Raw genomic sequence first — 57,145 nt, 5'->3', positions numbered from 1 at the left:
ATGTCCAGCCAGTGGTGCAGGTGCGCGTCGTCCGGGATCAGCTCTTTGACCATGGCGTCGGTTTTGTAGATGTCCTGCGGATCGCCAGACAGCGCAGCCCAGCGGAACGGGCCGACGCCACGACAGAACAGCGGGCGGATATACGCCGGTACGAAGCCCGGGAAGTCAAAGGCATTGTCGACGCCCATTTCTTTGGCCATCTGACGGATGTTGTTGCCGTAATCGAAGGTCGGAATGCCCATTTGCTGGAACGCCAGCATCGCCTGTACGTGCTCGGCCATCGATTGCTTGGCGGCCTGTACGACCCGCGCCGGTTCGCGCTGCGCGCGTTCACGGTATTCTTCCCAACTCCAGCCTTTTGGCAGATAGCCGTTCAGCGGATCGTGGGCGCTGGTTTGGTCGGTCACCATGTCCGGGCGTACGCCGCGTTTCACCAGCTCCGGCAGAATGTCTGCCGCGTTGCCGCACAGGGCAATGGACACCGCTTTACCGTCGGCGGTATAGCGTTTGATGCGCGCCAGCGCGTCGTCCAGATCGTTAGCCTGTTCGTCGACGTAGCGGGTCTTCAGGCGGAAATCGATGCGGCTTTGCTGGCATTCGATGTTCAGCGAACAGGCGCCGGCCAGCGTGGCGGCCAGCGGTTGCGCACCGCCCATGCCGCCCAGACCGGCGGTCAGAACCCAGCGGCCCTGCAGCTTGCCGTCGTAATGCTGACGGCCGGCTTCGACGAAGGTTTCATAGGTGCCCTGTACGATGCCCTGGCTGCCGATGTAAATCCAGCTGCCGGCGGTCATCTGGCCGTACATTGCCAGGCCTTTGGCATCCAGTTCGTTGAAGTGTTCCCAGGTGGCCCAGTGGGGCACCAGGTTGGAGTTGGCGATCAGCACGCGCGGCGCGTTGCTGTGGGTCTTGAACACGCCGACCGGTTTGCCGGATTGCACCAGCAGCGTTTCGTCGTCTTCCAGCGTTTTCAGGGTAGCGACAATTTTGTCGTAGCAGTCCCAGTCGCGGGCAGCTCGGCCGATACCGCCGTATACCACCAGTTCGTGCGGGTTTTCCGCGACCTCCGGATCGAGGTTGTTCATCAGCATGCGCAGCGGTGCTTCGGTCAGCCAGCTTTTTGCGTTTAGTGTTGTGCCGCGAGGCGCGCGTACATCGACGTTGCGAACTTTGTTATTTGCAGTCACAGCTTTTTCCTCAAACAGTATCGGTACAGATTGCATGACGCGGCTGGGTTAGTGCCTCGTCGTAATGGTGCGTAGGGTTTATTAACATATACTTGTATGTACAAGCATATGCAACATCAAGGGCGAAATACCGAAAAATAGCATAAGAAAAAATTATTAATGTTTAAAATCAGTGGTTTGTTTTTATTTTTTACACCGTTGGCTGCGGGGGAGCCGCCAGGAATAGTGAGCTATTCAACAAAATCGAATTAAAATCGCGTCATTTCTGAGCGTTAAGTCACAATAATTTTACATATCCATTACAGATTGTGGCGGGATATCAGTAAAGCGTATCGCTGGCGGTAACGGGCGCACCCTCTGCGCCCGTTCGCGGCTTAGCTGGCTGGTTGCAACAGCGGGCGACGCGTCATCTTGAACACGGTGGCGATGGCGGCGACCAGCGCCGGCACGCACAGGAACATCAGGATGCTTTGCACCTCCCATTGCAGTGCCAGCAGTTGCGCGCCGGTTAAGGTACCGGCTACGCCGCCAAAGCGCCCAATGCCCTGCATCCAGGCGATACCGGTAGCGCGGCTATGGGTAGGGTAATAGGTGGCCGCCAGCGTTTGCAGCCCGGACTGCGCGCCGTTCATCGCGATGCCCATCAGGAAGATCAACGCCCCGAGCAGTACGATATGACGGTCTTCCATCGCCATGGCCGCGATCAGCAGCGCGGTGACGACAAAGCCGCTCGACACCACCTTATGCGCATTCCAGCGATCCATCAGCCAGCCGGCGATCAAAATGCCTAGCGTACCGCCAAAGGTGAACAGCGAAGTCAGCAGCGCGGATTGTTCCAACTGGTAACCCAGACCCTGCATCAGGATCGGCATCCAGCTGAGCAGTACGTAGTAGATCACCAGCCCCATAAAGTAGGTGATCCATAGCATCAGGGTACCGACCAGGTACGGGCCGCTGAACAACAACCCAACGCTGGTTTTCGAGGTGGCCAGTTTTTCTTCGTACAGCAGGAAGTGGGTGACATGACTGATGTTCTGGCTGACAAAGCGCTGGGCGATGCGCTTGATTTTTTGCGCATCATGGCCGCGATTGACCATATATTTGACCGATTCCGGCAAAAACAGCACCAGCAACACCGTTAGCACCAGTGGAGCAATGGCGCCCAGCAGCAGCACGCTGTGCCAGCCGTACGCCGGAATCAACCAGGACGAGATGGCACCGCCCCCCGCCGCGCCCAGCGGAAAGCCGCAGTACATGGTGTTGATCGCCAGCGACCGACAGCGCTGCGGCGCGTATTCAGAAATCAGCGTGATGGCATTGGGCATCGCCGCACCCAGGCCCAGGCCGGTAAGGAAACGCCACAGCGTCAGGCTGTTCAGCGAACCGGCATAGGCGGTGGCCAGGCTGGACAGCCCGAAGAACAGACAGGAAAACACCAGCACCCGCTTGCGGCCGATGCGGTCAGACATTGGCCCGGCCACCAGGGCGCCGAGCGACAGACCTAACAGCGCGGCGCTCAGCACCGGCCCGAGATCCTGTTTGACGATACCCCAGTCTTTTGCCACCGACGGCGCAATGTAACCCATTGCTGCGGTGTCGAAGCCGTCAATTGCCAGGATCAGAAAGCCGAGGATAATCAGGGTCCAGTGGAATAACGAAAACTTGCTGTCGTCAATTGCCTGCTGGATATTCAACTCGCTGGAAAATGCCATAGTCCCTCCCGGCCCGCCATGCCGTCAGTTGCAGGGGAATTGCCTGCAAGCCGCTTGATGTGGGCCTGTTTCACGGTTGTTGTTGTTACCGGAACGCACGCCCGGCTTGTGTTTGCATGTCTATACATCTGGGCGTCGGCGAGCAAAAATGTCAAATACATTTATCTTATCTGTTGCTTGTTTGTTAGATTTTGCGAGGCGGTCGATCTTCTGCTGCGCGATTTGGTCGCCGCCGTGGAATCTGCGATAATCACGCTTTATCCTTCCGAATTGAGAAACCGATGCAGTACCCGATTAATGAAATGTTCCAGACCTTGCAGGGTGAAGGTTACTTCACCGGCGTTCCGGCTATTTTTATCCGCCTGCAGGGCTGCCCGGTGGGATGCAGCTGGTGCGACACCAAACACACCTGGGAAAAGGAAGCCAATCGGGAAGTGGACATGCAGCGGATCCTGGTCAAAACCGAAGAAAGCGACGCCTGGGGCAGCGCCACGGCAGAACAGCTGCTCGAGGTGGTGCAACGGCAGGGTTACACCGCGCGCCATATCGTCATCACTGGCGGCGAACCCTGCATTTATGATTTGATCCCGTTGACCAAACTGTTCGAACTTAACGGCTACGCCTGTCAGATCGAAACCAGCGGCACCCATGAGATTTTGTGCACGCCAAGCACCTGGGTGACGGTTTCACCCAAAGTGAACATGCGTGGTGGCATGAAGGTATTGGAGCAGGCGCTGATGCGCGCCGATGAAATCAAGCACCCGGTGGGGCGTCAGCGTGATATCGAAGCGCTGGATGCGCTGCTGGATACATTGCACGATGAGAAGCGGCGGATTATCGCCTTGCAACCGATCAGTCAGAAAGACGAGGCCACCCGACTGTGCATTGAAACCTGCATCGCCCGCAACTGGCGGTTATCGATGCAAACCCATAAGTATTTGAATATTGCTTAACAGTGCAGGGCGTCGAGCCCAAAAATAATGGCCGTGGCATCGGTGCGGGCGGCGCTCACCGATGCCACGTCAAGTAGCAAGGGATCAGCCTTTATACACGCAGCCAGCGGTACAGGTTTCCTTGACCATCACGGCACTCAGTTCCGGCAATTGCGGTTTCAACTGCTGCCAAATCCAGGCGGCGAGCACTTCGCTAGTGGGATTTTCCAACCCTGGAATATCGTTCAGATAATGGTGATCCAACCGTTCCCAGACGGGAGTAAACACCGCTTTAAGTTCGGCAAAATCCATTACCCAACCGGTATAGGCATCGACCTCACCGGTCACTTCCAGACGCACCATAAACGAATGCCCATGCAGACGGCCACATTTATGCCCTTCCGGCACGTGCGGCAAACGGTGTGCGGCTTCAAACTGAAAATCTTTAAACAGCGTGGTTGCCATTATTACGGCCTCATTGACTCAAAAACCGGCGAAGTCTACCGGAAATGTACGCCGGGGGCTATCAGCTTGCCGTTTTATTCAAAGGTTCCTCGTACCAGCGGCTCGCCGTGATGCAGCATCAAACGCCCCTTTGCCCACAGCGAACAGGGCTGCAAGGCGTCATCCAGCAGCAGCAGGTCGGCATCTTTACCGACGCCGATCTCGCCCTTGTCTTGCAGTTTCAAGCGCCGAGCGACGTTGGATGCCACCAACGTCCAACATTGTTCGAGCGGCAGATCGCCGCTGAGATCGCGAATTTCGTCCAGCAGGCTGCCGAAACCGGCGACCGCCATGCCACAAACATTGCCGGCGTGGTCAAAGGCCGGAATGCTGCCGTTGCCATCGGAGCTGAGCGTCAGTTGCCCCAGTGGGATCCCCTCGTCCAGCGCCTCCAGTACCGCCTCGCTGGGTTTTACTGCGCCACGGGCGCCCAGATGCGGGCTAATCCCCGAGGTTAGATCGAGATTGACACCGTCCTGCCTGGCCAGGCGCATGGCATGCCGCCACAGGTGCTGCTGCCGATTGACGTGGGTAGGCAAGAAATGCCCGAGCGGCACCTCGCAGCGGTCGCGAATTTCTTCCAACGGCGTCAGGGCGGCCTGCGCGTTGCCCATATGCATCACCACCAGCCCCGGTTTCTGCGTCAACAAGGCTGCCGCGCGAGCCTGGGTCGCGATATGGATCAGCGCCTCGCAACTGGGTTGTGAAGAACGATGATCGGAAATCGCCGTTTTCACCCCCAATATCGGCTCGATAAAGGTGATGTCATCGCGTATCGACCCGGTGACGGTAATGGTCGGCACCTGATAGGAACCGGTCAGCATCCAGGCGGAAATGCCTTCGTTACGCAGCCCCATCACTTTGGCGAACAGCGACTGTACGTGGCGCGTTACGCCGTCGGTGCCGAGCAGCCCCATCACGCTGGTAATACCACAACGCAACAGCTGTGACAGTTGCACTTCCGGCGTGCGGGTGTGGAACCCGGCTTCGCCGCCGCCGCCAATCAGATGGACATGCTGGTCGATCAACCCCGGCGCCAGCAGACGATCGCCGGCGTCAAAGCGTTGGCAAGGTTGCAGCGCCGGCGCTGACAAATCCGCACCGATGGCCAGAATCCGGCCCATGCCGATCAACAGCTGCTGGCGTTGAATACCGTGTTCGGTCAGCAGCCGGGCGTTTTCGATCAGGCTGTAGCTCATTACATCCACCCCCGTTCCAGCAGTTGGCAGGTTTCCTCAAGGCCGGTCTGCCAGATGCGCTGCATATCGTCGTCGCTGCGTTGATATTCGCCGCCATAGTTGCCATCGCCGATATACGCCTTCACCGCGCTGGCCGGCAGCTGCGCCAGTCTGGCAACCTCGATGGCCGGTTTTTCCTGCTGCGGCATGGCGACGCCGGCTAGACGCGTCCAGGGGAAATTCTCCATCCACGAGGCGTGGGAGGCATTGGCGGAAAAGCTTTTCACCAATCCCATCACTTTTGGCGCAGCCCACCAGTTGTGCAGCTGCACGCGCGCGTCGTCATGCTGGTTGAGCCAGTTATGGATCTGTACCTGTACCGGGCTGTTGCCGCCGTGGCCATTGAGCAGAAATATACGGCGAAAACCGCTCTGGTACAGGCTGGAGAGCAGATCCTCCAGCAGCGCGTTATAGGTTGCCGGTCGTAAATTGATGGTGCCGGGGAATTGGCTGAAATAGGGGGCCATACCGAACGGCAAGCCGGGATACACCGCAATGCCCAGTCGTTCGCCGGCCTGTTCAGCCAGCCGGGAAGCCAGCAGGTGGTCGGTGCACAGGCTGAGATAGGCGTGTTGTTCGGTGCTGCCGAGCGACAGAATAACGCGATCGTCACGAGCGAGGTATTCCTGTACTTGAAACCAGTTCATTTCACTGATTTTCATTATTATCTCCTTGAAGAGCCAGGTGCTGGCAATAGTGATGCCAGGCGGGACGCAAGATTTCCCGCAGATAGCGGGGTTCCGGGGTATGGCGATATTCAAATACGCTGCTGGACGCCGGCAGCAGCGGTTGCAAATGGCTGTGACAACCGGTGCTGTAAATGATGGTTTTGTGGCTTGCCAGCGCCGCCGTCAGACCTTCATCTTCCAGCGCGGCGATGGCTATCTGGCCAAGATGCGGCGCAAAGGTTTTTACCCCTTCCAGCATGGCAGGCAGGAAGGCCTGATAGCGTGAAACCAGCAGCACCGAGCTATCGGCGCTGAGCTGAGCCAGCCGGGTACGGGTATCTTCGGCAGGGATCAGGTACGGGGCAAATACCGGCGTCTGTGGATCAATGCGCTGGCGCAAGCGCGGGATACAGTGTGGAATGGTCAGCCAGAACTGATAGCTGGCCAGTTTGTCCGCTGCCAGTTCGGCGAATTCGCGGAAGGTATAGGTATCGACCTGCTGCTGGTTGCCCAGAACGTCGCAGATGCTGGCGATATAACTGCGATTGATACGGTTGGAATTCCCCACCATCGCCATGCGCAGCGCGACGGGGGGAGCGGTGGCCGCCTGCATCTGATTCAACGCACCGATAAAGAACGACTCCGACAAGCCTAGCCGCGCGGCATCCTGCAACAGTTGTTGAAAGCGCTGGTGTAGCTGGCTGACCTGATCTTCATGGACCATCTCCTGCCGGTTGCGCACGACATAGGTTCCTTTGCCGGCGATGGTTTCGATCAGCCCCATGCTCTTCAGGGTTTGATAGGCATGGCTGACCGTCAGTTGCGCTACCCCCAGTTGTTTACTGAGCGCGCGCACCGACGGCAGCGCGACATCATGGCGATAGGTACCGGCCATGATGCCGTATTCGATGGCCCCGACGATCTGCGTTTGCAGCGCAATGGGCAAGTTCTTGTCGATGTTGATAATGCAGGCCTCGGTTATTCGGTTGGGGTTACGGTTGCCGGTGCGCTCCGTCGGGCGCGTGCGGCACACAATGCTGTCAGATCGTCAAAGTGACGCCTGAGAGTAGCATCGCTGCTTGGGCGGGTGAACAGGCTGACCAGCACCATCACCAGCATGGTAAAACTCCAGCAGACAATCAGCGGATCAAAGCCGAACGCCAACTGCGGGAACCACAGTTTCATCGCCACGTAGGCCAGCTCGCCAAGGATCACCGAACTGATGGCTGCCGCGAGCGTGGCGCGCTTCCAGTACATGCCGAGGATCACCGGCGCCACCCAGATCCCAAGGCCGCCGAAGGCAAAACGGATCAGGGCGAAGATCCCTGCCGGTTTGATAATGCCGATGGCGATGGCGGCGATGCCCAGCAGCACCGTTATCCAGCGTGACAGACGCAGGATCTGATCCGCAGAGGCCCGCGGCCGGAAAACGTTCTGATAGATGTCGCGAGTAATACCGCCGGTGGCGACCACCAGCAGCGCTGAAATGGTCGACATCCCTGCAGAAACGATGCCGGTGATCAACAGTGCGGCGATCCATGGCGACAGATTCTGTTGCAGGATCACCGGCACGATAAAATCGGTTTCCTGCCCGCTCAGACCGCTGATAAAGGTGGCGGCATTGACGCCGGACCATTCAATCATGGTCGCCGAGAACAACATGCCCAGGGTGCCGAGGATCACCGCTTTAAACATGGTTCGGTAGCTGTTCATGGTGAAGAACTTGGTAAACAGCGTCGGCTGGCCGATGGTGAAGAAGCTCCACATTACGATCATCGACACATAGGTTTGCCAGGGGAAGTCGCCCTTGGCTCCGGGATGGGTCAGATGGCTGGGCATCTCGGCCGCCAGTTTGCCGGTGATCGCTTCCATGCCGCCGCCAGCATGGACCGACACCACAAAGGTGACCACGGCGGTGGCGATCATCAGCCCTCCCTGCAACACGTCGGTCATCATGGCGCCGGTCATACCGCCGGTCATACAGTACAGCACCACCACCACGCCCATCACCACCACGCCGATCCACTCCGGCAAGCCGGTAAAGGTATTGAGGATCACCCCGGCACCGACCGTTTGGGCACCCATCATGGCGATCAGAAAGATCACCATCATTACCGCGTGTACACCGCGAATGGCGGTGGAGTCGTAGCGGTCGGACAGGTAGTCGCTCATGGTCATCATGTTGTAGCGACGGCCCATCAGCATCAGTTTGCGGCCGACGAACAGCACTGGCACGATCATGGAAAATGCCAACCCCGGTACGGATACGCTCATGCCGGCAAAGCCGGTGCTGTAGGTCATCGCCGGCACCCCCATAAAGGTACTCATGCTGTACTGGCTGGCGAAGTAGGCAAAACCGCCGACCAGCGCGCCGGCTTTGCCGCCCATCACCAAAAAATCACTCAGCGATTTGGTGGCACGCGCGGCGTACCAACCGATGCCGCCAAGTAGCAGCAGAAACAGGATCAGCGTGGTGTAAAACGGTATCGGCTCCGGTTGCAACAGGGTCGCGAGATGACTGTTCATGGCTGCTCCTCGTCGATGTTGCCCTGATATTCCGGGCGTTTCAGGCACTGCCAGGCGAACAGAATAATCAGCGCCGATACTGTTATGCCATGTATTAGCCAACCGAAGATGAATGTTGGAATCCCTAGCCAGCCTGGTTGGTATTGCGTGTTAAAGAAAAATGGCAACGGCAGCATGATCAGCAGATACATAAACATGAAGATATAAAACCATTTTCTTTCAAAACAGTTGCTTATTATGTCCATTACTTTCCCTTATCGTTGTGTTTGCGTATAAGAAAATCAGGTCGTGGAATAATTTATTGTTGTATTGAGTGTTATATTTTTTTATAACGGCAGTGCAAAATAACAACACTTTTTTTGGCAAGTCAAGGAGCCGCGATGACTTTTCCACCCTTTGCGCGCCGGGTGCCGTTGTTAAACGCCACGCTGACTGAACAAGAGGACCTCTGTGCTCGCCGTTGGTTGGCACCGGCGGATGATAGGGCGATGGCACCCGCAGCGCAGGTGCAGGCGCTGCATCGGCAGATTGGCGAGATCTGGCAAACTGACGGCGTAGCCAGCTTTATGGCCGGGCGTGCGGCGTTGTATGCGGTGATCCGCACGCTTGGCTTGCAGCCGGGCGATCGCGTGCTGATCCCGGCGTTTACCTGTCAGTGTGTGACCAATGCCTTCAGTTATAACGGTATCGAAATAGCGTTTGTCGATATCGAGGCTGACACTTTTGGCATCAGTGCGGCGGCGATGGCACAGGCGATCACGCCCAATACCAAAGCGGTCATGATTCAGTACAGTTTTGGTCTGGTGTGCCGCGATCTTGATGCGTTGCTGGCGCTGGCGCGTGCGCATCGGCTATGGGTGATAGAAGATTGTGCGCATGCCACCGGCGCGCGCTACCGCGGGCAATTGCTCGGCAGCTTGGGTGATATCGCCTTTTTCAGCAGTGAACGTTCCAAGGTGGTCAATACCATCCACGGTGGCTGGGTAATTACGCATTCGCCGGCGTTGCAACAACGACTGCAACAGGTGTATGCCGCCAGCGCCGACGCCGAGCCTGTCTTTATACGGCGTCTGTTGCACACGTTGCGCCATGCGGTGGCGATAGCGCGGGACGGCCAGGCGGCGGCGGACGCCGGTTGGCCGCTGGAGCAACGTGTACCGCAAATGCAGATTGCCGAATTAAGCGGTCTGTTCAGCCCGCAATACCGCTGGCGGATGGCCGAACCGGTCGCCGAGCTGCTGCGTCTGCAATTGAACCGGTTGCCGACGTTACTTGAGCGACGCCGGCGCGGTGCGGCCTTTTGGCAACGCTGGGCTGCGGCCCATGGTTACCGGCTGCCGCTCCACATTGCGGGAGCAGAAAACAGCTGGCTGCGGTTCCCGTTACTGCTATCAGCGCAACAAAAACAGCGGCGTGACAGTCTGGAACGGCAGTTGAATGTGGAAGTTGGCGTGTGGTTTACCACGCCGATGCATCCGCAGCCGCTGGTGTTGGCTGACTGTCCAGTGGCGATGAGCGCGGCGGCAAGTTGCGTTAATTTTCCCACCTGGCTGCCGGAATAACCGGCGCCTGTTACCGGTCGTTTAACGCGCCGGCGGCCGGCCGTAGTGGTTAAATTCTTATCTTTCATATTGTTATATCCATCTTATGATTACCACTTTTAGCGATAAACAATACCCGCAAAAGCACTTAGCTCATTTGGTTATTAATTATTTCCATCACTTCTTTAATTGTTATGATTCCACTCGGTAACCTTATCTTCCTACCTTTTAAATGAACTATTTTTGCCCGGTTGCAGCGGGTATATATAACGGAATTCGTGACGCAATGACCACTCAGGCTCCTCCTACATCCTTGCTCCCGCTGACGCCCGATCAGCTGGCGAGCCTGCAAGCTGCCATCGGTGATTATTCGCCGACGCAGCTGGCGTGGCTGTCCGGCTACTTCTGGGGAATGGTGAATCAACAACCTGGCACCGTGGCGCTGCCGGCCGCACCTGCCGCAACGGCGGCCAGCATTACGCTGATTTCCGCTTCGCAGACCGGCAATGCGCGTCGCCTGGCGGAACAGCTGCGCGACGATCTGCTGGCGGCCAAGCTCAGCGTCAACCTGGTCAATGCCGGCGATTACAAATTCAAGCAGATCGCCCAGGAGCGACTGCTGATCGTCGTGGCTTCCACCCAGGGTGAAGGCGAACCGGCGGAAGAGGCGGTGGCACTGCACAAGTTCCTTCACTCCAAGAAAGCGCCCAAACTGACCGATACTGCGTTTGCGGTGTTTGGCCTGGGCGATACCTCGTATGAAAACTTCTGTCAGTCGGGCAAGGACTTCGATGCCAAACTGGCGGAGCTGGGGGCGGAACGTCTGGTGGAGCGCGTCGATGCCGACGTGGAATATCAAGAGTTGGCCGTTGCCTGGCGCAAGCAGGTGGTATCGGTATTGAAAGCGCGCGCGCCGGCGGAAAATGCCGCGCCTGGCACGCTGGCCAGCGGTGCGGTCGATGTGATCGACAGCAGTCCGTACAGCAAAGAACAGCCTCTGACGGCGCAGCTGGCGGTCAACCAAAAGATCACCGGTCGCCATTCGGATAAAGATGTGCGGCACATCGAGATCGATCTCTCTGACTCCGGGCTACGCTACCAGCCGGGCGATGCGCTTGGCGTATGGTTTGACAACGATCCGGCGCTGGTGGACGAACTGGTGCAACTGCTGTGGCTGAAAGGCGACGAGCCGGTGGCGGTGGAAGGCAAAAACCTGCCGCTGGCCGACGCGTTGCGCAGCCATTTCGAGCTGACGCAGAACACTACGCCGATCGTCGAAAAATATGCCGCCCTGTCGCGCGACGAAAAATTGATCGCGTTGCTGGCCGACAAGGCCAAATTGCAACATTTTGCGCACAACACGCCGATTGTCGACATGGTGCGCCAGGCGCCGGCCGATCTTTCTGCCGAGCAACTGATTGGCCTGCTGCGCCCGCTGACGCCGCGTTTGTATTCCATCGCCTCTTCGCAGGCGGAAAACGAAAGCGAAGTCCACATCACCGTAGGCGTGGTGCGTTATGACATCGACGGCCGCGCACGTGCTGGCGGCGCGTCCAGCTTCCTGGCGGATCGGCTGGAAGAAGACGGCGACCTGCGGGTGTTTATTGAACACAACGATAATTTCCGTTTGCCGGCCAACCCGGACACGCCGGTGATCATGATTGGCCCCGGCACCGGTATTGCACCGTTCCGCGCCTTCATGCAGCAGCGTGACGCCGACGGCGCCGCGGGCAAAAACTGGCTGTTCTTCGGCAACCCGCATTTTACCGAGGACTTCCTGTATCAGGTTGAGTGGCAGCGCTACGTCAAAGACGGTTTGCTGACCCGTATCGATCTGGCCTGGTCGCGCGACCAGCAGCAAAAAGTCTACGTTCAGGACAAACTGCGCGAACAGGGCGCGGAAGTGTGGCGCTGGATCGAACAAGGCGCGCACATTTATGTCTGCGGCGATGCCAATCGCATGGCGAAAGACGTTGAGAACACATTACTGGCACTGGTAGCCGAGCACGGTGGCATGGATACCGAGCAGGCCGATGAATTTTTAAGTGAGCTGCGCCTTGAGCGCCGTTATCAGCGAGATGTTTACTGATGAGTGACAAACACCCGGGGCCTCTGGTGGTAGAAGGCAAATTGGCTGATGCCGAGCGCATGAAGCAACAGAGCAATTTTCTGCGCGGCACCATTGCCGAAGATCTAAATGACGGTTTGACCGGCGGTTTCAATGGCGACAACTTTCTGCTGATCCGTTTTCACGGCATGTACCAGCAGGACGATCGCGACATTCGGGCCGAGCGTGCCGAACAGAAACTGGAGCCGCGCCATGCGATGATGCTGCGCTGCCGTCTGCCGGGCGGTATCATCAGTCCGCAGCAGTGGCTGGGCATCGACAAGTTTGCGCAGGAAAGCACGCTGTACGGCAGCATTCGTATCACCAACCGCCAGACGTTCCAGTTCCACGGTATTCTGAAGGGCAACGTCAAACCGGTGCACCAGTTGTTGAACAAGCTGGGGCTGGACGCGCTGGCCACCGCCAACGACGTAAACCGTAATGTGTTGTGCACCTCAAACCCGGTGGAATCCGCGCTGCATCAGGAAGCCTATGAATGGGCGAAGAAGATTTCCGAGCACCTGCTGCCGCGTACGCGAGCGTATGCCGAAGTGTGGCTGGATCAGGAAAAAGTGGCGACCACCGACGAAGAGCCGATTCTGGGCGCCACCTATCTGCCGCGCAAGTTCAAAACCACCGTGGTGATCCCACCGCAAAACGATGTGGATCTGCACGCCAATGATATGAACTTTGTGGCGATCGCTGAAAACGGCAAACTGGTGGGCTTTAACCTGCTGGTCGGCGGTGGCCTGTCGATCGAACACGGCAACAAGAAAACCTATGCGCGTCAGGCCAGCGAATTTGGCTACATTCCGCTGGAACATACGCTGGCGGTGGCGGAAGCCGTAGTGACCACCCAGCGTGATTGGGGCAACCGTACCGATCGTAAAAACGCCAAAACCAAATACACGCTGGAGCGCGTCGGCGTTGATACCTTCCGCGCCGAAGTGGAAAAGCGCGCCGGTATTACTTTTGAACCGATTCGCCCCTATGAGTTTACCGGCCGCGGCGATCGCATCGGTTGGGTCAAGGGGGTGGACAACCATTGGCACTTGACGCTGTTTGTTGAAAACGGCCGCCTGCTGGATTATCCGGGGCGTCCGCTGAAAACCGGCGTGGCCGAGATCGCCAAGGTTCATCAGGGGGATTTCCGTCTGACGGCCAACCAGAACCTGATCGTGGCCGGCGTGCCGGAAAGCGAAAAGGCAAAGATCGAAGCCATCGCACGTGAACACGGTCTGATCGACGACGGCGTCAGCGAGCAACGCAAAAATTCGATGGCCTGCGTGTCGTTCCCGACCTGTCCGCTGGCAATGGCGGAGGCCGAACGCTTCCTGCCGGCCTTTGTCACCAAGGTTGAAGGCATCATGCATCAGCATGGGGTCGGCGATGAGCACATCGTGCTGCGCGTCACCGGTTGCCCGAACGGCTGTGGCCGCGCGCTGCTGGCGGAAATTGGCCTGGTGGGCAAGGCCGTCGGCCGCTACAACCTGCATTTGGGGGGTAACCGGGCCGGCACGCGTATTCCGCGCATGTATCGCGAAAATATCAACGAAGACGAAATCCTGAAGGAGATCGACCAACTGGTCGGCCGCTGGGCGCAGGAGCGCAACGCGGACGAGGGCTTTGGCGACTTCACCATCCGTACCGGCATTGTGCGGCCGGTGGTGGATCCGGCGCAGGATTTCTGGGATTAATCGTGGAGGCAGACAAGATGGCTGAATTCGATCTGGCGGCGCTGAATGCGCTGCCCAAATCCGGGCAGGCGCTGGCGCTGGCCGAACTCAATGGGCGGCTGGAAAGCCTGTCTGCGCAACAGCGCGTGGCGTGGGCGCTGGAGCACCTGCCGGGCGAGTTCGTGCTTTCTTCGAGCTTTGGCATTCAGGCGGCGGTGTGCCTGCATCTGGTAACCCGCATTCGACCGGATATTCCGGTGATCCTGACCGACACCGGCTATCTGTTCCCGGAAACCTACCAGTTTATCGATCGGCTGACCGACAGTTTGCAGCTGAACCTGCAGGTGTTCCGTGCCGAGCAGTCGGCGGCCTGGCAGGAAGCGCGCTACGGCAAACTGTGGGAACAGGGCGTAGAAGGTATCGAAAAGTACAACCAGATCAACAAGGTCGAACCGATGAACCGCGCGCTGGAAACGCTTGGCGCGCAAACCTGGTTCGCCGGTCTGCGCCGTGAGCAGTCAGGCAGCCGTGCCAACCTGCCGGTACTGGCGGTGCAGCGCGGGGTGTTCAAAATGCTGCCGATCATCGACTGGGACAATCGGCAGATCTATCAGTATCTGACCGAGCACGGGCTGAGTTATCACCCGCTATGGGAGCAGGGGTATCTGTCGGTGGGTGACACCCACACCTCGCGCAAATGGGAGCCGGGCATGAGCGAGGAAGAAACCCGCTTCTTTGGCCTCAAGCGTGAGTGCGGGCTACACGAAGGGTAAACCGATGCTGGCATGACGCTAGCTGCGCGTATGTTAAGGTAAAAAGGCCGCATTTGCGGCCTTTGGCTATTTTGTCTTCTGCGCGTGCGGATCCGGGTGCGCCTGCGCCAGCTCTTTGATCAGCGGCAGCAGGATCTGCACGCTGTCGCGGCTGCGTTTGTCGATGCGCCCAGGCAGGTAACGCTCCAGGTAGTTCAGGTTGTCGTACTGTGACTGATGCCAACTGGTGCCCTGCGGAAAGTGCGGGCTGATGGCGCGCTGCTGATAACCGTCCTTATCGCCCAGTGACCAGTTGGTGGCTTCCACGGCCAGCACCGGGATACCGGCGTTATCAAATATTTCCTGATCGGAACAGCAACCGGTGCCTTTCGGGTATTTTTTACTGCCCGGATTGATGGCGGCGGCGATGCCGTAGCGGTGGGCAATGTCCAGCGCGCGATCGCGGCTTTTCTTCGCCATCTGTGGCGGCGTCTGGCGACCGGCGTGGAAATAGAGCCTGTCACCGGTGATCAGGCTATCGAGATTAATCACCAGTACGGTGTTGGCACGCTCTTCCGGGCTCATGCGTTCCAGATAGTTTTTGGCGCCGAGCGAGCCCAGTTCTTCGCCGCTGGTGGCGAGGAACCGCAGGGTGTAGCCAGTCGGAATATCCTTTAACCGCTGCGCCAGTTCCAGCATTACGCCAACGCCGGAGGCATTGTCGTCCACCCCTTGCAGGGTCAGGCCACCCAGATTGTTATCCACTTCGTCATCGCTGCGCGGCATATAGGTATCAAAATGCGCCATGATGATGATCTGTTTCTGCTGCTCGCCATTCTTTGCCGCAATCACCGAGTTAACCGCAACGTTATGCCAGTTTTCGCTGGCATTTTTATTCACATAGAGAAAACGGGTGTTGAAATTGCGGATGTTGCTCTGATAGCCCATCTTGGCAAACTGCTGTTTGAGGTAATCTGCCGTGAGCAGTTCCGCCGGGCTACCGGCCATGCGACCCGGGAAATAGGTGGCGATATGGCGAATCTGCTCGGCAGCGTATCTGCCCAGTGGGGCATCCTTGGCGTGCTGTGTTGCGGCCGAAACGCTGAAAACGCTGCAAAATGCCATGGCCAGCAGGCTGGTTTGCAGGCAAAAACGGGAAAACATTCCGAAAGTCCTTCTGTTTTGCTATCGGCGATGCCGAGTATTTTTTGTGGTTGCCAGTATGAAACGCCAGGGCGAATTACTCAATTTCCTGCGCTCTTAAATTTGCGCTGGCGCGCGCGTTGCGGTGGCCTTATTCCATTATCGCACTACTCATTCCTTTTCGTCATTTCAGAGGCGAAATCGTAGCCCGTATAGTCTCCCTATCTTTCTGTTATATGAAAAGGCTGTTGTGGACTATCTACCAATATTTGCCGATCTGAAACAACGCCCGGTGCTGGTCGTTGGCGGCGGTGAAGTCGCTGCACGCAAGGTGGAACTGCTTGCGCGCGCCGGGGCTGAAATACGGATAGTTGCGCAGTCGCTCTCACCCGAACTCGAACAACGTCGTCAGGAAGGGCGCATTCACTGGCTGGGGCAGGCTTTTGCTCCCGAACAGCTGGATGATGTGTTTCTGGTGATTGCGGCAACCAACGATAGCGCGCTGAACGCCACGGTGTATGCCGAGGCGGATGCGCGCCGGGTGTTGGCCAACGTGGTGGACGATCAGCCGCGCTGTTCGTTCATCTTTCCGTCGATCATCGATCGTTCACCGCTGGTGGTGGCGGTGTCGTCCAGCGGGCAGGCACCGGTACTGGCACGCATGCTGCGGGAAAAACTCGAGGCGCTATTGCCAGCCAGCCTGGGGCCGATGGCGCAACTGGCCGGTGGTTTTCGCCAACGGGTGAAACAGACGCTGGGAGCGATCGGCGCGCGTCGACGCTTTTGGGAAAAGGCTCTCAACGGCCGTTTTGCCACGCTGGTGGCTAACGGTCAGCAAGCGCAGGCCGAACAACAGCTGGCGCAGGATTTGGCGGCGTTTGCCGCCGGCAACGAAGGTGCACAGGGCGAAATAGCCCAGGTCGGCGCCGGGCCGGGCGACGTTGGCCTACTGACGCTGCGCGGGCTGCAGGTGATGCAACAGGCGGATGTGGTGCTGTATGACCATCTGGTCAGTGATGAGATCCTCGATCTGGTGCGCCGTGACGCGGATCGTATTTGCGTTGGCAAGCGTGCCGGCGCGCATTCGGTGATTCAGGAAGAAACCAACCGCCTGCTGGTGGAACTGGCGCAGCAAGGGAAACGCGTGGTGCGCCTGAAGGGCGGCGACCCGTTCATCTTCGGCCGCGGCGGCGAAGAGCTGCAGGTGGCGGCGGCGGCGGGTATACCGTTTCAGGTGGTGCCCGGCGTGACGGCGGCGGCTGGTGCCACCGCTTATGCCGGCATTCCGCTGACGCATCGCGATCATGCGCAAAGCGTCACCTTTATTACCGGCCATGCCCGTGCCGACGGCGACGGGTTGGACTGGGCCGATCTGGCTCGGGTGCGGCAAACGCTGGCGATCTACATGGGCACGATGAAGGCGGCGGATATCAGCCAGCGCCTGATGGCGCACGGCCGTGCGGCCGATACCCCGGTGGCGGTGATCAGCCGCGGTACGCGTGCCGACCAACAGGTGCTGACCGGCACGCTGCAACAACTTGAACAACTGGCCCAACGGGCGCCGCTGCCGGCTTTGCTGGTGATCGGCGAGGTGGTGCAACTGCACCATCAAATCGCCTGGTTTGGGCAACAATCTCAGACGGTTTCCCCCGTTGTGAATCTGGCTTAAGGATCTGTTATGGACGAAAAACGACTCACTCACTTGCGGCAATTGGAGGCGGAGAGTATCCATATCATCCGTGAAGTCGCCGCAGAATTTGGCAACCCGGTGATGCTGTACTCGATCGGCAAAGATTCCTCGGTGATGCTGCACCTGGCGCGCAAGGCATTTTATCCGGGTACCCTGCCGTTCCCGCTGCTGCACGTCGATACCGGCTGGAAGTTCCGCGAAATGTACCAGTTTCGCGATCGCACCGCCAAAGAGTACGGTTTCGAGCTGTTGGTGCATAAAAACCCGGAAGGGGTGGCGATGGGCATCAATCCGTTCGTGCACGGCAGCGCCAAACACACCGACATTATGAAAACCGAAGGCCTGAAACAGGCACTGAACAAATACGGCTTTGACGCCGCTTTCGGCGGTGCGCGTCGTGATGAAGAGAAATCACGTGCCAAAGAGCGTATTTATTCGTTCCGCGATCGCTTCCACCGCTGGGATCCGAAAAACCAGCGGCCGGAGCTGTGGCACAACTACAACGGGCAGATCAACAAAGGCGAGAGTATTCGCGTCTTCCCGCTGTCGAACTGGACCGAACTGGACATCTGGCAATACATCTTCCTGGAGAAGATCGACATCGTGCCGCTGTATCTGGCGAAACCGCGTCCGGTGCTGGAGCGCGACGGCATGCTGCTGATGGTGGATGACGATCGTATCGATCTGCAGCCGGGCGAAGTGATCAGCCAGCGTATGGTGCGTTTCCGCACCCTGGGCTGCTGGCCGTTGACCGGTGCGGTGGAGTCCGAGGCGCAGACGCTGCCCGAGATCATCGAAGAGATGCTGGTCTCTACCACCAGTGAGCGTCAGGGCCGCATGATCGACCGCGATCAGTCCGGTTCGATGGAGCTGAAAAAGCGTCAAGGGTATTTCTGAGGAGCCGCCGGATGAACAACGTAATTGCACAACAAATCGCTGAACAGGGCGGCGTAGAAGCCTATTTGCATGCGCAACAGCACAAGAGCCTGCTGCGCTTTCTGACCTGCGGCAGTGTCGATGACGGCAAGAGCACGCTGATCGGCCGCCTGTTGCACGATACCCGCCAGATCTACGAAGATCAGTTGTCGACGCTGCATACCGACAGCAAGCGTCTTGGCACGCAGGGTGAAAAACTCGATCTGGCGCTGCTGGTAGATGGATTGCAGGCAGAACGCGAGCAGGGCATTACCATCGACGTGGCATACCGCTATTTCTCTACCGAAAAGCGCAAATTTATCATCGCTGATACGCCGGGGCATGAGCAGTACACCCGCAATATGGCGACCGGCGCATCTACCTGCGATCTGGCGATCCTGCTGATCGACGCACGTAAAGGCGTGCTGGATCAGACGCGCCGCCACAGCTTTATCGCCACGCTGCTGGGCATTCGTCACCTGGTGGTGGCGGTGAACAAAATGGATCTAGTGGAGTACAGCGAAACGGCGTTTGAGCAATTCAAGCAGGATTACCTGACCTTCGCCCAGCAGCTGCCAAACGATCTGGATATCAAATTCGTGCCTCTGTCGGCGCTGGACGGCGACAACGTGGCCAGTCAGAGCGTCAACATGCCCTGGTACAGTGGCCCAACGCTGCTGGAGGTGCTGGAAACGGTGGACGTGATTGACCAGGCGCAGGCGCAACCGTTGCGCTTCCCGGTGCAGTACGTCAACCGCCCGAACCTCGATTTTCGCGGCTATGCCGGTACGCTGTCTGCTGGCGTGGTTCGGGTTGGCCAGCGTATCAAGGTACTGCCTTCCGGGGTGGAAACCAGCGTGGCGCGCATCGTCACCTTTGACGGGGATCTGCAGGAAGCGCTGCCGGGCGAAGCGATTACCCTGGTGTTGCAGGACGAAGTGGATATCAGCCGCGGCGACCTGCTGGTGGATGCCGCTGAAACGCTGCAGGCGGCGCAAAGCGCGCTGGTCGACGTGGTGTGGATGGCGGAACAGCCGTTGCTGCCGGGACAGAGTTACGACATCAAGGTGGCCGGCAAGAAAACCCGCGCCCGGGTTGAAAGCATTCGCCATCAGGTGGAAATCAACTCGCTGGCACAGTATCAGGCGGATACGCTGCCGCTTAACGGCATCGGCCTGGTGGAATTGACCTTCGATGAACCGCTGCTGCTCGATAGCTATCAGCGCAATCATGTGACCGGCGGGCTGATTTTTATCGATCGGCTAAGCAATGTCACCGTCGGCGCCGGACTGGTGCGCGAAACGCTGCAGCAGGCGCCGGCCGGCAATGGCGAGTTCAGCGCGTTTGAACTGGAACTGAATGCGCTGGTGCGCAAGCACTTCCCGCATTGGGGTGCACGCGACCTGCTTGGGGGCAAATGAGGTGACGGACGTTGAGCTGCGGCAGAACGAGCCGCAAGACGAAAACGTGGTCTGGCATCCGCATGCGGTAACGCGTGCGGATCGTGAAGCCGGCAATGGTCATCGTGGCGTGGTGCTGTGGTTCACCGGGCTGTCCGGCTCGGGGAAATCTACCGTTGCCGGCGCGTTGGAGCAGGCGCTGCACGCTCACGGCGTCAGTACCTATCTGCTGGACGGCGATAACGTCCGCCACGGGCTGTGCCGCGATCTCGGGTTTTCCGATGACGACCGGCGTGAGAATATTCGCCGCGTTGGCGAAGTGGCGAAACTGATGGTCGATGCCGGACTGGTGGTGTTGACCGCGTTTATTTCGCCGCACCGGGCCGAGCGCCGCATGGTGCGTGAACTGCTGGACGACGGGCAATTTGTCGAGGTGTTCGTCGACACGCCGCTGGCGATTTGCGAAGCGCGCGATCCAAAGGGGTTGTACAAGAAAGCGCGTGCCGGCGAGCTGCGCAATTTCACCGGTATCGACTCGGTTTATGAGGCGCCGGAAGCGCCGGATGTCCACCTGAAAGGCGAACAATTAGTAACAAAATTAGTTGCGCAATTGTTAGACGTGCTGCGTGGTCAGGCTATTATCAAACCCTGAATTCGAAAGAAGCGTGTGGCGCTCAAACGCCATGCGCTTTTTACTCTAAGCCGCCGCAGAGCAGGCTGAAAGATATGAATAACCAGGGATTATTATGCAAAATGTCTCGCCTATATTGATTGATTCAACACCGGAAAAAGAAGAACCCTCATATTCTTTCCTCGGCGGCGTCAGCGGCTTTGTCTTCTATTGGCTGGCGTTTGCGGTGCCGTTTATGGTTTATGGCTCTAATACCTTGTTTTTCCTGCTGTATACTTGGCCATTCTTCCTTGCGCTGATGCCGGTTTCGGTATTGATCGGTATTGTCTTCAGCATGTTGTTGCGTGGGCGCCTGATCTTCACGCTGTTGCTGACCGGCATTACGGTGCTGTGCCTGTTCTGGTTGGTGTTCAGTCTATTGACCGGTTGGTGAAATGCCGGGCGCAGGGTGGCGCCCGGAGAGATGTCAAAGCCGTGCGGTAAGTTACAAAACTTTGCTTAAGAACGCCTGGGTGCGCGGATTGCTCGGGTTGCCAAAGAGCTGCTGCGGCGTACCTTCTTCCTGAATAATTCCCTGATCGATAAACAGCACCCGATCCGCCACTTCGCGAGCAAAGGCCATTTCGTGTGTCACCACCACCATGGTCATGCCTTCGTGCGCCAGCGCTTTCATCACCGCCAGCACTTCCCCTACCAGTTCCGGATCCAGTGCCGAGGTCGGTTCATCAAACAGCATGATTTTCGGTTCCATCGCCAGCGCCCGCGCGATGGCGACTCGCTGCTGCTGGCCGCCGGACAGGCTGGCGGGATAGGCGTCGATCTTGTCGAGCAACCCCACTTTGCGTAGCAGGGCTTCGGCGCGTAGCGTCGCGTCGGCACGAGATAGCCGTTGCACGTCCATCGGCGCCATGATGATGTTTTCCAGCACCGTCATATGCGGGAACAGATTGAAGCGCTGAAATACCATGCCAACGCTTTCACGCATTTTATTAAGGTTGGTCTTCTGATGATGGATGGCGAAGCCGTTGACGTCGATTTCGCCGCCGGACAGGGTTTCCAGTGCGTTGATGCAACGCAGCAGGGTGCTCTTGCCGGAGCCGGACGGGCCGATGATGCACACCACTTCGTTCGCGGCTATCTGACACGAAATGCCGCGCAGCACATGGGTTTCACCAAATTGCTTTTGCAGATTATGTACGCGAATCACTTTTACCGAACCTCTTTTCCATGTGTTGCACCATCAGCGAGAGCACGAAGGTGATGACCCAATAAACCAGTGAGATCGTCAGATAGGGTTCCCAATAGGTCGCGTAGGCGCCGGACACGGTGCGTGCGGCATAGGCCAGATCGGCCAGACCAATGGCGGAAGCCAGCGAGGAATCCTTGACGATGGCGATGGCGTTGTTGCCCAGCGGCGGCAGCATGCGGCGAAATGCCTGCGGCAGGATCACCTTGCGCATGGTTTTGCCGTAACTCATGCCCAGCGAGCGGGAGGCTTCCATCTGGCCACGATCGATTGACTGGATGCCGGCGCGGAATATTTCCGACACGTAGGCACCGGCATTCAGCGTAATGGCCACCACGCAGGACAGAAACGCGCCGTAATCGGAGCGCAGCGCGCGGGCGAAATCACTGCTCATGATGCCGCTGGTGACCAGCAGTCCGTCGCGCGGGTTGATAAACAGCGGCACCAGGGCAAAGTGCACGACCATAATCTGCACGAATAGCGGTGTACCGCGGAAGGCGCTGATGTAGATGCGCACCGGCCATTGCACACCATAGTGCAAAATGTGTTTCCAGATGCCGTGCGGTGCCTGCGCCAGTCGACCGAGGCCGAGGATAAGCCCCCAGGTGGTGCCCAGTAGCACGCAGATCAGGGTACATTTGATGGTCATCCAGGCGCCTTCCATAAACAGCGGTGCGTACTCCTGGATAATCTCCCAACGGAAGTTCAAGGTTTGATCCTTATTTAATGTTAAGACGACTGCGGGGCGTCATCCTGGCGGCGAGCTGTGCTCAATACCAGGATGATTTGGCCCACGACGTCGATGTATCCGCATTTGGCGCAGTGAGCGCCCGGTGGCGATTATTCGGCCGGCAGCGTCGGCACGTTGCTGTCGAACCAGTTGCGATAGATGTTGGCGTAGGTGCCGTCGGCGACGATTTTCTTCAGTCCGGCATTGATGCGGTCACGCAATTCCACGTTGCCCTTGGCCACCGCTATACCGAAATACTGGCGTTGGAACTTGGCATCGGTCACCAGCTTGAACTGTTTTTCCGGGTGGGTTTTGATATAAAACTTGGCGACGCCGACGTCACCAACCGCAGCGCTGATGCCGTCTTCAAACAGTTCCTGCAGCATCAGCGGGGTGTTATCGAAGCGCTTGATCGCCGTGCTGTTTTTGCCCAGCACGTCAGATACCACGATGTCACCGGTGCTGGAATTGACTACGCCGACCTTCAGGCTCTTGAGCGCCGCGATAGAATCTACCGTCGAGGTTTTGGGCACCACGATGGCCTGCTCTGCCGGGAAGTAAGGCGCAGAGAAATCCACCATCTGCTTGCGTTTATCGGTAATGGTAATGCCGGAAATGATGATGTCACGGTCGCCGGAATTGAGAGTGGCGAAGATCCCTTCCCATGGCGTGTTGACCAGCTTTATCTGGAAGCCTTCGGCCTTGGCCACGGCTTTGATGATATCAATATCAAACCCTTCCAGCTGTTTGCTGCTATTTTCAAACTCAAACGGACGATAGGTGCCGCCCGAGCCGACGACGTAGGTGGTTTCTGCCACGGCGCTGCCGGCTGACAGGCTGGCGGCCAGGCAGGCCCCAATCAGGACAAGACGTTTAAACATGGTGATCCCCGTAAGTTAAAGGTTATGTATTGGATTTATTTATTCATATTTACTGCATAAAAATAAAGAATAATGAATAAAAACACAACTATTACATTGGTATGTAAATCAGTGTGGTGTTAAATATTCATTTTTTTTCGTATGGCGCGCGTATTTTGCGGCGAGAAGGCAATCAGCCAGTGGTTTTGGCTGCATAGTGGGTAACAGTCAGTGGGAACGATCGGTGACCTGCTGGCGACGGTAAAGGCAATTAAGCGGCTTTTTTTACCGCTTTCAGCGTGGTTTTAGGTTATAAACTCAATAAATTCTCATCCGTATTCTGAAACTGGCGGCGAAATGCCGCTCTCAGTGTGGAGTCCAACGAAAAGTTGTGGGATGATTGGTCGGTTTTTCAGGGGGCGGGGATGGGAAAACTTACGCTACTATTGTTGGCATTGCTCGGTTGGTTACAGTATTCACTGTGGCTGGGCAAAAATGGTGTACACGATTACGTGCGAGTCAATGAAGACGTTGCGGCCCAGCAGGGCAACAATGCCAAGTTGAAAGCGCGTAACGATCAGCTGTTCGCCGAAATCGACGATCTGAACGGTGGTCAGGAAGCGATTGAAGAACGCGCGCGTAATGAACTGGGCATGATCAAGCCCGGCGAAACTTTTTATCGTCTGGTTCCTGACCAATCCAGACGTGGCGCGGCGACTCCTTCGCAAAACAACGTAAAATAACGCATGAATCACTCCGCAGGTTCCTTTCCACAGGTGATTGCCGTATTGCCGGCTGCCGGTATCGGCAGTCGTATGCAAACGGATTGCCCGAAGCAATATCTCACTATCGGCGGCCAAACCCTGCTTGAGCACGCCATCCACGCTTTGCTGCGTCATCCGAGCATTCAACAGGTGATCGTGGCGATTGGCCCGGAAGATACCCATTTCGCTACCTTGCCGATCGCGGCCGATGTGCGCGTGCGGGTTACCTTCGGCGGCAAACAGCGTGCCGATTCGGTGATGGCCGGCTTGCAGCTGGCGACAGGCGCGGATTGGGTGCTGGTGCATGACGCCGCGCGGCCGTGCCTGCACGCCGACGATCTTGAACGCCTGCTGGCGATTACCGCGCACAGCCAGGTCGGCGGGATCCTCGCCGCGCCGGTGCGCGATACCATGAAACGAGCGGAAAGCGGCATCAGCGCCATTGCCCATACGGTGGAACGCCAGGATCTTTGGCATGCGCTGACTCCGCAGCTGTTCCCGCTTGAGTTGCTCAAACGCTGTTTGCAACGCGCCCTCGACGACGGCGCAAACGTCACCGACGAAGCTTCGGCGCTGGAGCACTGTGGCTATCATCCATTATTGGTGGCGGGGCGTTCGGACAATATTAAAGTGACGCGGCCGGAGGATTTGGCGCTGGCGGCGTTCTATTTAACCCAGAATCAACAGGAGCATGTCTGATGCGTATCGGTCACGGTTTTGACGTACATAAATTTGGCGGCGAAGGTCCGCTGGTGATCGGTGGTGTCCGCATTCCTTACGAACAGGGGTTGCTGGCCCATTCCGACGGCGACGTAGCGCTGCATGCTGCTACCGACGCGTTGCTCGGCGCTGCGGCGTTAGGGGATATCGGCAAGCTGTTCCCGGATACCGATCCGGCCTTCAAGGGCGCAGACAGTCGTGAACTGTTACGTGAAGCCTGGCGGCGTATCCGCGCCAAAGGCTATCACCTTGGCAATCTGGATATCACCATCATCGCCCAGGCACCTAAAATGGCGCCGCACATCCCGCAAATGCGCATTTTCCTGGCGGAAGATCTGCAATGCCATATGGATCAGGTTAACGTTAAAGCGACCACCACGGAAAAACTGGGCTTCACCGGCCGCGGTGAAGGCATTGCCTGCGAAGCGGTTGCCTTGTTAGTCAGGGAGTAAACCGATGGATATGGCAACGTTGAGTTGGCTGCATGGCCAGCCGCAGGCCTCCGGGCTGCTGAAAGCCAACCCCGAAGACTTTGTGGTGGTGGAAGATCTGGGCTTCGAGCCGGACGGCGAGGGCGAGCATCTGCTGGTCAATATTCGCAAGAAAGGCTGCAATACCCAGTTCGTCGCCGACTATCTGGCGCGCTTTGCCGGCATTCACGGTCGAGCGATTAGTTACGCCGGCCTGAAAGACCGCCATGCGGTGACCGAGCAATGGTTCTGCCTGCACCTGCCCGGCAAGGACGATCCCGATCTCTCGCAGTTTGAACTCGAAGGCTGCGAAGTGCTGGCAGCGGTTCGCCATCGCCGCAAGCTGCGCATTGGTACGCTGAAGGGGAATGCCTTTACGCTGGTGCTGCGGCAAATCAGCGATCGCAATGAGGTAGAACAACGATTGCAGGCGATCGCCGCCGCTGGGGTACCCAATTATTTTGGCAGCCAGCGTTTTGGCCGCGGTGGTAACAACCTGCTGATGGCGCGCCGCTGGGCGAACGATGAAATTCGCGTCAAAGAGCGCAACAAGCGCAGCTTCTATCTTTCCGCCAGTCGCAGTGCGCTGTTCAATCTGCTGGCGTCGACCCGGTTGGCTAATCAACAGCATCGAACGGTGCTGGATGGCGATGCGCTGCAACTTACCGGGCGCGGTAGCTGGTTTGTGGCACAGGCAGACGAGCTGGACAGTCTGCAACAGCGTCTCGACGCCGGAGAATTGCAGGTGACGGCACCGTTGCCGGGGGATGGCGCACCGGGCAGCGCCGGCGCTGCATTGGAATTTGAACAGCGTTGCTTGGCGGAACAGCCGGAATTGCTTACGCTTTTAAAGCGCGAGCGCGTTGAACCCGCTCGTCGGGCCCTGCTGTTGCAACCGCAAAATATGCTGTGGAACTGGTGGGATGACGTTACCGTAGCATTGCGCTTCTGGCTGCCAGCGGGCAGTTTTGCCACCAGCGTGGTTCGCGAACTCATGCGGCAGGATAACAGTGATGCGGATATTACTGAGTAACGACGACGGCGTTAGCGCGCCGGGTATTCAGGTGCTCGCAGCGGCGCTGCGTGAATTTGCCGACGTGATGGTGGTGGCGCCCGATCGCAACCGCAGCGGCTCTTCCAATGCTCTGACGCTGGACTCACCGTTGCGCACCCTGACTCTGGCCAACGGCGACGTGGCGGTGCAACAGGGTACGCCGACCGACTGTGTCTATCTGGGCGTCAATGCGTTGATGCGCCCAGCGCCGGATATCGTGGTTTCCGGCATTAATGCCGGCCCGAATCTGGGCGACGACGTGATTTATTCCGGTACGGTAGCCGCGGCGATGGAAGGTCGACATCTGGGCTTGCCGGCATTGGCGGTATCGCTCAATGGCCATCAGCACTATGCGACGGCGGCGGCAATCACCTGCCGTCTGTTGCGCGCCTTGCAGCGCGAGCCGCTGCGCACCGGAAAAATACTCAATATCAACGTGCCGGATCTGCCGCTCGATCAGATCAGGGGCATTCGCGTCACGCGCTGCGGCAGCCGCCACCCGGCGGACAAGGTGTTTTGCCAGCAGGATCCGCGTGGACAGAATCTCTATTGGATCGGCCCGCCTGGTGATAAATTCGATGCCGGGCCGGAGACCGATTTCGCCGCCGTAGAGCAGGGCTATGTGGCGGTGACGCCGTTGCAGGTGGATTTGACCGCCTATGCCGCCCAGGACGTGGTAAAAACATGGTTAACCAAAGCAGAGGTTAGCGGGTAATGGTGAACAAGCCGATGCAAACATTGCTGGCGCAGCTGCGTCAGCAGGGGATCCGGGACGAGCGATTGTTACAGGCGATCGAATCGGTACCGCGTGAACGTTTTGTAGATGAAGCGCTTGAGCATAAGGCGTATGAAAATACCGCGTTGCCGATAGGCTCGGGTCAAACGATTTCCCAACCGTATATGGTGGCGCGGATGACCGAGTTGCTGAATCTGACGCCGACGTCGCGGGTGTTGGAAATTGGCACCGGTTCCGGCTATCAGACGGCGATTCTGGCGCATCTGGTGCAGCACGTCTGTTCGGTCGAACGTATCAAGGGGCTGCAGTGGCAGGCCAAACGGCGGCTGAAGCAGCTTGACTTGCATAATGTTTCCACCCGCCATGGCGACGGCTGGCTGGGATGGGCTTCACGCGGGCCGTTCGACGCGATTATCGTCACCGCCGCGCCGCCGGAAATTCCATCGGCGTTGATGGCACAGTTGGACGACGGCGGCATCATGGTGCTGCCGGTCGGGGAACAGTCGCAAATCCTTAAACGCATTCAGCGCCACGGTAATGAATTTGCCATTGACGCGGTTGAGGCGGTGCGCTTTGTTCCGTTGGTCAAAGGCGAACTGGCATAGCGTTTGGCTGATTTATCGGCAAAACGCAAAAACTGTTGCACTTTCATCGCTTCATAAGTGGTATTTAGCGTTCCAATAAGACCAATTTTCAATACAATTGCCTTTCTGAGTGGTTATCTTATGGTGTGGTAGCGCTGATGTGGCTACATTGGCGACGCTGCTTTTATGCCTCTGGCGGAAGAGGGTCTGGCGTTCAGACATCGGCCGAGGCGCCTTGCTTCATAGAAACTGAGAAAAGCCTTAAAGCTCAGCTACGATGTATAGGGTATTTTGGATAGAGTATTGTGACGGGGGAAGCATGAGCACGGGAAGCCCAATAATGACTTTACGCCGGGTTGCGGTGTGTACGATGGTAGGTATGTGGTTGGCTGGCTGTACGAATACCGGTTCGTCATCGGCGCCGATTAGCAGCGTTGAAGGCGGAAATGCCGCTGCTGCGACTGCCGGCGCGCAGGCGTCCCCACAAGGGCGCATAGTCTATAACCGCAGTTATGAGGCGATCCCGAAAGGGAGTTACAGTGGCAGCACCTATACGGTAAAACGTGGGGATACGCTGTTTTACATTGCCTGGATCACGGGCAATGATTTCCGTGACCTGGCTCAACGTAACAATATTCCAGAACCCTACGGCTTGAATGTTGGCCAAACCATTCAGCTTGGTAATGGTTCTGCCGCCAGCGGCGGCGGCATGGTGGCGGCAACCGACGCTACAAGTGGCGGTATTCCTAAACCGCCATCCAGCAGTCAGATCCAGACTGCGACGGTTGATTCTCAACCAACTAACGCGTATTCTGACAATTCGGGTAAACAGAATGTAGGCAAGATGTTGCCTGCATCAGGTGCAGTTGTGGCAGGAAGCGCTACAACCCCTGTTACCGCGCCAGCTGCAACACCACCGGTGAGCAGCACCGTCAGCAACAGTGCGCCAGTCAGTACCTGGAGATGGCCAACCGACGGTAAGATTATTGATAACTTTTCCTCATCAGACGGTGGGAATAAAGGTGTCGATATCGCAGGCTCCCGTGGGCAAGCCATTTTTGCTACCGCCGATGGCCGTGTAGTGTACGCAGGCAACGCCTTACGGGGTTACGGTAATCTGATCATCATCAAACACAATGATGATTACCTGAGCGCCTACGCTCATAACGACACAATGCTGGTCCGGGAACAACAAGAAGTGAAGGCGGGTCAAAAAATAGCAACCATGGGAAGCACCGGAACCAGTTCAGTACGTTTGCATTTTGAAATTCGTTACAAGGGGAAATCCGTAAACCCGCTGCGTTATCTTCCGCAGCGATAGATTGGGCAGAATACGCTGGTATTCTGCTCGCGGTATCACGGGTAGGAGCAGCTTATGAGCCAAAATACGCTGAAAGTTAACGAGTTACATGATGATGCGGATTTCGACGAGAATGGAACGGAGGCTGAATCATTTGATGAAAAAGCGCTGGCAGAGGAAGAAGCCAGTGAGAATGATTTAGCTGAAGAAGAGCTGTTGTCTCAGGGTGTTACCCAACGTGTTCTGGATGCGACACAGCTCTATCTGGGCGAAATTGGTTATTCGCCTCTGCTGACCGCAGAGGAAGAAGTTTACTTCGCACGGCGGGCATTGCGCGGTGATGTGCCATCCCGCCGTCGTATGATTGAAAGTAACCTGCGACTGGTGGTGAAAATTGCCCGTCGCTACAGCAATCGCGGCCTGGCGCTGCTGGATCTGATTGAGGAAGGTAACCTCGGCTTGATCCGCGCAGTGGAAAAGTTCGACCCAGAACGCGGCTTCCGTTTCTCTACCTATGCCACCTGGTGGATCCGTCAGACCATTGAACGGGCGATCATGAACCAAACCCGTACCATTCGTCTGCCGATTCACATCGTTAAAGAACTGAATGTCTATCTGCGCACCGCGCGCGAGCTTTCTCATAAACTGGATCACGAGCCAAGCGCCGAAGAGATTGCCGAGCAACTCGACAAGCCGGTTGATGACGTTAGCCGCATGCTGCGCCTGAATGAACGTATCACTTCTGTTGATACGCCATTGGGCGGTGACTCGGAAAAAGCGCTGCTGGACATTTTGGCCGACGAGAAAGACAACGGGCCTGAAGACACCACGCAAGACGATGACATGAAGCAAAGCATCGTGAAATGGCTGTTCGAACTGAACGCCAAACAGCGTGAAGTGCTGGCGCGTCGTTTCGGCCTGCTGGGCTATGAAGCCGCTACGTTGGAAGACGTTGGCCGCGAGATTGGTCTGACACGTGAGCGTGTTCGTCAGATTCAGGTGGAAGGTTTACGTCGTCTGCGTGAGATTCTGCAAATGCAGGGCCTGAGTATTGAGGCGCTGTTCCGCGAATAACACATTACTGCATTAAATAAAAAACGGTGAGCTCAGGCTCACCGTTTTTTTATCCGCGTTTGCCCCCGGTTACATCATCTTCTTCAAGCGATAGATCCAGTCCAGCGCTTCGCGCGGCGTCAACGCATCGGGATCCAGCCCCTCCAGCGCTTCAACCGCCGGCGAGGGTTCCTCGGTCAGCAAGGTCATCTGCGTAGCGTCTACCGTACCGGCTGCGCTGTGGTTAGACAGCGCTTCCAGTTCGCGAAGCTTCTGGCGCGCACGCTTGATCACGTCACGCGGCACGCCGGCCAACGCCGCCACCGCCAGCCCGTAGCTCTTGCTGGCAGCCCCTTCCTGCACGCTGTGCATAAAGGCGATAGTATCGCTATGCTCCAGCGCATCCAGGTGCACGTTGACCACGCCTGCCATTTTCTCCGGCAGGGTGGTCAACTCAAAGTAATGGGTGGCAAACAGCGTCATCGCCTTGATACGGTTGGCCAGGTTCTCGGCACAGGCCCACGCCAGCGACAGGCCGTCATAGGTGGAGGTACCACGGCCGATTTCGTCCATCAATACCAGGCTGTTTTCGGTGGCGTTATGCAGGATATTGGCGGTTTCGGTCATTTCCACCATAAAGGTGGAGCGGCCGGAAGCCAGGTCATCGGCGGCGCCAACGCGGGTAAAGATGCGGTCCACCGGCCCGATGGTCGCTTTGGTTGCCGGCACGTAACTGCCGATGTGCGCCAGTAGCACTATCAGCGCCGTTTGCCGCATATAAGTACTTTTACCGCCCATGTTCGGCCCGGTAATGATCAACATGCGCCGTTGTGGTGACAGGGAAAGCGGGTTGGCAATGAACGGTTCGCTCAACACCTGTTCCACCACCGGGTGACGACCTTCAACGATGCGGATGCCGGGCTGTTCGCTCATGGTCGGGCAGGTATAGTTCAACGTTTCGGCGCGTTCGGCCAGATTGGTCAGCACGTCCAGTTCCGCCAGCGCGCTGGCACTTTGCTGCAATGCCGGCAGGTGCGGCAACAGCAAATCGAACAGTTCGTCATACAGCGCTTTTTCAATCGCCAGCGCCTTGCCCTTGGAGGTCAGAACCTTGTCTTCGTACTCTTTCAACTCCGGAATGATATAGCGTTCGGCGTTTTTCAGCGTTTGGCGACGCACATAGTGAATCGGCACCAGGTGACTTTGGCCGCGACTGACCTGGATGTAATAGCCGTGCACGCCATTGAAACCGACCTTCAGCGTATCCAGTCCCAGCTTTTCACGCTCGCGGATTTCCAGGCGATCGAGATAATCACTGGCACCGTCGGCCAGCGCGCGCCATTCATCCAGTTCGGCGTTGTAGCCAGGCGCGATCACGCCGCCGTCACGTACCAGTACCGGCGGCGCTTCCACTACGGCACGTTCCAGCAGGTGCTGCAAATCGTCAAACTGACCGATCTGCGCCAGCAGTTTTTGCACATGCGGCGTAGCGATATCTTGCAGCATGTCGCGAATATCCGGTAATTGCTGGAACGCATGACGCATGCGTGCCAGATCGCGCGGCCGAGCGGTACGCAACGCCAGGCGCGCCAGGATACGCTCCAGATCGCCGACCTGACGCAGCGACGGCTGTACGTCGCTACCGATCTCCTGCAATGCGCCAATGGCCTGCTGGCGATGGTTCAGCACGTTGACGTCGCGGGTTGGCATATGCAGCCAGCGTTTCAGCATGCGGCTGCCCATGGGCGTCACGGTGCAATCCAGAATGGCGGCCAGCGTATTGTCACTGCCGCCGGACAGGCTCTGGGTAATTTCCAGATTGCGGCGGGTGGCGGCATCCATAATGATGCCGTCCTGCTGGCGTTCCATGGTGATGCCGCGGATATGCGGCAACGAGGTGCGCTGGGTATCCTTTACATATTGCAGCAGACAACCAGCGGCGCGTAGCGCCTGTTGCGACTGCTCGACGCCAAAGCCGGTGAGATCGCGCGTGCCGAACTGCAGGTTGAGCTGCTGCCGCGCGGTTTCCAGTTCGAACTCCCACAGCGGCCGGCGGCGCAGACCATGGCGCTGTGCGATCAGCGACATCTGTTCGAAGCTTTCGGGGTAGAGCAGTTCGGCCGGGTTGGTGCGCTGCAGTTCGGCAGCCATGGCTTCCTGGTCTTCCGGTTCGGTGACGCGGAAGCGGCCGGAGCTGATGTCCAGCGTGGCGTAGCCAAAGCCGCGTGCATCCTGCCAGATGGCGGCCAGCAGGTTATCCTGGCGTTCTTGCAACAGGGCTTCATCGCTGACGGTGCCGGGGGTGACGATGCGCACCACTTTGCGTTCCACCGGGCCTTTGCTGGTGGCAGGATCGCCAATCTGTTCGCAAATGGCGACGGATTCACCCAGTTGCACCAGCTTGGCCAGATAGTTTTCCACCGCATGATGCGGTACCCCGGCCATCGGGATGGGTTCGCCCGCCGAGGCGCCGCGTTTGGTCAGTGATATATCCAGCAGCTGTGAGGCGCGTTTGGCGTCGTCATAGAACAGCTCATAAAAGTCGCCCATGCGATAGAACAGCAGAATTTCAGGATGCTGGGCCTTGAGGCGCAGGTACTGCTGCATCATGGGGGTGTGGTCAACGTATTCTTTGTTTTCCATAATATTCACTGCGTTATGTTCTGGTTATGCGTCGCGAGCATGATGCTTGCCATATTATTGAAAGCGTCCTGCTAAAAGGTGAAACGCCGGCTGCTTAGTCTGGGGGAAGATGTTAACAGGTGATACCGCGGTTTCAAACGTATCTGCAAACCATGATGCGGTTTTAAACAGCTCTGCGAAACTGTTCGCAGTTGCACATCGCTCATGTTGCCGTTAGAACGGGTAATTTCGCCTGATATTCCAGTTTGTTCACGCCAGACTATGATTTACCATAGCGTTTAACTTTGTAGCCTGGCTGATGGATATCTGATGCGACACCTTGCAAGCTTTCTTCCTCTGGCACTTTTGCTTTCTGCCTGTAGCAGCGAGCCGGAAACCACGACCGCTCCCCAGCAGCCTCATGCGGTTCAAGGCGGTTTTCTGTTGGACGCCGAGCATGCCAACCCGCTGATATTAACCGGTGATTATGCCAATAATCCGGCAGCGCAACGTTTCGTCGACAAGATGGTCAACGAACACGGCTTCGATCGGCAACAGTTGCACAGCGTGCTGGCGCAAACCCGGCGGCTGGACTGGGTGATCCGTTTGATGGATCGTCAGGCACCGACGCCGACCGGTAGACCGCCATCCGGCCCGAACGGTGCCTGGCTGCGTTATCGCAATAAATTTATCACTCCGGATAATATTCCTAACGGCGTTGCCTTCTGGAATCAGTATGCGGATGCATTGGCGCGTGCGCATCAGGTTTACGGCGTACCCCCGGAAATTATCGTCGGCATTATCGGCGTGGAAACCCGCTGGGGTCGCGTCATGGGCAAAACGCGCATTATCGACGCGTTGGCCACCCTGTCGTTTGACTATCCTCGCCGTGCCACCTACTTCACCGGCGAGCTGGAAACCTTTCTGCTGATGGCGCGCAAGGAAGGCCGCGATCCGTTGGATCTGCGCGGCTCTTATGCCGGCGCAATGGGGTATGGCCAGTTTATGCCAACCTCATTCAAGGATTATGCCGTTGACTTCAATGGTGATGGCCACATCAATCTGTGGGATCCGGAAGACGCCATCGGCAGCGTGGCCAACTATTTCCGTGCTCATGGCTGGCAGCGTGACGCGCCGGTGGCGATCCCCGCCAGCGGGCAAGCACCGCTGATGGAGAACGGCTTCAAAACCCGCTATACCGTGGGGGCGTTGCAGGCGGCGGGGCTGACGCCGCAGGGCGCGCTGGGTCACGATCAGCAGGTGAGCCTGCTGCGCCTGGATATGGGCAGCGAATACCAATACTGGTTTGGCCTACCGAACTTCTACACCATTACCCGCTACAACCACAGCACCCATTATGCCATGGCGGTGTGGCAGTTGGGCGAGGCAGTGAGCCGAGCGCGGCGCGGCAACGTCTTCTGATTTTGATCGATAAAGCACAAGGGCCGAATCCGGCCCTTTTTTTACAGCATGGTATAGGCTTTCTTCAAACCGGTATCGTCATCAGGATCGGCCCCCTGCGGTGACGCAGGCTCGCTTTCTACTGGCTGCGACTCTGGCTCTGGCGACGCGTCGCCGGTCGCGTTGTCTTGCTCGAGCGGATCGGGGGCGGCCTCCGGTGGCGGCATGGTCTCCTGAATCATCTGCTCATCGAAGGTCGGGTTCAGCGCCGGTGAAAGCGGGGAACTGACCAGGCTGTCGGGCATGGCGATATGTGGCAGGGGCGCATCGTCGACAAATTGCGACTCGTCTTCTTTTACCGTGCGGCTGAAGCCGACGATCAGTACGCCGCACAGGGCGAAGAATACATACAGGATATTGCCGCCGAGCGGCTGGATCAGCACCCCGACCGCCAGCGGACCAACGCTGGCACCAACGCCAAATGCCATCAGCAGGCAGGCCGCCAGCGACACGCGTCGCTCTGGCTCGATCAGGTCATTGGCCAACGCGACGGCCAGCGGGTACAGCGTGAACTGCAGCATGCTGACGATAAAACCGACCGCCAGCAGCAGGTGAAAATCAATGTGTGGCAGCAGCGCCAGCGGCAGCGCCGCCACGGTCAGCAGAATGGCGTTGACGCGCATCAGCAGCGTACGGTTGTAGCGATCCGAGAGCCAACTGAGCGGGAATTGTGCCACCAGGCCGGCGAAAATCGCCAGAGCCATGAACAACCCGGTCTGCTGTGTGGACAGCGCCTGCTGGCTGGCGTACACCGGTGCCAGCCCATAGAATGAACCGACTACCATGCCAATCACCAGCGTGGTGGCCAGCACTTTGGGAATGGCGCCGATAAAGTAGCGTAGCTCAAGCGGCGCCGGAGACATGTGACGCGCATTGGTGCGGGTGGTAAGCGCTATCGGCACCAGGCACAGCGCGAAGCATAGCGCAATCAGCAGCAGCGTGGTGATGCCCAGCCCGCTTTGCAGCATCAGTACTACCTGACCCAGCGACATGCCAAGATAGGTGGCCACCATATACACGCCAAATACCACGCCGCGCTGGCTGGATTCCGCCTGATCGTTAAGCCAGCTTTCCAGCACCATGTATTGGCACATCATGCACAGGCCGATGATCAGTCGCAACACCACCCACACCGGGATATATTCCGTCAGGCCGTGCCCCAGTACCGCGGCGGTGATAATGCCAGCGCAGGACACATAGGCGCGGATATGGCCGACGCGCGCAATCAGAAAATGCCCGACCTTGCCGCCGATCACCAGGCCGATATAGTTGGCGGCAATAATCGCGCCGATCGTACCGCCGGTGACGTTGATTGAGGTCAGGCGCAACGAGACATAGGTGGTGAGCAGGCCTGAGCCCAGCAACATTAGCAGAGTGGTGGTATACAGCGGAAAGAATACGCCTAACGTTTTTTTCACACGATCATCCTACTTCAGTCATGGCGGATATTGGCCGGTAACCGGCGTCCCTGTGGATTTTCCCTGTAGCCCGGCAAGCTGGGCGCTCTTTTTGATACTAGCAGTTTGCCTGGATGCTTAAAACCTCGCCGTCTTGCGCCGCGCTGCGCAATGTTGGCGACCGCTCCGCGCGATGCCTTGATAAATGCTACTATCGGGCGCATATACCCTGGTTCCTGAAGGAGGCGTTATGAGCGAAGATACGCTGCGTAAACTCAGCATGGCGGTTGGCGATAAACTCAAGGCCGGCGGGCGCTGGATCACCTGTGCGGAATCCTGCACCGGCGGCGGTATCGCCAAAGCGATTACCGACATTGCCGGCAGTTCGGCCTATTTCGATCGCGGTTTTGTCACTTACAGTAATACGGCCAAGCACCAGATGCTCGGCGTGGCGGAAGCCACCTTGCAGGCGTATGGCGCAGTGAGCGAAGAAGTGGTGCGTGAAATGGCGCAGGGCGCATTGCATGCCGCCGGCGCCGACCTGGCGCTTTCGGTCAGCGGCATTGCCGGGCCGGACGGCGGCAGCGCTGAAAAGCCGGTGGGGACGGTATGGTTCGGCTTTGCCGAACGTTCCGGCCGTGTGATGGCACGTAAAATGCGGTTTGCCGGCGACCGCGACACCGTCAGGCGGCAGGCGACGCTTTTTGCACTGCAAACCGCGCTTGACGAATTTTTGTAAAATTAGGCTTGATACTGTATGACCATACAGTATAATTAGTGACATTTCCTGCACAACATACATTCAGTGGCAGTGTGGGGTAACACCGACATTGCGTAACGAGGAGCAAAGATGGCTATTGATGAGAACAAGCAAAAGGCGTTAGCTGCGGCACTGGGCCAGATTGAAAAACAATTCGGCAAAGGCTCCATCATGCGTCTGGGTGAAGACCGCTCCATGGACGTGGAAACGATCTCTACCGGCTCACTGTCACTTGATATCGCGCTGGGCGCCGGCGGCTTGCCGATGGGGCGTATCGTCGAGATCTACGGGCCGGAATCTTCCGGTAAAACCACGCTGACGCTGCAAGTCATCGCCGCCGCGCAGCGCGAAGGCAAAACCTGTGCCTTTATCGACGCCGAACACGCGCTGGATCCGATCTACGCCAAGAAGCTGGGCGTGGATATCGACAACCTGTTGTGTTCGCAACCGGATACCGGTGAGCAGGCGTTGGAAATCTGTGACGCGCTGACCCGCTCCGGTGCCGTTGACGTGATCATCGTCGACTCCGTCGCGGCGTTGACACCAAAAGCAGAAATCGAAGGCGAGATCGGCGATTCCCACATGGGTCTGGCGGCGCGCATGATGAGCCAGGCGATGCGCAAGCTGGCCGGCAACCTGAAGAACGCCAATACGCTGCTGATCTTTATTAACCAGATCCGTATGAAAATCGGTGTGATGTTCGGTAACCCAGAAACCACTACCGGTGGTAACGCGTTGAAATTCTATGCTTCCGTTCGCCTGGATATTCGCCGTATCGGCGCCATCAAGGAAGGCGACGAAGTGGTGGGCAGCGAAACCCGCGTTAAAGTGGTGAAGAACAAGATCGCTGCACCATTCAAACAGGCTGAATTCCAAATCATGTACGGTGAAGGCATCAACAGCCGCGGTGAACTGGTCGATCTGGGCGTCAAGCACAAGATGATCGAAAAAGCCGGCGCATGGTATAGCTACAACGGCGAGAAAATCGGGCAAGGCAAGGCCAACGCCTGTAACTTCCTGAAGGAAAACCCGGCGGTTGCTGCCGAGCTGGACAAGAAGCTGCGTGACCTGCTGTTGCACAGCAGCAACGAGTCGGCAATGGCCACCAACGAAGGCGTTGATGACGAAGCGGAAACCAGCGAAGAGTTTTAACCCTCACTGAAGGCGATGCGCCGTTTGAGCGCGCGCCTTTATCAAGGCTGTGATGCTATGAATGATGCCGTTCCTCAGCCTGCTGGGAACACCTTTAATGACCTGCTAAGTCGCGCGATGCGTTTGTTATCGCAACGCGACCACAGTGAAGCCGAACTGCGCCGCAAACTTGCGGCGCAGCCGTTTGCTGCCCGTGGCAGAATGGCCACAAAACCTCCCACCGCCACGCCCGTTGAACCGATAGATCCTACCGTTGTCGAACAGGTCATTGCCTATTGTTATCAGCATAATTGGCTGGACGACCCGCGTTTTGCCGTCAGCTACATCGGCAGCCGCAGCCGTAAAGGCTATGGCGCGCAGCGCATTCGTTCGGAACTGATGCAAAAAGGCGTCGACAAGGACACGGTGCAAACGGCGTTGGCCGAGTGCGAGATTGACTGGTGCGCCCATGCCAGAGAGGTTGCGCTGCGCAAATTTGGCGAGCCGTTGCCGAAAGAATGGAAAGACAAGGCTAAAGTACAGCGTTATCTGCTCTATCGAGGCTTCTTTCAGGAAGAAATTCAGTCAATTTACCGTGAATTTGCGCAATGAACGCACACGGGGTTTTACTTCCCTGTGAAGAAAATTTATCTTATCCCCACTTTTTGTTCGTGAGCGGGGGACCATCGTCAGGATGACGCGCCCCTTTGCTCACGTATCGTTATTCTAGCCTTTCCGGGAAAAATATGAGCAAGAGCACCGCTGAGATCCGTCAAGCGTTTCTCGATTTCTTTCATAGTAAAGGTCACCAGGTTGTCGCAAGCAGCTCCCTGGTACCTAACAATGATCCGACATTGCTGTTTACCAATGCCGGCATGAACCAATTCAAAGATGTTTTCCTGGGGCTGGACAAACGCGCCTACTCCCGTGCGACGACCTCGCAACGCTGCGTGCGTGCCGGTGGTAAGCATAACGATCTGGAAAACGTCGGCTATACCGCTCGTCACCACACCTTCTTTGAAATGCTGGGCAACTTCAGCTTTGGCGATTACTTCAAAAACGATGCCATCGCCTATGCATGGGAACTGCTGACCGGTGAAAACTGGTTCAATCTGCCAAAAGAAAAGCTGTGGGTGACCGTCTACGAAACCGATGATGAAGCCTTCAATATCTGGCAGAACGAAATCGGTATCCCCGCAGAGCGTATTATCCGTATTGGCGACAATAAGGGCGCACCATTTGCCTCTGACAACTTCTGGCAGATGGGCGACACCGGCCCTTGCGGCCCGTGCACAGAAATCTTCTACGATCACGGTGATCACATCTGGGGCGGCCCTCCGGGCAGCGCGGAAGAAGACGGCGACCGTTACATCGAAATCTGGAACATCGTGTTCATGCAGTTTAACCGTCAATCCGACGGCACCATGCTGCCATTGCCCAAGCCGTCGGTGGACACCGGCATGGGGCTTGAGCGTATCGCCGCGGTGTTGCAGCATGTGAACTCCAACTATGAAATCGATCTGTTCCGTACCCTGATCGAAGCGGTGGCCAAGGTCACTGGCGCAACCGATCTGGATAACAAATCGCTGCGTGTTATTGCCGACCACATTCGTTCCTGTGCCTTCCTGATCTCTGATGGCGTTATCCCGTCGAATGAAAACCGCGGCTATGTGCTGCGTCGTATCATTCGTCGTGCGGTGCGTCACGGCAATATGCTGGGCGCCAAAGACACCTTCTTCTACAAATTGGTTGCACCGCTGATTGGCGTTATGGGCCCTGCGGCCGATGAGCTGAAGAGCCAGCAGGCGATGGTCGAGCAAGTACTGAAAACCGAAGAAGAGCAGTTTGCCCGCACGCTGGAGCGTGGTCTGGCGCTGCTGGATGAAGAGTTGGCCAAGCTGCAGGGTGACACGCTGGATGGCGAAACCGCTTTCCGCCTGTACGACACCTACGGCTTCCCGGTTGATTTGACCGCCGACGTCTGTCGCGAGCGCGGCCTGAAAGTGGATGAGGCTGGCTTTGAGGCGGCGATGGAAGCCCAGCGCCGTCGTGCGCGTGAATCCAGCGGTTTTGGCGCCGATTACAACAGCTTGATCCGCGTTGACGGAGCCAGTGAATTCTGTGGTTATGATCATGACCAGCAGCAGGCGAAAATCACCGCCCTGTTCCGTGACGGCCAACCGGTGGACGAGATCCATGCCGGCGAAGAGGCGGTAGTCGTGTTGGACGCCACACCGTTCTACGGTGAGTCCGGTGGTCAGGTCGGCGATAAAGGCATCCTGAAGTCCGCCGCTGCTGAGTTCGTGGTTGGCGATACGCAGAAATACGGTCAGGCTATCGGCCATCAGGGCAAATTGGCGCAGGGCGTGCTGAAAGTCGGCGACAGCGTCGACGCGCTGATTGACCAGGTTCGTCGTAATCGCATTCGTCTGAACCACTCGGCGACCCATTTGCTGCATGCTGCTCTGCGTCAGGTATTGGGTGAGCACGTGGCTCAAAAAGGCTCGCTGGTTAACGATAAATATCTGCGTTTCGACTTTTCGCATTTTGAAGCGATGAAGCCGGAACAAATCCGTGCGGTAGAAGATTTGGTCAACCAACAGATTCGTCGCAATCTGCCGGTCCAGACTGAAGTGATGGCGCTGGATGATGCCAAAGAGAAGGGCGCGATGGCGCTGTTCGGTGAGAAGTACGATGACCATGTGCGCGTACTGACCATGGGCGACTTCTCGACCGAACTGTGCGGCGGCACACACGCCAGCCGTACCGGTGATATCGGTCTGTTCCGTATCCAGAGCGAATCCGGCACCGCTGCGGGGATCCGTCGTATTGAAGCGGTCACCGGCGAAGGCGCGGTTGCCACGCTGCATCAGCAGAGCGACCTGTTGCAAGAGGTTGCTCATCTGGTAAAAGGTGACGGCAATAATCTGTCAGAGAAAGTGCGCGCGGTACTCGATCGTACCCGCACGCTGGAAAAGGAGCTGCAACAGCTCAAAGACCAGCAGGCGGCGTTGGAGAGTGCCTCACTGTCCAGCAAGGCGAAGCAGGTCAACGGCGTGAAACTGCTGGTGAGCCAGTTGGATAACGTTGAGCCGAAGATGCTGCGTACCATGGTTGACGATCTCAAGAATCAGCTGGGTTCGGCAATTATCGTTCTGGCTACCACCGCTGAGGGCAAAGTCAGCCTGATTGCCGGTGTAACCAAGGACCTGACCGACCGGGTAAAAGCCGGCGAATTGATTGGCAACGTGGCACAGCAGGTTGGCGGCAAAGGCGGTGGCCGTCCTGATATGGCGCAGGCAGGGGGAAGCGATGTCAACGCTCTGCCGGCGGCATTAGACAGCGTCGAAGCCTGGGTGGCTTCCAAGCTGTGAATATAAATAAATAGCACATCTGAACGCCATAACTCTTTGTTGATTATGGCGTTTTTATACTGTGCTTAAACAATGCAGTTACAATTACGGGAACAAAGTTTCTCAGGTCGGCTAAACTTATCGTTATCTGCGGTGATACCAAGTCTACTTACACTTATTGTGGGTTCTATGGCTTACCTTTTCACCACATATGATGGATAATGACGGGGAAACTGAGAGACCCGACTCTTTTAATCTTTCAAGGAGCAAAGAATGTTAATTCTGACTCGTCGAGTTGGTGAAACCCTCATGATTGGCGATGAGGTCACGGTTACAGTGCTAGGGGTAAAAGGCAACCAGGTTCGTATTGGTGTGAATGCTCCGAAAGAGGTGTCTGTACACCGCGAAGAAATCTATCAACGTATCCAGGCAGAGAAGTCTCAACAGACGACTTACTGATTTCGAAAGCAGCGTCTCGTTGCGTAGCGAGACGCTTCTGCCTTTTTTTGCGCCTTATCCCCGCTTTAGTGCATTCCTACCAATAATTTCTCTCTTCTTACCTCTCCGTTATGTTGTGGAATTATCGGTGTTTGACTGTTGATAAAACACTCTTTTTGCCGTCAAATCACTCATGTTGCCTGTGATTTGTGCAAACGCGCAGGAGTTGGGAAAAATTGTTTGACTTATAAGTCGGGGAAAGTAATATGTGCGCCACGCAGTGCCGATGAGCTTCTTTAAAGCGAGTTAGGCACAGTTCGAAAGAAGCGTACTGGTGAGGTGGCCGAGAGGCTGAAGGCGCTCCCCTGCTAAGGGAGTATGCGGTCAAAAGCTGCATCCGGGGTTCGAATCCCCGCCTCACCGCCATTTGCATCCATAGCTCAGCTGGATAGAGTACTCGGCTACGAACCGAGCGGTCGGAGGTTCGAATCCTCCTGGATGCACCATATTTAGCCATATGGTCGGGTTGTTGAAGTTGTACCATACGGTATCAAAAGAATTACAGTGCATCCATAGCTCAGCTGGATAGAGTACTCGGCTACGAACCGAGCGGTCGGAGGTTCGAATCCTCCTGGATGCACCATTCTTAATAGCGTTTATCAAAAGCTCTGGCTTTCAGGTAAATGCGAGCTGAAAGGTAGCTCGAAGGGGATAACGTTGCTTTAGCAACGGCCCGCAGGGCGAAGCGGTTACGCTGAGTAATCCTCCTGGATGCACCATTCTTAAAAGTGACGTTTCACGGATAGAAACGAATTCGCTGTAAAAGGTTAGATTGCATCCATAGCTCAGCTGGATAGAGTACTCGGCTACGAACCGAGCGGTCGGAGGTTCGAATCCTCCTGGATGCACCATCTAAGAAAAACCCGCTTCGGCGGGTTTTTCGCTTTTCCGACCGCGAGAAGAGCGGTTGGAGGTTCGAGCCGAGCGTAGCGAGACAACGTTGCCTTGGCAACGGCCCGCAGGGTGAGGCGTAAGCCGAATCATCCTCCTGGATGCACCATCTAAGAAAAACCCGCTTCGGCGGGTTTTTCGCTTTCTGCCATGCTTGTTCGAACTAAATCCCTGCGCCACCCAAGGCATTTTCCGTCATCACGCAATCAGCGACAATATGGCTGCTTTGCGATAAAGTAGTTTTCTTTCCTCTATGATCATGGAGTAACGATGTACGATCGCTACCAGGGTCTGATCTTTGACATGGACGGCACTATTCTGGATACCGAACCAACGCATCGCAAAGCGTGGCATCAGGTGCTGGGGCGTTACGGTATGGCGTTCGATGAAGCGGCGATGGTGGCGCTGAACGGTTCGCCAAGCTGGCGCATTGCCGAAGCGATTATCACCGCGCATCAGGCCGATCTCGATCCCCATCATCTGGCGGCAGAAAAAACGCGCGCGGTAGAGGCGATGCTACTTGATACCGTACGCCCCTTGCCGCTGATTGAGGTGGTAAAATCCTATCACGGTCGTCGCCCGATGGCGGTTGGCACCGGCAGCGAACACCGAATGGCGGAAGCATTGCTGCGTCATTTAGGGCTGTATCAATGCTTTGATGCCATTGTTGGTGCCGATGACGTTCAGCGCCACAAACCGGAACCAGATACCTTTCTGCGCTGTGCTGAACTGATTGGTGTACCGCCGGAACACTGCGTGGTGTTTGAAGATGCCGATTTCGGCATCCAGGCAGCACGTAGCGCCAATATGGCGGTGGTAGACGTCCGCACGCTGTGAGTAGTACGCTAACGTTACTTTCGTTATTTGGCAGTAGTTTCCTCAGTGCGACGCTGTTGCCGGGAAACTCGGAAATCTATCTGGTGGCTCTGTTGAGCAATGGTCGTATTTCGCCGGAGCTGTTGGTATTGGCGGCGACGTTAGGTAATACGCTCGGCGGGGTAACCAATGTAATTATCGGGCGCCTGCTACCGGCGATGAAACCACAACGCGGGCTGGCAACGGCGCAGCGCTGGTTGCAACGCTTTGGCCCGGCTGCGTTATTACTCAGCTGGATGCCGGTGGTGGGCGATTTGTTGTGCGTGTTGGCAGGTTGGCTGCGCATGCCGTGGGGTCCTGTTGTGCTTTTTCTGTGTATCGGAAAAGCACTGCGCTACATCGTTTTGACTATGATAACGCTACAGGGTATCGCTTGGTGGCATTAACGAAGTGAATATAACTCAATATTCTATCGGGTGCGGTTTCAGTATGCTTACGAATTATCGTTTTAGAAGCGGGAGGTCAATTTGATCCCGGACGTATCACAGGCGCTTTCTTGGTTGGAAGCCCACCCTCAGGCATTAAAAGGCATCCGCCGCGGTATTGAGCGCGAAACGCTGCGCGTTACTGCAGACGGCAAACTGGCTACCACCGGGCATCCGGAACATCTGGGGGCGGCATTAACGCATCATTGGATTACCACGGATTTTGCCGAGGCGCTGCTGGAGTTTATTACGCCGGTTGATGACGATATCGATCATTTATTGACGTTCCTGCGCGATATTCATCGCCACGTGGCGCGCAATATCGGTGATGAACGCATGTGGCCGCTGAGTATGCCGTGCTTTATCGGCGCGGAGCAGGATATCGAACTGGCACAGTTTGGCTCGTCGAATATCGGCCGTATGAAAACGCTGTATCGCGAAGGGTTGAAGAACCGCTACGGCGCCTTGATGCAGACCATTTCCGGCGTGCACTATAACTTTTCGTTGCCGCTGGAGTTCTGGCAGGCATGGGCCGGAGTAGAAGATGCCGAAAGTGGCAAGGAACAGATATCTGCCGGCTATTTCCGCCTGATCCGCAACTATTATCGCTTCGGCTGGGTTATCCCGTTCCTGTTCGGCGCATCACCGGCTATTTGTTCCTCGTTCCTCAACGGGCGTGAAACCTCGCTGCCGTTCGAAAGCAACGGGCGTGGCATGCTGTACCTGCCTTATGCCACTTCACTGCGGTTGAGCGATCTGGGCTATACCAACAAGTCGCAGAGTAACCTCGGCATTACCTTCAACGATCTGCAAAGCTACGTGAAGGGGCTGAAAAAGGCCATCGTCACGCCGTCAGAAGAGTTTGCCAAGCTGGGAGTGAAAGACGGCGATCGCTATTTGCAATTGAATACCAATGTGCTGCAGATAGAAAACGAACTGTATGCGCCGATCCGGCCGAAACGCGTCACCCATAGTGGGGAAACGCCGTCAGATGCGCTTCTACGCGGCGGTATTGAATATATCGAAGTCCGCTCGCTGGACATTAACCCGTTCTCGCCAATCGGCGTAGATGCGGTACAGGCGCGTTTCCTCGATTTGTTCCTGGTGTGGTGCGTGTTGGCCGATGCGCCGGAAATGAACAGCGATGAACTGCTGTGTACGCGCAAAAACTGGAACCGCGTTATCCTGGAAGGGCGCAAGCCGGGGCAAACCATCGGCATCGGTTGCGACGATACGCGCAAACCGCTGCAACAGGTCGGCAAGGCGCTGTTTGCCGACCTGCGTCGCGTAGCCGAAGTGCTTGATAGCGAAGCGGGCAACCAGGCTTATCAGCAGGTCTGCGATCAATTGGTTGCGGCCTTTGACGATCCGGATTTGACGTTCTCCGCCCGTATTCTGAAGGCCATGCAGGACGCCGGCAACGGCGGTGTAGGGCTGGCATTGGCGGAACAGTACCGTCAGATGCTGCGGGACGAACCGCTGGAGATTTTGAGCGAGGCGGCATTGGCTAAAGAAGCGGAAGCCTCTTGGCAGCGTCAGCGCGACATAGAAGCCAGTGATACGCTAAGCTTTGAACAGTTCCTGAAGGCCAATGGCGGGGGCTGAAAAGAAAATGGCCACATCAATGTGGCCAAATATGCATCTCTGATGACAGGGATGATGATAACAAATGCGCGTCTTTCACATAGTCAGACTTGCAGGGTGGGAAAAGGTTTCCTTGGATTGCGAAAAAATCCGAAATAATTTTTTTTTAACGAGGAGGTGCTAAATGCCACTGCTGGATAGTTTTACCGTAGATCACACCCGCATGGCGGCCCCGGCGGTTCGCGTTGCGAAAACCATGAAAACGCCGCATGGTGACACCATCACCGTGTTCGACCTGCGTTTTTGCATTCCGAACCAAGAAGTGATGCCAGAGCGCGGTATCCATACGCTGGAACACCTGTTTGCCGGCTTTATGCGCGATCACCTGAACGGGCAGGGCGTGGAGATTATCGATATCTCACCAATGGGTTGCCGTACCGGTTTCTACATGAGTTTGATTGGCGTACCTGAAGAGCAGCGCGTGGCGGATGCCTGGAAAGCGGCAATGGCCGACGTGTTGAAAGTGACCGATCAGCGCAAGATCCCTGAGCTGAACGAATTCCAATGCGGCACCTACCATATGCATTCGCTGGAAGAAGCACAGGACATTGCCAAGCACATTCTGGATCGCGATGTAGTGGTTAACCACAATGACGAGCTGGCGTTGCCGAAAGAGAAACTGCAAGAGCTGCATATCTAGCCGTCAGCCAGACTTGCCGGCTGTTAATGTAAAAAAGACGCGATTTCGCGTCTTTTTCTTTTATGCGGCGCTCTGCTTAATGATTCTGTACGCTAGCCTGCAGAGGTTTGATCGGCGTCACCCGTACCTGTTTGATCATGTTGTCCTGCACGTCCAGAATGTCGAAGTCATAATGGCCGACGCGGATCCGGGTGCCGGTTTCCGGGATTTCTTCCAGCTCTTCCAGCAACATGCCGTTGATGGTACGCGCATCAACCGCCGGCAGGTTCCAGTTGAAGGCCTTGTTCAGTTCCCGCACGTTGGCAGTACCGTCAATCAGTACCGAACCATCGCTCTGCGGATTCACCTCTTCCGCCAGCGTAGGCGACATTGAGGTGGTGAAATCACCGACGATCTCTTCCAGGATATCCTCCACCGTCACCAGCCCCTGAATATCGCCGTATTCATCAACCACGATGCCGACCTTTTCCTTGTTGCGCTGGAACTTGACCAGTTGCACGTTAAGCGGCGTGCCTTCCGGCACGTAATAGATCTCATCGGCGGCCCGCAGCAGGTTTTCCTTGTTGAACTCTTTCTTTTCGGTCATTAGCCGGTAGGCTTCGCGCACTCGCAACATGCCGATGGCGTCGTCCAGCGAGTCGCGATACAACACGATGCGGCCATGCGGCGAATGGGTCAGCTGACGCATGATGGATTTCCAGTCATCATTGATATCAATGCCCATGATTTCATTGCGCGGCACCATGATGTCTTCCACCGATACCTTTTCCAGGTCCAGTACCGAAATCAGCATGTCCTGATAGCGTCGTGATATCTGTGAGTGCGATTCGTTAACGATGGTGCGCAGCTCTTCCTTGCTGACCGCATCGCTGATCCGCTGATTGGTGTGGACACCGAACAGGCGCAGCAGGATGCTGGTAATGCCATTGAGCAACCAGACCAGCGGGAACATGATTTTCTGCAACGGCGCCAGCAGGAAGCTGCTGGGGAAAGCGATGCGTTCCGGATAGAGTGCGGCGAAGGTTTTGGGCAATACCTCGGCGAATAGCAGCACCGCGAAGGTCAATACGCCAGTGGCGATAGCGACCCCGAGATCGCCATATAAGCGCATGCCGACGATGGTCGCCAGCGCCGAGGCCAGGATATTCACCAGGTTATTGCCGATCAGTACCAGGCCGATCAGGCGGTCAGGTTTTTGCAGCAGCTTTTCAACCCGGCGGGCAGAACGGTTGCCTTGTTTGGACAAATGACGAAGACGATAGCGGTTGAGCGTCATCATGCCGGTTTCGGAGCCTGAAAAATAAGCTGAAACCACTATCATGATCACCATAATGATGATTAGGGTGGCTGTCGAAACGTGCTCCAACGCGATATTCCTTATGTGTGGAGAAAAGTAACCTCAACGAACAATGAGGCGGTAGCCATAATGCAGTTTAGCGCACCATCACTTCCTGGATCAGGCGACTGCCAAAGTAAGCCAGGGTTAGCAGGAACGCGCCGACCAGACTGAACCAGACTACGCGGCGGCCGCGCCAGCCTTCATGATAATGGCCCCAGAGCAGAACGATATAGACAAACCATGCCATGATCGACAGCACCGCTTTATGGACGTTTTCCTTACTGAACAGATTATCCATATACAACAAGCCAGTGCACAGGGTGAGGGTCAGCAGCACCACGCCTATCTGGGTGATGTGGAACATCTTGCGTTCAATACTCATCAACGGTGGCATATCGGCGCTGAAACTGAGCTTTTTGTTCTTCAGCAGATAATCCAGCCAGGCCAATTGCAGAGCATAGAGCGCGGCAATGATCAGCGTGGCGTAGGAAAACAGTGCCAGGCCGATGTGCACCAGCAGTTCCGGGCTGGCTTCCAGATGGGTTATGAACTCGCCCGGCAACAGGCTGACAAACGCCAGATTGATCATCGCAAAGCTATAGACGATCGGCAGCAGGAACCAGCCGCGATCGCGGGATGCAACGATGGTCATCACGGTGCAGATAATCAGGCTGACGATCGAACCTATGTTGATCAAGCTGAGGTTTTGCCCACCGCCAACGTCGAAAATACGCTGTTGCAGGGCGATGGCGTGACACACCAGCGCCACCACGGCAGAGAGCAGAGCAAGCCGACGGTATGCGCTATTCTTCCGCAACAAGCTGGGAATGATCAGTCCAAGGCTGAGCAGGTAGGCTATCAAAGCCACAATGGAAAATACTGGCATAGCGTTTAATTTTGCATCGGCGTGATTAATTGGATTGCCAGTATAGCGTCGTGTGGGCCGTGCTCCAACCGATCTCCAACGCCAAGGCAGAGATCGTGTCTGCTTCGTGTTATAATCGCTGCAATTGTGTCGCCATGGCGGCCTGTCTTTACGTTGAGCCTGAGACGATGTTTGAAAATTTAACCGATCGATTGTCGCGCACATTGCGCAATATCAGCGGCCGTGGGCGGCTGACCGAAGAAAATATCAAGGAAACCCTGCGGGAAGTGCGCATGGCATTGCTGGAAGCGGACGTTGCGCTGCCGGTAGTGCGTGACTTTATCAATCGTGTCAAAGAAAGCGCGGTTGGACATGAAGTCAACAAAAGCCTGACGCCGGGGCAGGAGTTCGTCAAGATCGTCAAGAGCGAACTGATTGCCGCCATGGGTGAAGTGAACACCGAGCTGAACCTGGCGGCTCAGCCGCCAGCGGTGGTACTGATGGCAGGCTTGCAAGGTGCCGGTAAAACCACCAGCGTCGGCAAGCTAGGCAAGTTCCTGAAAGAAAAACAAAAGAAAAAAGTGCTGGTGGTTTCCGCCGACGTTTATCGTCCTGCGGCGATTAAACAGTTGGAAACGCTGGCTGAAGGCGTCGGCATCGACTTTTTCCCGTCGGATGCCAAAGACAAGCCGATCGACATCGTTAACCGCGCGTTACAACAGGCGAAGCTGAAGTTTTACGACGTATTGATCGTCGATACCGCCGGTCGTTTGCACGTCGACGAAGCGATGATGGACGAAATCAAGCAGGTGCATGCGGCGATCAAGCCGGTGGAAACCCTGTTTGTGGTCGACGCCATGACCGGCCAGGATGCGGCCAACACCGCCAAGGCGTTTAACGAAGCGTTGCCGCTGACCGGCGTAGTGCTGACCAAGGTTGACGGTGACGCGCGCGGTGGTGCCGCGTTGTCGATTCGCCACATTACCGGTAAGCCGATCAAGTTCCTGGGCGTTGGTGAGAAGACCGACGCACTTGAGCCGTTCCACCCGGATCGCGTGGCTTCGCGTATTCTCGGTATGGGCGACGTGCTGTCGTTGATTGAAGACATCGAGAGCAAGGTCGACCGCGATCAAGCGGAGAAACTGGCCAACAAACTGAAGAAGGGTGACGGCTTTGATTTGACCGACTTCCTCGATCAGCTCAAGCAAATGCGTAACATGGGCGGTATGGCCAGTATGTTGAGCAAGTTGCCGGGTGCCGGCCAACTGCCGGACAACGTCAAATCGCAGATGGACGACAAGGTACTGGTGCGCATGGAGGCGATCATCAACTCGATGACGCTGAAGGAGCGCGCCAAACCGGAAATCATTAAAGGGTCGCGCAAGCGCCGTATCGCGATGGGTTCCGGCATGCAGGTGCAGGACGTCAACCGACTGTTAAAACAGTTTGACGAAATGCAGCGCATGATGAAAAAGATGAAAAAAGGCGGCATGGCGAAGATGATGCGCGGCATGAAAGGCATGATGCCGCCGGGCTTCCCAGGCCGTTAAACGCGCAGGTCTCCCACTGGGGAGCGCGTTAACCGATTTGCCGCTCGCGGCAAAAACCGCCCGAAAGTGAGTGGGGCGCAAAACGAATTGCCGGCAATCTACGCTTTAGATTGCTTTTTGCGCCAAAATGAGTAAAATTTTCGGGCTTTTTATATTGCAACCGGGCCCCGTCCCTCAATGGGGCCCGGCTGTTTTATTAACTAAAGAGGATGTTATGGTAACAATTCGTTTGGCACGTGGCGGCGCTAAAAAGCGTCCGTTCTATCAAGTAGTAGTGACCGACAGCCGCAACGCTCGTGATGGTCGTTTCATCGAGCGCGTAGGCTTCTTCAACCCGATCGCTTCTGGTCAGGCTGAAGCACTGCGTCTGGACCTGGACCGCATCGAACATTGGGTCGGCCTGGGTGCAACCGTTTCTGATCGCGTTGGCGCGCTGATCAAAGACGCTAAGAAAGCAGCTTAATCTGTCGCGGTGGTGGCAATGAGCAAGCAACTCAAACCGGTAGCACCTAAGCAGCCGCTTGTACTCGGCAAAATGGGGTCTACTTACGGCATTCGTGGTTGGCTCAGAGTGTTTTCATCCACCGAAAACGCTGAAAGCATTTTTGACTATCAGCCGTGGTTAATCCAAAAGGCGGGTCAGTGGCAGGTTGTCGAGCTGGAAAGCTGGAAGCGCCACAATCAGGACCTGATCATCAAGATCAAAGATATTGACGATCGGGATGCGGCGAATCTACTGACCAATTGCGAAATTGTGGTGGATTCCGAGCAGTTGCCTCCGTTGGAAGGCGATGATTACTACTGGAAAGACCTGATGGGCTGCCAGGTAGTCACCACTTCCGGCTACGAACTGGGCAAAGTCATCGATATGATGGAAACCGGTTCGAACGACGTAATGGTCGTGCGGGCAAACCTGAAAGATGCCTTCGGCATGAAGGAGCGGTTGGTCCCGTTTCTTCATGGGCAGGTTATCAAGAAAGTCGATCTCGCTGCCAAGGTAATCGAGGCAGATTGGGATCCTGGTTTTTGACCTCCGGATCACACGATCGCAGCAAGTGGAATAACGCAATGGGGATTGGCTTGTGTTCATTGGTATTGTAAGCCTGTTTCCAGAGATGTTCCGTGCAATCACCGATTACGGGGTGACTGGCCGGGCAGTAAAAAATGGCCTGCTGAGCGTGCAGTGCTGGAGTCCTCGTGACTTCACCTACGACCGGCATCGTACCGTGGACGATCGCCCTTATGGCGGCGGCCCGGGAATGCTGATGATGGTGCAACCTTTACGGGAAGCCATTTCAGCTGCGAAAGCAGCGGCAGGCGAGGGAGCAAAGGTGATTTATCTGTCACCTCAGGGGCGCAAGCTGGATCAAACCGGCGTTTGCGAACTGGCGACCAATCAGAAGATGATTCTGGTGTGCGGTCGTTACGAAGGGATCGATGAGCGCGTGATCCAAACCGAAATTGACGAAGAATGGTCAATCGGCGATTACGTTCTCAGCGGCGGGGAACTGCCGGCAATGACCCTGATCGATTCAGTTGCCCGTTTCATACCGGGCGTGCTGGGACATCAGGCCTCTGCGGAAGAAGACTCTTTCGTCGATGGATTGCTGGATTGCCCGCACTATACCCGGCCTGAGGTGTTGGAAGGGATGGAAGTACCGCCGGTTCTGCTGTCGGGCAACCATGCCGAGATACGTCGCTGGCGCTTAAAGCAGTCGCTGGGCCGTACCTGGCTTAGAAGACCTGAACTTCTAGAAAGCCTAGCTCTGACTGACGAGCAAGAGGTGTTGCTGGCGGAGTTCCAACGGGAACATCGCGCCGAGCAACAGGACTATTAAGGCAACGTCCGAGGACGTAGCCGATATATCAGTTTACCTAGGGTAAGAGACATATTATGAGCAACATTATTAAGCAACTTGAACAAGAGCAGATGAAGCAAGACGTACCTGCATTCCGTCCGGGTGATTCCGTGGAAGTGAAGGTATGGGTCGTTGAAGGTAGCAAAAAACGTCTGCAGGCATTCGAGGGCGTGGTTATCGCTATCCGTAACCGCGGTCTGCACTCTGCATTCACTGTTCGTAAGATTTCCAACGGCGAAGGTGTTGAGCGTGTATTCCAGACTCACTCCCCAGTAATCGACAGCATTACTGTTAAACGTCGTGGTGCCGTTCGTAAAGCCAAACTGTACTACCTGCGTGAGCGTACTGGTAAGGCTGCTCGCATCAAAGAGCGTCTTAACTAAGATACAGCTAACGCTGCATCCAAAAGTTAATAGTCATAAGGGGCTTGCCGTGATGGTAAGCCCCTTTTTTATACCCGGTGCAGTATAACTCGCCTGGTGGACAGCCTTGCCGGCTTTGCTGCGGCTGTAAAGCCGTTGATGGTCGGCAAAAATACGCGTTAGGCCAGTGGATTGGCGATGTCCGATCGGCGAGGTTGCAACGCCGAACGACGCCATTACAGCGCAGCCGCGCGCTGCTTTCCCTTATCTGCATGTGGCTGAGCGGGAATGATATCCCCCGGCTTTACGATCACTCGCGCCACCGACTCGTGCGTGGCGAAGGTACAGCTGCAATTAATGTTTTGGCATTGGTGATAACGTTCTTTGGTCGACTCGCTGAGGTAGCGGCTGGAACGGGTATGGGCCACGCTACCGCATAGTGGACAGTGCATCATGATCGGATCCTCTTGTGGTTTGCATTACGTATTGTGATTATATTAGCTGGTAAACTCGTAAAAGCAAGATTAAATTTGCGAGTTGTCGGCTGATTTGTTTTTACATATGTTGATTGAGGAATTGCTGTGTTAACGCCGAGGTTAAGTAGCGAAACGGCAGAGGAAAAAGCGAGAACATCCGATGTTTAAGCGCAAGAAGTCAGCCGCGGTGAACGCCAGTCGGCGCGATAGGCCACGACTCGCTTCAGTTATCGAGTTCATCATACAGCCGGCGCTTCAGACCGCTTTTCCTGAGCGAACGTAGTAAATGATAACTTTTGCGGCGATAGTACCAGTTCACGGCAAAGGTACCGACACCAACGGCAGCTCCCACCAATACCGCAATGTCTTCAGGTGAATGCCGTCCAAACCACGCCAGGCAGGCGGCTATAAAATAAGAAAGCGTTGAAGTGAATTTTTCCATTGTGTAGTCCTACCTTTATTCGAGTTCCGCTTGGCAGCGGCGGTTGCCGCCGGCATCTCAACCGGCTAACCGTGTGACAAAGTGGGCTCTCGTTCCTCGAGCCCGGTTAGGCACAGTGTCCAGTTGCCAATTGCTGGCGGCAACGTCTGTGGGTTGTGGATACGCTGGCACAACCCGCAGACGTTGCATTGGTGACAAATAAAAACACCCGCGCCGGCGGGTGTCTAAAATGCTATGCCACGCGGCGCATAACGCGTTAGCGGTCGCTGTGGTGGTCGGCAGGGTAAAATATTTCTTGATAATCATTATCCGGCAGCACCTGACTGGCCAGATCTGAAATCAGCGACATGGCGATCAAAAACTCAGAGCTGCTGCATTGTGCCGCCTGGGATACATCTGCGATGAACTGGATGCGCGACAGTGTTAGTTGTTGTTTATCCACGGTTTCCACTGTTTATGCCCTCTCTGCAATATACTGTTTATTTATACAGTATTAAGCAAAATGCTAAACCCGTCAATGGGTGGTGGCGTCATTTGCCGAGTAAAATTCCTGGATGATTAATAAGAGAACTATCTTGTTGAAACCACGAAGTTACCGATAGACCTCGGGGAGAGAAAGCGTCAGTGGTTGAGACGATAAGGTAAAAACATCGTTTTTGCTGCCTGTGGGGGAGTCAAAGAAAGTGTAAATCGCATTTCAAGTTCATTAACTTGCTATTGCGCGTTGTCTGTTTGTATTTTCATGGTTCATGTCGCATAATCTAATGATAGGCGAAAGTCACGCCAGGCAATACGGGTTGTCGCGGCTGTGCGCTGGCGATTCGCCAACGACGATGTGTAAAAGCAACATTATTTTATGACCGGGGAAGTTATGCGTGAAGAAACTGTGAATGACAATGCCGCCGTCGGCGCAGTGATTGAAAGAATCCTTGCTTCTTATGGCGTAGCCACACAAAAAGAGCTGAGCGAGGCCTTGGCCATCGCGCCCAACAATATCAGCAGTTGGCAGCAACGAGGCAGCGTGCCGGGGCAGGTGATTATCAATTGTGCGCTGACTACCGGCGCCGATCTGACCTGGCTGATGACCGGAGAAAAAGCAAAACAGCAGCAACCGCGAGAGAAAGTCTTGCCGGCGGTACGTGGCAAAGCGTTGTATGAGCGGGTGCAGGCTTCTGGCGGTAAGGGGGTGTTGCGGCGCATTCTGGATGCGTACGGTTTCAGTCTGCAAAAAGAGTTGGGCGATCTGCTGGGTATTTCCTCAGGCACCATGAGTACCTGGGTGCGGCGTAACTATTTTCCTGGCGATATCGTGGTGACCTGTGCGTTGGATACCGGGGTACCGTTGTTATGGCTGGCGACTGGCGAAGGGGATATGCACAGCGTGACCACGCCGGCGCCACTCGCCACCAGTCGCGCTCGCGCCTTGCCACAATATCAACTGCTGGCAGGGCAATTGCAACCTGCGGGGGAATGGTTGGCCGATCCGACCTTGATCCCCACTCGCGTTTTGCAACCGGCTTACGTTGACGGTGGGCGCACTGCATGGCTGGTGGACCTGGCTATTACGCATATTGCCAATGGGCGTTGGCTGATCGACATTGATGGCAATATAGATGTCTACGACATTGCGCGTCTGCCAGGCAATCAGCTGCAGGTCAGCGGTGGGAACGCTGATTTTCAATGTTCCACCGACGCCTTGAAAGCGTTGGGAATGGTCTGGTTGACGCTGGCCCAACAGGCATAAGAAACCCACCGTTTACCCACTGCGTTTGATGTCGTTGCGGGAGTCGGTGGGGAGGATAGCCGGTGGGTTGGTGCGACAGCGTGATTACAGGCCGTAAACCAGCGTTACCGAGGTGGTGGTATCGGTGTTTTTCGGCGCAGAAGCCGGCGGTTCACTGTTGTAGGTCACGGTATAGGCCAGGCGCAACGAGAACCGATCATTAATAGCCACGTTCAGTGCGGTTTCAGAGTTCAAGGTAATGTCTTCGTTTGCCAACGCGGAGAAACCTTCGGTGAACTTGGTGTTGTCGGTCAGCTGGTAGGAATAGTTGGCAGCACCGTAAGCCAGTGCTTTGGTAGTGCGACCACCGTCGTGATATTCATCATGACGCACGCCCGGGCCAAATTCGACGCGCAGATCGTGAATCGGATCGTTGAAGATCTGGCGACCATAACCCCCGGTCAGCGTTGAGCGTGAATCATAACCTGCGAAGCGATCGTTCAACCAGCTTGCTTGACCAAACAAATAGTTACGGTCGGTCATGTTATAACGCGTGCGACCGCCGGCCTGGTATTTCTCAGAGGATCGCACATTGGATGAGGTCGTGTTGGTGGCCGATCCCCACAGGCTGTACGCGCTGACGGTGTTGAACCAGGTCAGTGACGTGTTGGCCAGCAGGGTGGAACTTTCCGAGTTGCCGGACTGCGCGTTATAACCAGCCTGAATATTACCTTCAAACGGCTTTTTTGCCGTGGCCGGATCGTCCATCGCGGTAAACAGCGTATTGTCGGCAAAGGATGAAAAAGACAGGCAAGCGGTCAAACAGCTTAGGTACAACGGAATAGCGCGACGAGCGCGTGAAGAGAGCATTTTGGATCCAGTTTGTTAAGTGGTGATTGGTGAAAACGGGCGCATTATAGCGACTCAGGCTACCGACCAAAATAGCGCCGATTAGCTTAAGTTTTTAATTTTTAACTACCAGTTATTCTCTTGTCTTCTGCTAATTTTACCGGAATGGACGCGATAAAATGCTATGTATCCTTAAGCTTTACGCGGCCTTTCAGCATAAGTGTCGTCAGGCGGCAACGGTTGGCCCATTGCCGCCACGCGACGGGCGTTACATGAAGGTGCTGACCAGCAGATAACCGGTGATGCAGGAACACAACACACCAATCAAGCCTGGAATAATAAAACTGTGGTTGATGATAAATTTACCAATACGCGTCGTGCCGGAGCGGTCAAAGCCGATGCAGGCCAAGTCGCTCGGATAGGTTGGCAAGACGAAATAGCCATAGGCCGCAGGGAAGAAAGCCAGCAGCATTTTGGGCTCGACCCCCAGTTGCAACCCCATCGGTGCGATGGCCGCCAGCGCCGCCGCCTGGCTGTTTACCAGTTTGGAAACCAGAAACAGCACGATGGCATAGGTCCACGGCTGGCTTTTGACCACATCCTCCAGCAGCAGCTTTAACTCACCCATATGCGCCTGAAAGAAAGTATCGCTCATCCAGGCGACGCCGAATACCGAGAAAATGGCCACCATGCCGGCTTTGAACACCGCGCCGTTGGCGATTTCGCCCGGCTTCACTTTACAGCTCATTAATATGATGGCGCCGGCGATCAGCATCATCATCTGAATCACCAGATTCATCGACAGCGGTTTCAGCACCCCTTTGGCCTCAAATGACGGGCGCAAATCGGCAAATGCCCCAAGCAGCACCACGACGGCAATCGCCGCAAAAAAGATCAGCGTTGAAGCATAGGCCTGCTTGGCGAAGCGTTGATTTAACAGCGTTTCGGTACCGCCATAGATATAGGCGCGCTGCTCGGGATCGCTGATCCGCGCCTGGAACTCGGCATCGTTGTCTAAATCCTTGCCACGGCGCAAGCTCCACAGTGCGGCCATCAATACGCCGACCAGTGAGGAAGGGATTGAAATCGCCAATATCTCCAGCAGTGTATAGGCCTTGCCGATGCCATGGCCAGCGGCAATGATGGACACCAGTGAAACCACCGCCACCGAAACCGGTGACGCGGTGATGGCCATTTGCGATGCGACTGACGACACGGCCATCGGCCGTTCTGGTCGAATGCCTTTTTTGATGGCGATATCGGCAATAATCGGGAACATGGTATATACCACATGGCCGGTGCCACACAGGAAGGTCAGCGTCCAGGTAGTGAACGGCGCCAGCAGCGTGATGTGTTGTGGATGACGACGCAGCAGGCGTTCGGCGTATTGCATCATGACATTCAAACCGCCGGCGGTTTGCAGCACCGAGGCGCAGCCAATGACCGCCAGTATGGTCAGCATGACATCGACCGGCGGTTTGCCGGGTTGTAACCCAAACACAAAGCTCAGCAGGAATAAACCGATGCCGCTGATCAACCCCAGTCCCATGCCGCCAAAGCGGGTACCGACCAGTAAGCAAAGAATAATAATGGCGAATTGCAGAGTTATCATGAGAGTCCCTTGTTAAAAGTAATGCTGTGGCTCATGAGCCTTCCTTGCAGGTGACGGGGCCTGTCTATGCAGGTCTACCCCTAAAGAGGTGTGAACCGTTTAGCGTCATCATTCAGTAATTACCGGGGGAGAACTATGAGGTTGCGCAATGTTTATTCATGAAATAACTCTTTTAGGGAGATATAAAACCGTATTGGATGGTGATAGCTGTCGTGTGTAAACTTAAATTTA

55 protein-coding genes, 4 tRNA genes and 1 other RNA gene (1 of these 60 cut by a window edge) are annotated in these 57,145 nt (G+C 56.3%); 39 read left to right on the top strand and 21 right to left on the bottom strand.

Translation table 11 applies throughout. The features are described 5' to 3' along the window. Both hutU and AC2AXP_RS15725 read right to left on the bottom strand, forming a co-directional pair. Window positions 1-1,187: the 5' portion of a urocanate hydratase gene (gene hutU, locus AC2AXP_RS15730; RefSeq protein ID WP_039991137.1), read on the bottom strand. It extends 505 nt beyond the left edge of the window; the window shows 1,187 of its 1,692 coding nt (coding positions 1-1,187); it begins with the start codon at window positions 1,185-1,187; its stop codon lies beyond the left edge, outside the window. Window positions 1,188-1,561: 374 nt separating this feature from the next. Next, entirely contained in the window at window positions 1,562-2,899 is a 1,338-nt protein-coding gene (locus tag AC2AXP_RS15725; RefSeq protein WP_198773295.1) for an MFS transporter, read from the bottom strand. 281 nt (window positions 2,900-3,180) lie between these two features. On the opposite strand from AC2AXP_RS15725, the gene queE reads away from it, so the two are divergent. Next, on the top strand, window positions 3,181-3,852 hold the full coding sequence (queE, locus tag AC2AXP_RS15720) for a 7-carboxy-7-deazaguanine synthase QueE (RefSeq protein ID WP_198773296.1): 672 nt from the start codon (window positions 3,181-3,183) through the stop codon (window positions 3,850-3,852). Window positions 3,853-3,936: 84 nt separating this feature from the next. Here queE and queD read toward each other — a convergent pair whose 3' ends face one another. From queD to AC2AXP_RS15690, 6 genes are all read right to left on the bottom strand, one after another. Next, window positions 3,937-4,296 (bottom strand): 6-carboxytetrahydropterin synthase QueD, encoded by a 360-nt coding sequence (gene queD / locus AC2AXP_RS15715; protein ID WP_004955276.1) that lies wholly within the window; start codon window positions 4,294-4,296, stop codon window positions 3,937-3,939. A gap of 74 nt (window positions 4,297-4,370) precedes the next feature. Next, a complete protein-coding gene (gene iadA / locus AC2AXP_RS15710) occupies window positions 4,371-5,534 on the bottom strand; it encodes a beta-aspartyl-peptidase (RefSeq protein WP_004955273.1) in 1,164 nt (387 codons plus the stop codon). After that, a complete protein-coding gene (locus AC2AXP_RS15705; RefSeq protein WP_004955270.1) occupies window positions 5,534-6,235 on the bottom strand; it encodes a creatininase family protein in 702 nt (233 codons plus the stop codon). Before AC2AXP_RS15705 ends, iadA begins: the two co-directional genes overlap by 1 nt. Further along, entirely contained in the window at window positions 6,222-7,274 is a 1,053-nt protein-coding gene (locus tag AC2AXP_RS15700) for a GntR family transcriptional regulator (RefSeq protein ID WP_004955269.1), read from the bottom strand. Before AC2AXP_RS15700 ends, AC2AXP_RS15705 begins: the two co-directional genes overlap by 14 nt. Next, the gene (locus tag AC2AXP_RS15695) at window positions 7,220-8,767 is read right to left on the bottom strand and encodes a sodium:solute symporter family protein (protein WP_198773298.1); all 1,548 of its coding nucleotides are present in this window, start codon (window positions 8,765-8,767) and stop codon (window positions 7,220-7,222) included. Before AC2AXP_RS15695 ends, AC2AXP_RS15700 begins: the two co-directional genes overlap by 55 nt. Continuing rightward, window positions 8,764-8,964, bottom strand: coding sequence for a hypothetical protein (locus AC2AXP_RS15690; RefSeq protein ID WP_273871015.1), 201 nt, complete (start codon window positions 8,962-8,964; stop codon window positions 8,764-8,766). Before AC2AXP_RS15690 ends, AC2AXP_RS15695 begins: the two co-directional genes overlap by 4 nt. 183 nt (window positions 8,965-9,147) lie before the next feature. On the opposite strand from AC2AXP_RS15690, the gene AC2AXP_RS15685 reads away from it, so the two are divergent. The 4 genes from AC2AXP_RS15685 (at window position 9,148) to AC2AXP_RS15670 (ending at window position 14,864) form a co-directional block, all read left to right on the top strand. Continuing rightward, on the top strand, window positions 9,148-10,329 hold the full coding sequence (locus AC2AXP_RS15685) for an aminotransferase class I/II-fold pyridoxal phosphate-dependent enzyme (RefSeq protein ID WP_004955263.1): 1,182 nt from the start codon (window positions 9,148-9,150) through the stop codon (window positions 10,327-10,329). A gap of 265 nt (window positions 10,330-10,594) precedes the next feature. Next, the gene (gene cysJ / locus AC2AXP_RS15680) at window positions 10,595-12,397 is read left to right on the top strand and encodes an NADPH-dependent assimilatory sulfite reductase flavoprotein subunit (RefSeq protein ID WP_039991134.1); all 1,803 of its coding nucleotides are present in this window, start codon (window positions 10,595-10,597) and stop codon (window positions 12,395-12,397) included. Next, entirely contained in the window at window positions 12,397-14,112 is a 1,716-nt protein-coding gene (gene cysI / locus AC2AXP_RS15675) for an assimilatory sulfite reductase (NADPH) hemoprotein subunit (RefSeq protein ID WP_004955256.1), read from the top strand. Before cysJ ends, cysI begins: the two co-directional genes overlap by 1 nt. A gap of 17 nt (window positions 14,113-14,129) precedes the next feature. Beyond that, window positions 14,130-14,864, top strand: coding sequence for a phosphoadenylyl-sulfate reductase (locus AC2AXP_RS15670; RefSeq protein ID WP_198773300.1), 735 nt, complete (start codon window positions 14,130-14,132; stop codon window positions 14,862-14,864). 66 nt (window positions 14,865-14,930) lie between these two features. Here the strand turns inward: AC2AXP_RS15670 and AC2AXP_RS15665 are convergent, their stop codons facing one another. After that, complete coding sequence (locus tag AC2AXP_RS15665; RefSeq protein WP_004955249.1) at window positions 14,931-16,007, bottom strand: aminopeptidase; 1,077 nt, start codon at window positions 16,005-16,007, stop codon at window positions 14,931-14,933. Window positions 16,008-16,236: 229 nt separating this feature from the next. Here AC2AXP_RS15665 and cysG point away from each other — a divergent pair, with 229 nt between their 5' ends. The 5 genes from cysG (at window position 16,237) to AC2AXP_RS15640 (ending at window position 21,055) form a co-directional block, all read left to right on the top strand. Beyond that, the gene (gene cysG / locus AC2AXP_RS15660; protein ID WP_484381798.1) at window positions 16,237-17,655 is read left to right on the top strand and encodes a siroheme synthase CysG; all 1,419 of its coding nucleotides are present in this window, start codon (window positions 16,237-16,239) and stop codon (window positions 17,653-17,655) included. Between the two features lie 9 nt (window positions 17,656-17,664). Further along, on the top strand, window positions 17,665-18,573 hold the full coding sequence (cysD, locus tag AC2AXP_RS15655) for a sulfate adenylyltransferase subunit CysD (protein ID WP_004955243.1): 909 nt from the start codon (window positions 17,665-17,667) through the stop codon (window positions 18,571-18,573). A gap of 11 nt (window positions 18,574-18,584) precedes the next feature. After that, window positions 18,585-20,012 carry a sulfate adenylyltransferase subunit CysN gene (cysN, locus tag AC2AXP_RS15650; protein ID WP_004955240.1) on the top strand — a complete coding sequence of 476 codons (1,428 nt, stop codon included), beginning with the start codon at window positions 18,585-18,587 and terminating at the stop codon, window positions 20,010-20,012. Next, window positions 19,951-20,643: an adenylyl-sulfate kinase gene (cysC, locus tag AC2AXP_RS15645; RefSeq protein WP_081445052.1), complete on the top strand. Its 693-nt coding sequence runs from the start codon at window positions 19,951-19,953 to the stop codon at window positions 20,641-20,643. The genes cysN and cysC overlap by 62 nt, the downstream gene beginning before the upstream one ends. Window positions 20,644-20,737: 94 nt before the next feature. Next, window positions 20,738-21,055: a DUF3561 family protein gene (locus tag AC2AXP_RS15640; RefSeq protein WP_004955234.1), complete on the top strand. Its 318-nt coding sequence runs from the start codon at window positions 20,738-20,740 to the stop codon at window positions 21,053-21,055. Window positions 21,056-21,106: 51 nt separating this feature from the next. On the opposite strand, the gene AC2AXP_RS15635 is transcribed toward AC2AXP_RS15640, so the two are convergent. The 3 genes from AC2AXP_RS15635 to AC2AXP_RS15625 all read right to left on the bottom strand — a co-directional run bounded on the left by AC2AXP_RS15635 (window position 21,107) and on the right by AC2AXP_RS15625 (window position 23,479). Beyond that, window positions 21,107-21,829, bottom strand: coding sequence for an amino acid ABC transporter ATP-binding protein (locus AC2AXP_RS15635; protein ID WP_004955232.1), 723 nt, complete (start codon window positions 21,827-21,829; stop codon window positions 21,107-21,109). Beyond that, window positions 21,813-22,532, bottom strand: a complete 720-nt coding sequence (locus AC2AXP_RS15630; RefSeq protein WP_050763140.1) for an amino acid ABC transporter permease — start codon at window positions 22,530-22,532, stop codon at window positions 21,813-21,815. Before AC2AXP_RS15630 ends, AC2AXP_RS15635 begins: the two co-directional genes overlap by 17 nt. Before the next feature lie 176 nt (window positions 22,533-22,708). Then, on the bottom strand, window positions 22,709-23,479 hold the full coding sequence (locus AC2AXP_RS15625) for a basic amino acid ABC transporter substrate-binding protein (protein ID WP_004955228.1): 771 nt from the start codon (window positions 23,477-23,479) through the stop codon (window positions 22,709-22,711). A gap of 404 nt (window positions 23,480-23,883) precedes the next feature. Between AC2AXP_RS15625 and ftsB the strand changes: the two genes are divergently transcribed. From ftsB to rpoS, 8 genes are all read left to right on the top strand, one after another. Beyond that, window positions 23,884-24,201, top strand: a complete 318-nt coding sequence (gene ftsB / locus AC2AXP_RS15620; protein WP_039991128.1) for a cell division protein FtsB — start codon at window positions 23,884-23,886, stop codon at window positions 24,199-24,201. 3 nt (window positions 24,202-24,204) lie between these two features. Further along, on the top strand, window positions 24,205-24,921 hold the full coding sequence (gene ispD / locus AC2AXP_RS15615; protein ID WP_004955222.1) for a 2-C-methyl-D-erythritol 4-phosphate cytidylyltransferase: 717 nt from the start codon (window positions 24,205-24,207) through the stop codon (window positions 24,919-24,921). Beyond that, the gene (ispF, locus tag AC2AXP_RS15610; protein WP_004955219.1) at window positions 24,921-25,394 is read left to right on the top strand and encodes a 2-C-methyl-D-erythritol 2,4-cyclodiphosphate synthase; all 474 of its coding nucleotides are present in this window, start codon (window positions 24,921-24,923) and stop codon (window positions 25,392-25,394) included. Before ispD ends, ispF begins: the two co-directional genes overlap by 1 nt. Before the next feature lie 4 nt (window positions 25,395-25,398). Then, window positions 25,399-26,445: a tRNA pseudouridine(13) synthase TruD gene (truD, locus tag AC2AXP_RS15605; RefSeq protein ID WP_198773302.1), complete on the top strand. Its 1,047-nt coding sequence runs from the start codon at window positions 25,399-25,401 to the stop codon at window positions 26,443-26,445. Further along, window positions 26,426-27,181, top strand: a complete 756-nt coding sequence (gene surE / locus AC2AXP_RS15600) for a 5'/3'-nucleotidase SurE (protein ID WP_004955211.1) — start codon at window positions 26,426-26,428, stop codon at window positions 27,179-27,181. The genes truD and surE overlap by 20 nt, the downstream gene beginning before the upstream one ends. Further along, the gene (locus AC2AXP_RS15595; RefSeq protein ID WP_004955209.1) at window positions 27,181-27,807 is read left to right on the top strand and encodes a protein-L-isoaspartate(D-aspartate) O-methyltransferase; all 627 of its coding nucleotides are present in this window, start codon (window positions 27,181-27,183) and stop codon (window positions 27,805-27,807) included. Before surE ends, AC2AXP_RS15595 begins: the two co-directional genes overlap by 1 nt. 316 nt (window positions 27,808-28,123) lie before the next feature. Then, complete coding sequence (nlpD, locus tag AC2AXP_RS15590; RefSeq protein WP_039992414.1) at window positions 28,124-29,107, top strand: murein hydrolase activator NlpD; 984 nt, start codon at window positions 28,124-28,126, stop codon at window positions 29,105-29,107. Window positions 29,108-29,161: 54 nt separating this feature from the next. Then, window positions 29,162-30,160: an RNA polymerase sigma factor RpoS gene (gene rpoS, locus AC2AXP_RS15585; RefSeq protein WP_119426090.1), complete on the top strand. Its 999-nt coding sequence runs from the start codon at window positions 29,162-29,164 to the stop codon at window positions 30,158-30,160. A 69-nt stretch (window positions 30,161-30,229) separates the two neighbouring features. Here the strand turns inward: rpoS and mutS are convergent, their stop codons facing one another. Continuing rightward, window positions 30,230-32,782 carry a DNA mismatch repair protein MutS gene (mutS, locus tag AC2AXP_RS15580; RefSeq protein ID WP_484381797.1) on the bottom strand — a complete coding sequence of 851 codons (2,553 nt, stop codon included), beginning with the start codon at window positions 32,780-32,782 and terminating at the stop codon, window positions 30,230-30,232. 309 nt (window positions 32,783-33,091) lie between these two features. On the opposite strand from mutS, the gene mltB reads away from it, so the two are divergent. Continuing rightward, a complete protein-coding gene (gene mltB, locus AC2AXP_RS15575) occupies window positions 33,092-34,183 on the top strand; it encodes a lytic murein transglycosylase B (RefSeq protein ID WP_039991126.1) in 1,092 nt (363 codons plus the stop codon). Window positions 34,184-34,224: 41 nt separating this feature from the next. Here the strand turns inward: mltB and AC2AXP_RS15570 are convergent, their stop codons facing one another. Further along, window positions 34,225-35,640: an MFS transporter gene (locus AC2AXP_RS15570; RefSeq protein ID WP_039991125.1), complete on the bottom strand. Its 1,416-nt coding sequence runs from the start codon at window positions 35,638-35,640 to the stop codon at window positions 34,225-34,227. Window positions 35,641-35,869: 229 nt separating this feature from the next. On the opposite strand from AC2AXP_RS15570, the gene pncC reads away from it, so the two are divergent. From pncC to luxS, 14 genes are all read left to right on the top strand, one after another. Then, on the top strand, window positions 35,870-36,358 hold the full coding sequence (pncC, locus tag AC2AXP_RS15565) for a nicotinamide-nucleotide amidase (protein WP_273870987.1): 489 nt from the start codon (window positions 35,870-35,872) through the stop codon (window positions 36,356-36,358). 111 nt (window positions 36,359-36,469) lie between these two features. After that, window positions 36,470-37,531, top strand: a complete 1,062-nt coding sequence (recA, locus tag AC2AXP_RS15560) for a recombinase RecA (RefSeq protein WP_004955189.1) — start codon at window positions 36,470-36,472, stop codon at window positions 37,529-37,531. Between the two features lie 57 nt (window positions 37,532-37,588). After that, the gene (recX, locus tag AC2AXP_RS15555; protein WP_004955186.1) at window positions 37,589-38,122 is read left to right on the top strand and encodes a recombination regulator RecX; all 534 of its coding nucleotides are present in this window, start codon (window positions 37,589-37,591) and stop codon (window positions 38,120-38,122) included. Window positions 38,123-38,256: 134 nt separating this feature from the next. Further along, on the top strand, window positions 38,257-40,884 hold the full coding sequence (gene alaS, locus AC2AXP_RS15550) for an alanine--tRNA ligase (RefSeq protein ID WP_484381796.1): 2,628 nt from the start codon (window positions 38,257-38,259) through the stop codon (window positions 40,882-40,884). A 252-nt stretch (window positions 40,885-41,136) separates the two neighbouring features. Continuing rightward, window positions 41,137-41,322, top strand: a complete 186-nt coding sequence (csrA, locus tag AC2AXP_RS15545; protein WP_004091602.1) for a carbon storage regulator CsrA — start codon at window positions 41,137-41,139, stop codon at window positions 41,320-41,322. A gap of 312 nt (window positions 41,323-41,634) precedes the next feature. Continuing rightward, window positions 41,635-41,727: transfer RNA gene (locus AC2AXP_RS15540), tRNA-Ser, on the top strand. A 3-nt stretch (window positions 41,728-41,730) separates the two neighbouring features. After that, window positions 41,731-41,807, top strand: a tRNA-Arg gene (locus AC2AXP_RS15535). 60 nt (window positions 41,808-41,867) lie between these two features. Beyond that, window positions 41,868-41,944, top strand: a tRNA-Arg gene (locus AC2AXP_RS15530). A gap of 191 nt (window positions 41,945-42,135) precedes the next feature. Then, window positions 42,136-42,212: transfer RNA gene (locus AC2AXP_RS15525), tRNA-Arg, on the top strand. Between the two features lie 30 nt (window positions 42,213-42,242). Beyond that, a non-coding RNA gene (locus tag AC2AXP_RS15520) (RtT sRNA) lies at window positions 42,243-42,361 on the top strand. Between the two features lie 161 nt (window positions 42,362-42,522). Further along, window positions 42,523-43,089: a fructose-1-phosphate/6-phosphogluconate phosphatase gene (gene yqaB, locus AC2AXP_RS15515; protein ID WP_004955176.1), complete on the top strand. Its 567-nt coding sequence runs from the start codon at window positions 42,523-42,525 to the stop codon at window positions 43,087-43,089. After that, on the top strand, window positions 43,086-43,514 hold the full coding sequence (locus AC2AXP_RS15510) for a YqaA family protein (protein ID WP_004955173.1): 429 nt from the start codon (window positions 43,086-43,088) through the stop codon (window positions 43,512-43,514). Before yqaB ends, AC2AXP_RS15510 begins: the two co-directional genes overlap by 4 nt. 81 nt (window positions 43,515-43,595) lie before the next feature. Beyond that, window positions 43,596-45,158: a glutamate--cysteine ligase gene (gene gshA, locus AC2AXP_RS15505; RefSeq protein ID WP_004955171.1), complete on the top strand. Its 1,563-nt coding sequence runs from the start codon at window positions 43,596-43,598 to the stop codon at window positions 45,156-45,158. Window positions 45,159-45,321: 163 nt separating this feature from the next. Beyond that, window positions 45,322-45,837: an S-ribosylhomocysteine lyase gene (gene luxS, locus AC2AXP_RS15500; protein ID WP_004955170.1), complete on the top strand. Its 516-nt coding sequence runs from the start codon at window positions 45,322-45,324 to the stop codon at window positions 45,835-45,837. Window positions 45,838-45,913: 76 nt separating this feature from the next. On the opposite strand, the gene AC2AXP_RS15495 is transcribed toward luxS, so the two are convergent. Together AC2AXP_RS15495 and AC2AXP_RS15490 are read right to left on the bottom strand one after the other, a co-directional pair. Next, window positions 45,914-47,203: an HlyC/CorC family transporter gene (locus AC2AXP_RS15495; RefSeq protein WP_004955167.1), complete on the bottom strand. Its 1,290-nt coding sequence runs from the start codon at window positions 47,201-47,203 to the stop codon at window positions 45,914-45,916. A gap of 67 nt (window positions 47,204-47,270) precedes the next feature. Continuing rightward, window positions 47,271-48,062 carry a cytochrome C assembly family protein gene (locus AC2AXP_RS15490; RefSeq protein WP_004955165.1) on the bottom strand — a complete coding sequence of 264 codons (792 nt, stop codon included), beginning with the start codon at window positions 48,060-48,062 and terminating at the stop codon, window positions 47,271-47,273. A gap of 167 nt (window positions 48,063-48,229) precedes the next feature. Between AC2AXP_RS15490 and ffh the strand changes: the two genes are divergently transcribed. From ffh to rplS, 5 genes are all read left to right on the top strand, one after another. Next, the gene (gene ffh, locus AC2AXP_RS15485) at window positions 48,230-49,591 is read left to right on the top strand and encodes a signal recognition particle protein (protein ID WP_088499874.1); all 1,362 of its coding nucleotides are present in this window, start codon (window positions 48,230-48,232) and stop codon (window positions 49,589-49,591) included. Between the two features lie 214 nt (window positions 49,592-49,805). Next, complete coding sequence (gene rpsP, locus AC2AXP_RS15480; RefSeq protein WP_039991114.1) at window positions 49,806-50,054, top strand: 30S ribosomal protein S16; 249 nt, start codon at window positions 49,806-49,808, stop codon at window positions 50,052-50,054. Window positions 50,055-50,072: 18 nt separating this feature from the next. After that, complete coding sequence (gene rimM / locus AC2AXP_RS15475; RefSeq protein ID WP_004955153.1) at window positions 50,073-50,621, top strand: ribosome maturation factor RimM; 549 nt, start codon at window positions 50,073-50,075, stop codon at window positions 50,619-50,621. 52 nt (window positions 50,622-50,673) lie between these two features. Further along, window positions 50,674-51,429 carry a tRNA (guanosine(37)-N1)-methyltransferase TrmD gene (trmD, locus tag AC2AXP_RS15470; protein WP_039991110.1) on the top strand — a complete coding sequence of 252 codons (756 nt, stop codon included), beginning with the start codon at window positions 50,674-50,676 and terminating at the stop codon, window positions 51,427-51,429. Between the two features lie 56 nt (window positions 51,430-51,485). Next, a complete protein-coding gene (gene rplS / locus AC2AXP_RS15465; protein WP_004955150.1) occupies window positions 51,486-51,833 on the top strand; it encodes a 50S ribosomal protein L19 in 348 nt (115 codons plus the stop codon). Between the two features lie 215 nt (window positions 51,834-52,048). Here the strand turns inward: rplS and AC2AXP_RS15460 are convergent, their stop codons facing one another. From AC2AXP_RS15460 to AC2AXP_RS15450, 3 genes are all read right to left on the bottom strand, one after another. Next, window positions 52,049-52,267: an ogr/Delta-like zinc finger family protein gene (locus AC2AXP_RS15460; RefSeq protein WP_004955147.1), complete on the bottom strand. Its 219-nt coding sequence runs from the start codon at window positions 52,265-52,267 to the stop codon at window positions 52,049-52,051. 244 nt (window positions 52,268-52,511) lie between these two features. Then, complete coding sequence (locus tag AC2AXP_RS15455; RefSeq protein ID WP_004955144.1) at window positions 52,512-52,730, bottom strand: HP1 family phage holin; 219 nt, start codon at window positions 52,728-52,730, stop codon at window positions 52,512-52,514. 256 nt (window positions 52,731-52,986) lie between these two features. Continuing rightward, entirely contained in the window at window positions 52,987-53,181 is a 195-nt protein-coding gene (locus AC2AXP_RS15450) for a hypothetical protein (RefSeq protein WP_004955140.1), read from the bottom strand. A 420-nt stretch (window positions 53,182-53,601) separates the two neighbouring features. On the opposite strand from AC2AXP_RS15450, the gene AC2AXP_RS15445 reads away from it, so the two are divergent. After that, window positions 53,602-54,474: a helix-turn-helix domain-containing protein gene (locus tag AC2AXP_RS15445; RefSeq protein WP_430299949.1), complete on the top strand. Its 873-nt coding sequence runs from the start codon at window positions 53,602-53,604 to the stop codon at window positions 54,472-54,474. An 84-nt stretch (window positions 54,475-54,558) separates the two neighbouring features. On the opposite strand, the gene AC2AXP_RS15440 is transcribed toward AC2AXP_RS15445, so the two are convergent. Together AC2AXP_RS15440 and AC2AXP_RS15435 are read right to left on the bottom strand one after the other, a co-directional pair. Next, window positions 54,559-55,323 (bottom strand): DUF481 domain-containing protein, encoded by a 765-nt coding sequence (locus AC2AXP_RS15440; RefSeq protein ID WP_039991108.1) that lies wholly within the window; start codon window positions 55,321-55,323, stop codon window positions 54,559-54,561. A gap of 247 nt (window positions 55,324-55,570) precedes the next feature. Beyond that, entirely contained in the window at window positions 55,571-56,914 is a 1,344-nt protein-coding gene (locus AC2AXP_RS15435) for an anaerobic C4-dicarboxylate transporter (RefSeq protein ID WP_004955133.1), read from the bottom strand. Window positions 56,915-57,145 lie beyond the last annotated feature (231 nt).

It is taken from the genome of Serratia sp. Sp408, from assembly GCF_057180665.1.
Note: the sequence above shows the minus strand (reverse complement) of the source record. Positions and strands in the feature narration are given on the sequence as shown.

Coding starts and splice junctions, on each gene's coding strand:
- AC2AXP_RS15725 (WP_198773295.1), bottom strand. CDS start 2,899: ATGGCATTTTCCAGCGAGTTGAATATCCAGCAGGCAATTGACGACAGC.
- queE (WP_198773296.1), top strand. CDS start 3,181: ATGCAGTACCCGATTAATGAAATGTTCCAGACCTTGCAGGGTGAAGGT.
- queD (WP_004955276.1), bottom strand. CDS start 4,296: ATGGCAACCACGCTGTTTAAAGATTTTCAGTTTGAAGCCGCACACCGT.
- iadA (WP_004955273.1), bottom strand. CDS start 5,534: ATGAGCTACAGCCTGATCGAAAACGCCCGGCTGCTGACCGAACACGGT.
- AC2AXP_RS15705 (WP_004955270.1), bottom strand. CDS start 6,235: ATGAAAATCAGTGAAATGAACTGGTTTCAAGTACAGGAATACCTCGCT.
- AC2AXP_RS15695 (WP_198773298.1), bottom strand. CDS start 8,767: ATGAACAGTCATCTCGCGACCCTGTTGCAACCGGAGCCGATACCGTTT.
- AC2AXP_RS15690 (WP_273871015.1), bottom strand. CDS start 8,964: ATGTTTATGTATCTGCTGATCATGCTGCCGTTGCCATTTTTCTTTAAC.
- AC2AXP_RS15685 (WP_004955263.1), top strand. CDS start 9,148: ATGACTTTTCCACCCTTTGCGCGCCGGGTGCCGTTGTTAAACGCCACG.
- cysJ (WP_039991134.1), top strand. CDS start 10,595: ATGACCACTCAGGCTCCTCCTACATCCTTGCTCCCGCTGACGCCCGAT.
- cysI (WP_004955256.1), top strand. CDS start 12,397: ATGAGTGACAAACACCCGGGGCCTCTGGTGGTAGAAGGCAAATTGGCT.
- AC2AXP_RS15670 (WP_198773300.1), top strand. CDS start 14,130: ATGGCTGAATTCGATCTGGCGGCGCTGAATGCGCTGCCCAAATCCGGG.
- AC2AXP_RS15665 (WP_004955249.1), bottom strand. CDS start 16,007: ATGTTTTCCCGTTTTTGCCTGCAAACCAGCCTGCTGGCCATGGCATTT.
- cysD (WP_004955243.1), top strand. CDS start 17,665: ATGGACGAAAAACGACTCACTCACTTGCGGCAATTGGAGGCGGAGAGT.
- cysN (WP_004955240.1), top strand. CDS start 18,585: ATGAACAACGTAATTGCACAACAAATCGCTGAACAGGGCGGCGTAGAA.
- cysC (WP_081445052.1), top strand. CDS start 19,951: ATGCGCTGGTGCGCAAGCACTTCCCGCATTGGGGTGCACGCGACCTGC.
- AC2AXP_RS15640 (WP_004955234.1), top strand. CDS start 20,738: ATGCAAAATGTCTCGCCTATATTGATTGATTCAACACCGGAAAAAGAA.
- AC2AXP_RS15630 (WP_050763140.1), bottom strand. CDS start 22,532: ATGGAAGGCGCCTGGATGACCATCAAATGTACCCTGATCTGCGTGCTA.
- AC2AXP_RS15625 (WP_004955228.1), bottom strand. CDS start 23,479: ATGTTTAAACGTCTTGTCCTGATTGGGGCCTGCCTGGCCGCCAGCCTG.
- ftsB (WP_039991128.1), top strand. CDS start 23,884: ATGGGAAAACTTACGCTACTATTGTTGGCATTGCTCGGTTGGTTACAG.
- ispD (WP_004955222.1), top strand. CDS start 24,205: ATGAATCACTCCGCAGGTTCCTTTCCACAGGTGATTGCCGTATTGCCG.
- ispF (WP_004955219.1), top strand. CDS start 24,921: ATGCGTATCGGTCACGGTTTTGACGTACATAAATTTGGCGGCGAAGGT.
- truD (WP_198773302.1), top strand. CDS start 25,399: ATGGATATGGCAACGTTGAGTTGGCTGCATGGCCAGCCGCAGGCCTCC.
- surE (WP_004955211.1), top strand. CDS start 26,426: ATGCGGATATTACTGAGTAACGACGACGGCGTTAGCGCGCCGGGTATT.
- AC2AXP_RS15595 (WP_004955209.1), top strand. CDS start 27,181: ATGGTGAACAAGCCGATGCAAACATTGCTGGCGCAGCTGCGTCAGCAG.
- rpoS (WP_119426090.1), top strand. CDS start 29,162: ATGAGCCAAAATACGCTGAAAGTTAACGAGTTACATGATGATGCGGAT.
- mutS (WP_484381797.1), bottom strand. CDS start 32,782: ATGGAAAACAAAGAATACGTTGACCACACCCCCATGATGCAGCAGTAC.
- mltB (WP_039991126.1), top strand. CDS start 33,092: ATGCGACACCTTGCAAGCTTTCTTCCTCTGGCACTTTTGCTTTCTGCC.
- pncC (WP_273870987.1), top strand. CDS start 35,870: ATGAGCGAAGATACGCTGCGTAAACTCAGCATGGCGGTTGGCGATAAA.
- recA (WP_004955189.1), top strand. CDS start 36,470: ATGGCTATTGATGAGAACAAGCAAAAGGCGTTAGCTGCGGCACTGGGC.
- recX (WP_004955186.1), top strand. CDS start 37,589: ATGAATGATGCCGTTCCTCAGCCTGCTGGGAACACCTTTAATGACCTG.
- alaS (WP_484381796.1), top strand. CDS start 38,257: ATGAGCAAGAGCACCGCTGAGATCCGTCAAGCGTTTCTCGATTTCTTT.
- csrA (WP_004091602.1), top strand. CDS start 41,137: ATGTTAATTCTGACTCGTCGAGTTGGTGAAACCCTCATGATTGGCGAT.
- yqaB (WP_004955176.1), top strand. CDS start 42,523: ATGTACGATCGCTACCAGGGTCTGATCTTTGACATGGACGGCACTATT.
- luxS (WP_004955170.1), top strand. CDS start 45,322: ATGCCACTGCTGGATAGTTTTACCGTAGATCACACCCGCATGGCGGCC.
- AC2AXP_RS15490 (WP_004955165.1), bottom strand. CDS start 48,062: ATGCCAGTATTTTCCATTGTGGCTTTGATAGCCTACCTGCTCAGCCTT.
- ffh (WP_088499874.1), top strand. CDS start 48,230: ATGTTTGAAAATTTAACCGATCGATTGTCGCGCACATTGCGCAATATC.
- rpsP (WP_039991114.1), top strand. CDS start 49,806: ATGGTAACAATTCGTTTGGCACGTGGCGGCGCTAAAAAGCGTCCGTTC.
- rimM (WP_004955153.1), top strand. CDS start 50,073: ATGAGCAAGCAACTCAAACCGGTAGCACCTAAGCAGCCGCTTGTACTC.
- rplS (WP_004955150.1), top strand. CDS start 51,486: ATGAGCAACATTATTAAGCAACTTGAACAAGAGCAGATGAAGCAAGAC.
- AC2AXP_RS15460 (WP_004955147.1), bottom strand. CDS start 52,267: ATGATGCACTGTCCACTATGCGGTAGCGTGGCCCATACCCGTTCCAGC.
- AC2AXP_RS15455 (WP_004955144.1), bottom strand. CDS start 52,730: ATGGAAAAATTCACTTCAACGCTTTCTTATTTTATAGCCGCCTGCCTG.
- AC2AXP_RS15445 (WP_430299949.1), top strand. CDS start 53,602: ATGCGTGAAGAAACTGTGAATGACAATGCCGCCGTCGGCGCAGTGATT.
- AC2AXP_RS15440 (WP_039991108.1), bottom strand. CDS start 55,323: ATGCTCTCTTCACGCGCTCGTCGCGCTATTCCGTTGTACCTAAGCTGT.
- AC2AXP_RS15435 (WP_004955133.1), bottom strand. CDS start 56,914: ATGATAACTCTGCAATTCGCCATTATTATTCTTTGCTTACTGGTCGGT.